The organism is Bacillus carboniphilus (genome assembly GCF_020524035.2).
Taxonomy (GTDB): Bacteria; Bacillota; Bacilli; order Bacillales; family JAIVKR01; genus Bacillus_CC.
Genome location: NZ_CP129013.1, coordinates 1,268,769 through 1,326,439 on the forward strand (window position 1 = coordinate 1,268,769; position 57,671 = coordinate 1,326,439).

The 57,671-nt window shown below is 35.5% G+C and carries 58 protein-coding genes, 7 pseudogenes and 2 riboswitches (1 of these 67 only partly in view); of the genes and pseudogenes, 10 read left to right on the top strand and 55 right to left on the bottom strand.

Annotation, left to right across the window (positions count from 1 at the left end):
• Window positions 1-108 precede the first annotated feature (108 nt).
• A riboswitch (FMN riboswitch) is annotated at window positions 109-238 on the bottom strand.
• A gap of 243 nt (window positions 239-481) precedes the next feature.
• Window positions 482-2,056, top strand: a complete 1,575-nt coding sequence (gene serA / locus LC087_RS06480; protein ID WP_226538587.1) for a phosphoglycerate dehydrogenase — start codon at window positions 482-484, stop codon at window positions 2,054-2,056.
• A 43-nt stretch (window positions 2,057-2,099) separates the two neighbouring features.
• On the opposite strand, the gene LC087_RS06485 is transcribed toward serA, so the two are convergent.
• The 19 genes and pseudogenes from LC087_RS06485 to LC087_RS06575 form a co-directional block, all read right to left on the bottom strand.
• Window positions 2,100-2,873 (bottom strand): peptidoglycan DD-metalloendopeptidase family protein, encoded by a 774-nt coding sequence (locus tag LC087_RS06485; protein ID WP_226538588.1) that lies wholly within the window; start codon window positions 2,871-2,873, stop codon window positions 2,100-2,102.
• 423 nt (window positions 2,874-3,296) lie between these two features.
• A complete protein-coding gene (locus LC087_RS06490) occupies window positions 3,297-3,827 on the bottom strand; it encodes a hypothetical protein (protein ID WP_306020387.1) in 531 nt (176 codons plus the stop codon).
• 4 nt (window positions 3,828-3,831) lie between these two features.
• Window positions 3,832-4,218, bottom strand: coding sequence for a hypothetical protein (locus tag LC087_RS06495; RefSeq protein ID WP_306020389.1), 387 nt, complete (start codon window positions 4,216-4,218; stop codon window positions 3,832-3,834).
• A complete protein-coding gene (locus tag LC087_RS06500) occupies window positions 4,154-4,393 on the bottom strand; it encodes a hypothetical protein (RefSeq protein ID WP_306020391.1) in 240 nt (79 codons plus the stop codon). Before LC087_RS06500 ends, LC087_RS06495 begins: the two co-directional genes overlap by 65 nt.
• Entirely contained in the window at window positions 4,371-4,922 is a 552-nt protein-coding gene (gene sigX / locus LC087_RS06505) for an RNA polymerase sigma factor SigX (protein ID WP_226538590.1), read from the bottom strand. Before sigX ends, LC087_RS06500 begins: the two co-directional genes overlap by 23 nt.
• A gap of 112 nt (window positions 4,923-5,034) precedes the next feature.
• Window positions 5,035-5,613, bottom strand: coding sequence for a cob(I)yrinic acid a,c-diamide adenosyltransferase (locus LC087_RS06510; RefSeq protein ID WP_226538591.1), 579 nt, complete (start codon window positions 5,611-5,613; stop codon window positions 5,035-5,037).
• A 21-nt stretch (window positions 5,614-5,634) separates the two neighbouring features.
• The gene (locus LC087_RS06515) at window positions 5,635-7,383 is read right to left on the bottom strand and encodes an ATP-binding protein (RefSeq protein ID WP_226538592.1); all 1,749 of its coding nucleotides are present in this window, start codon (window positions 7,381-7,383) and stop codon (window positions 5,635-5,637) included.
• Window positions 7,380-8,096: a response regulator transcription factor gene (locus LC087_RS06520; RefSeq protein WP_226538593.1), complete on the bottom strand. Its 717-nt coding sequence runs from the start codon at window positions 8,094-8,096 to the stop codon at window positions 7,380-7,382. Before LC087_RS06520 ends, LC087_RS06515 begins: the two co-directional genes overlap by 4 nt.
• A gap of 70 nt (window positions 8,097-8,166) precedes the next feature.
• A pseudogene (gene ccsB, locus LC087_RS06525) lies at window positions 8,167-9,343 on the bottom strand (c-type cytochrome biogenesis protein CcsB).
• Window positions 9,344-9,356: 13 nt separating this feature from the next.
• A pseudogene (resB, locus tag LC087_RS06530) lies at window positions 9,357-10,978 on the bottom strand (cytochrome c biogenesis protein ResB).
• A gap of 51 nt (window positions 10,979-11,029) precedes the next feature.
• Window positions 11,030-11,551, bottom strand: coding sequence for a thiol-disulfide oxidoreductase ResA (gene resA / locus LC087_RS06535; protein ID WP_226538596.1), 522 nt, complete (start codon window positions 11,549-11,551; stop codon window positions 11,030-11,032).
• A 99-nt stretch (window positions 11,552-11,650) separates the two neighbouring features.
• Entirely contained in the window at window positions 11,651-12,385 is a 735-nt protein-coding gene (locus LC087_RS06540; protein WP_226538597.1) for a pseudouridine synthase, read from the bottom strand.
• 318 nt (window positions 12,386-12,703) lie between these two features.
• Entirely contained in the window at window positions 12,704-13,186 is a 483-nt protein-coding gene (locus LC087_RS06545; RefSeq protein ID WP_264189780.1) for a spore maturation protein, read from the bottom strand.
• Window positions 13,187-13,235: 49 nt separating this feature from the next.
• Entirely contained in the window at window positions 13,236-13,829 is a 594-nt protein-coding gene (locus LC087_RS06550; RefSeq protein WP_226538599.1) for a nucleoside recognition domain-containing protein, read from the bottom strand.
• A complete protein-coding gene (locus LC087_RS06555; protein WP_371932656.1) occupies window positions 13,822-14,853 on the bottom strand; it encodes a D-alanyl-D-alanine carboxypeptidase family protein in 1,032 nt (343 codons plus the stop codon). The genes LC087_RS06550 and LC087_RS06555 overlap by 8 nt, the downstream gene beginning before the upstream one ends.
• A 778-nt stretch (window positions 14,854-15,631) precedes the next feature.
• Window positions 15,632-16,117 carry a DUF3907 family protein gene (locus LC087_RS06560; RefSeq protein WP_226538600.1) on the bottom strand — a complete coding sequence of 162 codons (486 nt, stop codon included), beginning with the start codon at window positions 16,115-16,117 and terminating at the stop codon, window positions 15,632-15,634.
• A gap of 39 nt (window positions 16,118-16,156) precedes the next feature.
• A complete protein-coding gene (locus tag LC087_RS06565; protein WP_226538601.1) occupies window positions 16,157-16,558 on the bottom strand; it encodes a hypothetical protein in 402 nt (133 codons plus the stop codon).
• A 437-nt stretch (window positions 16,559-16,995) separates the two neighbouring features.
• On the bottom strand, window positions 16,996-17,571 hold the full coding sequence (gene scpB / locus LC087_RS06570; RefSeq protein WP_306020396.1) for an SMC-Scp complex subunit ScpB: 576 nt from the start codon (window positions 17,569-17,571) through the stop codon (window positions 16,996-16,998).
• On the bottom strand, window positions 17,564-18,316 hold the full coding sequence (locus LC087_RS06575; RefSeq protein ID WP_226538603.1) for a segregation/condensation protein A: 753 nt from the start codon (window positions 18,314-18,316) through the stop codon (window positions 17,564-17,566). The genes scpB and LC087_RS06575 overlap by 8 nt, the downstream gene beginning before the upstream one ends.
• A gap of 302 nt (window positions 18,317-18,618) precedes the next feature.
• Between LC087_RS06575 and LC087_RS06580 the strand changes: the two genes are divergently transcribed.
• Window positions 18,619-19,140, top strand: coding sequence for a DUF309 domain-containing protein (locus LC087_RS06580; protein ID WP_226538604.1), 522 nt, complete (start codon window positions 18,619-18,621; stop codon window positions 19,138-19,140).
• A gap of 5 nt (window positions 19,141-19,145) precedes the next feature.
• Here the strand turns inward: LC087_RS06580 and LC087_RS06585 are convergent, their stop codons facing one another.
• From LC087_RS06585 to LC087_RS06615, 7 genes are all read right to left on the bottom strand, one after another.
• Complete coding sequence (locus tag LC087_RS06585; RefSeq protein ID WP_226538605.1) at window positions 19,146-19,520, bottom strand: GNAT family N-acetyltransferase; 375 nt, start codon at window positions 19,518-19,520, stop codon at window positions 19,146-19,148.
• A gap of 185 nt (window positions 19,521-19,705) precedes the next feature.
• Window positions 19,706-20,170, bottom strand: a complete 465-nt coding sequence (gene ribH, locus LC087_RS06590; protein WP_226538606.1) for a 6,7-dimethyl-8-ribityllumazine synthase — start codon at window positions 20,168-20,170, stop codon at window positions 19,706-19,708.
• Window positions 20,171-20,192: 22 nt separating this feature from the next.
• On the bottom strand, window positions 20,193-21,386 hold the full coding sequence (locus tag LC087_RS06595; RefSeq protein WP_226538607.1) for a bifunctional 3,4-dihydroxy-2-butanone-4-phosphate synthase/GTP cyclohydrolase II: 1,194 nt from the start codon (window positions 21,384-21,386) through the stop codon (window positions 20,193-20,195).
• Between the two features lie 10 nt (window positions 21,387-21,396).
• On the bottom strand, window positions 21,397-22,041 hold the full coding sequence (gene ribE, locus LC087_RS06600) for a riboflavin synthase (protein WP_226538608.1): 645 nt from the start codon (window positions 22,039-22,041) through the stop codon (window positions 21,397-21,399).
• Window positions 22,042-22,053: 12 nt separating this feature from the next.
• Window positions 22,054-23,127: a bifunctional diaminohydroxyphosphoribosylaminopyrimidine deaminase/5-amino-6-(5-phosphoribosylamino)uracil reductase RibD gene (gene ribD / locus LC087_RS06605; RefSeq protein WP_226538609.1), complete on the bottom strand. Its 1,074-nt coding sequence runs from the start codon at window positions 23,125-23,127 to the stop codon at window positions 22,054-22,056.
• A gap of 236 nt (window positions 23,128-23,363) precedes the next feature.
• Window positions 23,364-23,494, bottom strand: a riboswitch (FMN riboswitch).
• Window positions 23,495-23,670: 176 nt separating this feature from the next.
• On the bottom strand, window positions 23,671-24,105 hold the full coding sequence (locus LC087_RS06610; protein WP_226538610.1) for a peptidylprolyl isomerase: 435 nt from the start codon (window positions 24,103-24,105) through the stop codon (window positions 23,671-23,673).
• A gap of 93 nt (window positions 24,106-24,198) precedes the next feature.
• Complete coding sequence (locus tag LC087_RS06615) at window positions 24,199-24,924, bottom strand: 4'-phosphopantetheinyl transferase family protein (protein WP_226538611.1); 726 nt, start codon at window positions 24,922-24,924, stop codon at window positions 24,199-24,201.
• A 197-nt stretch (window positions 24,925-25,121) separates the two neighbouring features.
• Between LC087_RS06615 and LC087_RS06620 the strand changes: the two genes are divergently transcribed.
• Entirely contained in the window at window positions 25,122-26,006 is an 885-nt protein-coding gene (locus LC087_RS06620) for a DUF1002 domain-containing protein (protein WP_226538612.1), read from the top strand.
• A 35-nt stretch (window positions 26,007-26,041) separates the two neighbouring features.
• On the opposite strand, the pseudogene lysA reads toward LC087_RS06620, so the two are convergent.
• From lysA to LC087_RS06720, 20 genes and pseudogenes are all read right to left on the bottom strand, one after another.
• Window positions 26,042-27,372: pseudogene (gene lysA, locus LC087_RS06625) on the bottom strand (diaminopimelate decarboxylase).
• A gap of 128 nt (window positions 27,373-27,500) precedes the next feature.
• The gene (locus LC087_RS06630; RefSeq protein WP_226538614.1) at window positions 27,501-28,979 is read right to left on the bottom strand and encodes a spore germination protein; all 1,479 of its coding nucleotides are present in this window, start codon (window positions 28,977-28,979) and stop codon (window positions 27,501-27,503) included.
• Entirely contained in the window at window positions 28,954-29,538 is a 585-nt protein-coding gene (locus LC087_RS06635) for a stage V sporulation protein SpoVABEA (RefSeq protein WP_306020406.1), read from the bottom strand. Before LC087_RS06635 ends, LC087_RS06630 begins: the two co-directional genes overlap by 26 nt.
• 12 nt (window positions 29,539-29,550) lie before the next feature.
• Window positions 29,551-29,902: pseudogene (spoVAE, locus tag LC087_RS06640) on the bottom strand (stage V sporulation protein AE).
• Between the two features lie 12 nt (window positions 29,903-29,914).
• Window positions 29,915-30,922, bottom strand: a complete 1,008-nt coding sequence (gene spoVAD / locus LC087_RS06645) for a stage V sporulation protein AD (protein ID WP_226538617.1) — start codon at window positions 30,920-30,922, stop codon at window positions 29,915-29,917.
• A gap of 13 nt (window positions 30,923-30,935) precedes the next feature.
• Window positions 30,936-31,397 carry a stage V sporulation protein AC gene (spoVAC, locus tag LC087_RS06650; protein ID WP_226538618.1) on the bottom strand — a complete coding sequence of 154 codons (462 nt, stop codon included), beginning with the start codon at window positions 31,395-31,397 and terminating at the stop codon, window positions 30,936-30,938.
• A 24-nt stretch (window positions 31,398-31,421) separates the two neighbouring features.
• Window positions 31,422-31,841 (bottom strand): stage V sporulation protein AB, encoded by a 420-nt coding sequence (locus LC087_RS06655; RefSeq protein WP_226538619.1) that lies wholly within the window; start codon window positions 31,839-31,841, stop codon window positions 31,422-31,424.
• A complete protein-coding gene (locus LC087_RS06660) occupies window positions 31,838-32,440 on the bottom strand; it encodes a stage V sporulation protein AA (protein WP_226538620.1) in 603 nt (200 codons plus the stop codon). The genes LC087_RS06655 and LC087_RS06660 overlap by 4 nt, the downstream gene beginning before the upstream one ends.
• Window positions 32,441-32,619: 179 nt before the next feature.
• Window positions 32,620-33,363 carry an RNA polymerase sporulation sigma factor SigF gene (sigF, locus tag LC087_RS06665; protein ID WP_226538621.1) on the bottom strand — a complete coding sequence of 248 codons (744 nt, stop codon included), beginning with the start codon at window positions 33,361-33,363 and terminating at the stop codon, window positions 32,620-32,622.
• A 12-nt stretch (window positions 33,364-33,375) separates the two neighbouring features.
• Window positions 33,376-33,815: pseudogene (spoIIAB, locus tag LC087_RS06670) on the bottom strand (anti-sigma F factor).
• Window positions 33,812-34,165, bottom strand: coding sequence for an anti-sigma F factor antagonist (gene spoIIAA, locus LC087_RS06675; RefSeq protein WP_226538623.1), 354 nt, complete (start codon window positions 34,163-34,165; stop codon window positions 33,812-33,814). Before spoIIAA ends, spoIIAB begins: the two are co-directional and overlap by 4 nt.
• A gap of 91 nt (window positions 34,166-34,256) precedes the next feature.
• Window positions 34,257-35,423 carry a D-alanyl-D-alanine carboxypeptidase family protein gene (locus LC087_RS06680; protein WP_226538624.1) on the bottom strand — a complete coding sequence of 389 codons (1,167 nt, stop codon included), beginning with the start codon at window positions 35,421-35,423 and terminating at the stop codon, window positions 34,257-34,259.
• A 277-nt stretch (window positions 35,424-35,700) separates the two neighbouring features.
• Window positions 35,701-37,009, bottom strand: a pseudogene (locus LC087_RS06685) (pyrimidine-nucleoside phosphorylase).
• Between the two features lie 64 nt (window positions 37,010-37,073).
• Window positions 37,074-37,889, bottom strand: coding sequence for a purine-nucleoside phosphorylase (locus tag LC087_RS06690; protein ID WP_226538626.1), 816 nt, complete (start codon window positions 37,887-37,889; stop codon window positions 37,074-37,076).
• 12 nt (window positions 37,890-37,901) lie between these two features.
• Entirely contained in the window at window positions 37,902-39,089 is a 1,188-nt protein-coding gene (gene deoB, locus LC087_RS06695) for a phosphopentomutase (RefSeq protein WP_226538627.1), read from the bottom strand.
• A 238-nt stretch (window positions 39,090-39,327) separates the two neighbouring features.
• Complete coding sequence (gene xerD, locus LC087_RS06700; protein WP_226538628.1) at window positions 39,328-40,221, bottom strand: site-specific tyrosine recombinase XerD; 894 nt, start codon at window positions 40,219-40,221, stop codon at window positions 39,328-39,330.
• Window positions 40,222-40,227: 6 nt separating this feature from the next.
• A complete protein-coding gene (locus LC087_RS06705; protein WP_306020415.1) occupies window positions 40,228-40,443 on the bottom strand; it encodes a YqzK family protein in 216 nt (71 codons plus the stop codon).
• A gap of 231 nt (window positions 40,444-40,674) precedes the next feature.
• Window positions 40,675-41,163 carry a ferric iron uptake transcriptional regulator gene (gene fur / locus LC087_RS06710; protein WP_226538629.1) on the bottom strand — a complete coding sequence of 163 codons (489 nt, stop codon included), beginning with the start codon at window positions 41,161-41,163 and terminating at the stop codon, window positions 40,675-40,677.
• A gap of 122 nt (window positions 41,164-41,285) precedes the next feature.
• The gene (gene spoIIM, locus LC087_RS06715; protein WP_226538630.1) at window positions 41,286-41,924 is read right to left on the bottom strand and encodes a stage II sporulation protein M; all 639 of its coding nucleotides are present in this window, start codon (window positions 41,922-41,924) and stop codon (window positions 41,286-41,288) included.
• A gap of 72 nt (window positions 41,925-41,996) precedes the next feature.
• A complete protein-coding gene (locus LC087_RS06720; RefSeq protein WP_226538631.1) occupies window positions 41,997-42,548 on the bottom strand; it encodes an NUDIX hydrolase in 552 nt (183 codons plus the stop codon).
• 89 nt (window positions 42,549-42,637) lie between these two features.
• Here LC087_RS06720 and mciZ point away from each other — a divergent pair, with 89 nt between their 5' ends.
• Both mciZ and LC087_RS06730 read left to right on the top strand, forming a co-directional pair.
• Complete coding sequence (gene mciZ, locus LC087_RS06725; RefSeq protein WP_306020419.1) at window positions 42,638-42,826, top strand: Z-ring formation inhibitor MciZ; 189 nt, start codon at window positions 42,638-42,640, stop codon at window positions 42,824-42,826.
• Between the two features lie 70 nt (window positions 42,827-42,896).
• On the top strand, window positions 42,897-43,811 hold the full coding sequence (locus LC087_RS06730) for an aldo/keto reductase (protein ID WP_226538633.1): 915 nt from the start codon (window positions 42,897-42,899) through the stop codon (window positions 43,809-43,811).
• A gap of 612 nt (window positions 43,812-44,423) precedes the next feature.
• Here LC087_RS06730 and LC087_RS06735 read toward each other — a convergent pair.
• From LC087_RS06735 to LC087_RS06755, 5 genes are all read right to left on the bottom strand, one after another.
• Entirely contained in the window at window positions 44,424-45,329 is a 906-nt protein-coding gene (locus LC087_RS06735) for an NAD(P)/FAD-dependent oxidoreductase (protein ID WP_226538634.1), read from the bottom strand.
• Window positions 45,330-45,520: 191 nt separating this feature from the next.
• Window positions 45,521-45,898: an Rrf2 family transcriptional regulator gene (locus LC087_RS06740; RefSeq protein ID WP_226538635.1), complete on the bottom strand. Its 378-nt coding sequence runs from the start codon at window positions 45,896-45,898 to the stop codon at window positions 45,521-45,523.
• Window positions 45,899-46,059: 161 nt separating this feature from the next.
• Complete coding sequence (locus LC087_RS06745; protein WP_226538636.1) at window positions 46,060-46,251, bottom strand: YqkE family protein; 192 nt, start codon at window positions 46,249-46,251, stop codon at window positions 46,060-46,062.
• Window positions 46,252-46,333: 82 nt separating this feature from the next.
• Window positions 46,334-46,999 (bottom strand): 3-oxoacid CoA-transferase subunit B, encoded by a 666-nt coding sequence (locus LC087_RS06750; RefSeq protein ID WP_226538637.1) that lies wholly within the window; start codon window positions 46,997-46,999, stop codon window positions 46,334-46,336.
• Window positions 46,996-47,697 carry a CoA transferase subunit A gene (locus LC087_RS06755; RefSeq protein WP_306020423.1) on the bottom strand — a complete coding sequence of 234 codons (702 nt, stop codon included), beginning with the start codon at window positions 47,695-47,697 and terminating at the stop codon, window positions 46,996-46,998. The genes LC087_RS06750 and LC087_RS06755 overlap by 4 nt, the downstream gene beginning before the upstream one ends.
• A gap of 171 nt (window positions 47,698-47,868) precedes the next feature.
• On the opposite strand from LC087_RS06755, the gene LC087_RS06760 reads away from it, so the two are divergent.
• Entirely contained in the window at window positions 47,869-48,780 is a 912-nt protein-coding gene (locus LC087_RS06760) for a hydroxymethylglutaryl-CoA lyase (RefSeq protein WP_226538639.1), read from the top strand.
• Window positions 48,781-48,998: 218 nt separating this feature from the next.
• Here LC087_RS06760 and LC087_RS06765 read toward each other — a convergent pair whose 3' ends face one another.
• From LC087_RS06765 to LC087_RS06775, 3 genes are read right to left on the bottom strand one after another with little or no spacing between them, the layout of a single operon-like run.
• A complete protein-coding gene (locus tag LC087_RS06765; protein ID WP_226538640.1) occupies window positions 48,999-52,775 on the bottom strand; it encodes a non-ribosomal peptide synthetase in 3,777 nt (1,258 codons plus the stop codon).
• 16 nt (window positions 52,776-52,791) lie between these two features.
• Window positions 52,792-53,883: an SDR family oxidoreductase gene (locus LC087_RS06770; protein ID WP_226538641.1), complete on the bottom strand. Its 1,092-nt coding sequence runs from the start codon at window positions 53,881-53,883 to the stop codon at window positions 52,792-52,794.
• Window positions 53,884-53,904: 21 nt separating this feature from the next.
• Window positions 53,905-55,092, bottom strand: a complete 1,188-nt coding sequence (locus LC087_RS06775) for a styrene monooxygenase/indole monooxygenase family protein (protein WP_226538642.1) — start codon at window positions 55,090-55,092, stop codon at window positions 53,905-53,907.
• Window positions 55,093-55,297: 205 nt separating this feature from the next.
• On the opposite strand from LC087_RS06775, the pseudogene LC087_RS19615 reads away from it, so the two are divergent.
• Window positions 55,298-55,465, top strand: a pseudogene (locus tag LC087_RS19615) (winged helix-turn-helix transcriptional regulator); the annotation flags it as partial.
• An 88-nt stretch (window positions 55,466-55,553) separates the two neighbouring features.
• A complete protein-coding gene (locus LC087_RS06780; RefSeq protein WP_226538683.1) occupies window positions 55,554-56,495 on the top strand; it encodes an alpha/beta hydrolase in 942 nt (313 codons plus the stop codon).
• A gap of 30 nt (window positions 56,496-56,525) precedes the next feature.
• Here LC087_RS06780 and LC087_RS06785 read toward each other — a convergent pair whose 3' ends face one another.
• Entirely contained in the window at window positions 56,526-56,768 is a 243-nt protein-coding gene (locus LC087_RS06785; protein ID WP_226538684.1) for a DUF2552 family protein, read from the bottom strand.
• A gap of 97 nt (window positions 56,769-56,865) precedes the next feature.
• Here LC087_RS06785 and LC087_RS06790 point away from each other — a divergent pair, with 97 nt between their 5' ends.
• Complete coding sequence (locus LC087_RS06790; RefSeq protein WP_226538643.1) at window positions 56,866-57,069, top strand: CDGSH iron-sulfur domain-containing protein; 204 nt, start codon at window positions 56,866-56,868, stop codon at window positions 57,067-57,069.
• A 146-nt stretch (window positions 57,070-57,215) separates the two neighbouring features.
• Window positions 57,216-57,671 carry the 5' portion of an ABC transporter ATP-binding protein gene (locus LC087_RS06795; protein ID WP_226538644.1) on the top strand. It continues 390 nt past the right edge of the window, so 456 of the gene's 846 nt are visible here — the first part of the coding sequence; it begins with the start codon at window positions 57,216-57,218; its stop codon lies beyond the right edge, outside the window.

Below are 57,671 nucleotides of genomic sequence, written 5' to 3' on the forward strand. Positions count from 1 at the left end.
ACCTCAAAACTCCAAGAAGCCTCAAAGAGGCATTAAAGAAGGAAGAGGTGCGTCTGATTTATATGCAGACTAAATAAACGTTTGATACTATCTTTTTCAAACGAGAACCTCCATCTTCTCCCATCCAGACTATACTGTCGGCTTCGGAATCTCACCGAATCCTGCCTTGCGGCTCGCGGGCTTAGAAACAAGTTTCATCACCGCCGGTAGGGAATTTCACCCTGCCCCGAAGATAGATCTAACCTATATAATATTTTCATAATAAGTATACTAGAATATTAGTCATTTGTGAATCTTTTTGTATTTGAATTAACTTTTGTCTTTTCGGTTAATATTAAGATTAATTATTAATTTTGTAAATAAAGATTTTATTATTCCTATTTTTATTGACAAATGTACTTTACTATGATAAATTATCTGATATTTTGATATAGTTATAATGTTTCAAATTCACTCGAACTAATAAATAGGAGGAAAAACCATGTTCCGTGTTCTCGTTGCTGATCCAATAAGTGAAGAAGGCTTGCAACCTCTTCTTGAATCTCCTTTAGTCTCCTTAACGATCAAAAAAGTCGATGAAGTAAAACAAGAATTGCATGAATTTGATGCGATTTTAGTAAGAAGTGCTACACACGTTTCTGAACTATTGATTAAAAAAATGAAAAAGCTAAAAATTATCGCTAGAGCTGGTGTTGGTGTTGATAATATTGATATAGATGCTGCCACTAAATACGGAGTTGTCGTTATTAATGCCCCTAACGGTAACACCATCTCAACTGCAGAGCACACTTTTGCGATGATGGCCTCACTTATGCGCCATATCCCACAAGCTTCACAATCTGTCAAGCAAGGTGAATGGAAACGTTCTTCCTTTGTAGGAGCTGAACTTTATCAAAAGAGATTAGGCATTATCGGATTTGGTCGCATAGGCGGTGAAATTTCAAAAAGAGCGAAAGCATTCGGTATGGAAGTCATCGTTTTTGATCCTTTTTTAAACAAATCAAAAGCTGAAAAGTTTGGTGTTCAATACGCTTCTTTACATGAGTTGCTGGAACAATCAGACATTATAACCGTTCATACTCCTTTAACAAAGGAAACCAAACATTTAATTAATAACAAGACAGTGCAACTAACAAAACAAGGCGTTTACTTCATTAATTGTGCTAGAGGTGGAATTATTGATGAGGGTATGTTAATTGAGTTTTTAGAGAATGGTCACATTGGGGGTGTCGCATTAGATGTATTTGAAGTAGAACCACCTGTAAACCACAAACTGATAGCGCACAATAAAGTTATTACAACCCCTCATTTAGGAGCATCTACAAAAGAGGCTCAGTTAAATGTAGCCTCACAAGTTGCTGAGGAAGTATTAGCATTCTTAAAGGGACATCCTGTTACATCATCGATTAATTTACCTACTTTATCGAAAGAGGTTTATCGTGCGATTAAACCTTACTATCATTTGGCAAAAAAAATTGGTTCGTTCATTTCTCAATGCATGCAAGAACCCGTTCAAGAGATTTCCATTAGCTATGAAGGTTCAGTTACAGAACTTGAAACACCTTTTATTACGAAAAGTTTATTGGCTAGTTTTTTAAATGAACGAATTGACTTTACGGTAAACGAAGTCAACGCTGGAATTGTCGCCACTGAAAGAGGAATAAGCTATAGCGAGAAGAAGCAATCCAACCTTTCTGGATATGAAAACTGTTTAACCGTTGAAGTAAAAGGTGAACAACATTATTTCACCGTTAAAGCCACCTCTATTCCAAATTTCGGAGAAAGAATTGTTAAAGTGAATGACTTCAATATCGACTTTTATCCAAACGGACCGATCCTCTATGTTCAGCATTTAGACAAACCAGGCGTGATTGGGCATGTTGGTAACATTTTAGGTAATTATGATGTTAATATTGCCACTATGCAAGTAGGACGGAAAAAAGCAGGTGGAGAGGCCATCATGATGCTTACCTTTGACAAACAAGTCGATGTAGCTGTCATTAATGAATTAAAAGAATTACAGGATATCCTTTCAATTATAGAAATATTTGTTTGAGAAAGTTTTTTGGCGTCCATCACCTAACGATAGACGCCATTTTTCAGTTTTTCTGTTTGTTCGCTCTTAAATCTTCTGAATCCTTTTTACGATCCTCCAAAGTCCTTTCTACTACTTCCCCGTTTATTTGCAACTCCTGTTTAGGATAGATCAAATCAGACTTTAGCGAATTCCATTCCATTAATTCATCTACAGTTACTTGATACTTTCTTGAAATGGCCCATAAAGTGTCTCCTTTTTCAACTTTAACGACAAACTGACGTTCTGTTTCCTCCATTTTTGAAGCTTGAACCACTTGATCATCATCTCTATGATTATTTTGCTCAAATACAAACAGTGGATCAATTGCGTTTTGTTTATCCATTGTCCACTCTTTGTTATGTATTTCGAAGTGAAGGTGAATACCCGTTGAATTGCCCGTACTACCCACGATCCCAATCACTTGACCTTTGCTTACTTTTTCTCCTTCACTAACAGACCTTTTACTCAAATGAGCGTATACGGTTTCATATTGTCCACCATGATTAATAAAAACCACATTTCCATATGAAGAAGAGTAATAAGATCTCGACACCGTCCCATTTTCAACGGTCATTACTTTGGCATCTTTTTCAGTAGAAATATCAATCCCTTTATGATGTCCTCCTCTAGATCCAAAATGATCCGTAATATCCCCTTCAATCGGTATAACCCACTCTTCTTTTATGTATTGATTTATATTTTCTTCCGCATTAACGACTATTCCAGTTAAAAAAAGGATGCTAATACACAACGCCATAACAATGACAATGCCTATTCTTTTTAAGTAGTCAATCATAATAACCCTCCATATATTTATAATAATAGGTTGCTGAATAGTAAGGGGGCTGTGTCTCTCTCAGATACGCAATATAAAATAGGTCCTCTAGTTGATCTGTTACCATCGTCCAATAGAATGATTTTGAGATATTGTATGATCACTTGTCTATTAATAGAACAAAAACTAGTATATTGCAATATATGGTATACCATGCATGATTTTCGAAAAAAATTTTTCTTTTTTTGAAATTGGGGCATAACCTCTTAAAAATAAACGTAAAAAGGGGCTGTTCAGAAGGTCCATTTTCATAGTAAATGAGGACAAATTGAAACCCCAAAAATGTCGTTATAACAACATTTTTGGGGTTTACTTTTATCAAGGTTTTGTCTAAAAAAGTTACTTTTCAGACAGCCCTTCGTTCTCCATTTTAGTCATTTCTTTTTAATTAATAGGGTTAGGTGAAAAAGGAACATTAATGGGTTGATCTAAATTCCATTTACCTATTTGCTTTTCATTTATCCCTTTAAAATGAACTTGCTCGTAATTAAATTCTTTTGCTGTCATTAATATCGCCTCTATCATAAATATAGCTTCCTGTGAGCTATTCACTTTTTCACCATTGTTTACAAAAACAATAAGGGTTCGGCCACCTTCACTCGTCTCTATATCAAGGTCTAAAGAAGGATCAATGGATGGTAACAAAAATTGATTACCTTCCTTCATGAAGTTGAACGCCTCTGATATGTTTTTAAACTTTTTATTAGAAGGAACTAAAAAATCTCTTTCTACTGATAATTTTAAATAAGCTCTCTGTTGATTCATTTCAGGCAATAAGTCAACACTCTTTTCATTCATGACGATTTTTAATTGTTTATTATGCCACCTGAATGACTCTTCTATAAACTTTATTATATTATCTGAATCCGGCGCGTCTTGGGAAACTTTCAATACAATTTCCTGATCAGCTTTCATTACATCAATATATTGAAAAAAAATCTCCACTTAAGTTTACATTATCTAAACTCCCATATTCATTAAAAACATTGTTATACTTTTCTAATAAAGTATCCCCTCTAATATTTCTGAAGGAAATAGGAATGAAGTCATTATTTTGGTTATAAGGGAACGCTAAGGTCACTGTATCTTTTCGGTCTTGAGCAACATAAGAAACAACTTCACTATCTACTATATTTGCTTTATCAAGCTTCATTTCATCGTTCGACTCTTGCATAATCGTTCCTTGCTCTTGTTCATCTATACTATACATTTCTATATTGCTACTCTCTGACGATTTGTCTTCAGCTATATTTTGTTGATTTTGGGGAGAATCGAATAAAGGAATAGATAGTAAAAGAACAATCATTCCTACTGCAACTACAGCAATGCCCGGAAGAAAACTCTTTTTTTAAGTGAGCTTTTTCTTGATTTCTTTCAGAAATTTTTTCGAATAACTTTTCTTTTGACTGATTATCCTTCAATGGAGGTAATTGTTTTAATAAAGATTCTATTTCTTTATCATTCCAATGTGATTTTTTCATTTATTTTTCCCTCCTTTTCAATGGCTAATTCAGACATTTGATCCTTTAGCTTTTTTAGTGCTCGATGTTGGGTTGTTTTTACTTTACTTTGTGACCATTTCAATACTTGTGCTGTTTCAACAATTGATAATTGCTGAATATATCTTAGTATCACAACTGCTCGCTGATTTTCATTACAGCAGTCTAGCGCTTCATATATTAGCTTAACAGATTCACTCTGAACCACGATTTCTTCTGGTAGTGGTTTCGAATCGGATATAGATAATGCATCAATGTCTAATTTATTCATCAAACGTTGTTTCCACGTCTTTTGTTGTCGAAAATAATCCATAGCAACATTTCTAGCGATGGAAAATAACCATGTTTTTTGGCTGCTTCTTCCCTCAAACTTTTCATAGCTTTTTAACACCTTTATATAAACCTCTTGAACTAGGTCATCAACTACATCTGGTTTTTTTACCATATACATTAAAAATTGATAGATTTCTTTATGGTATTGATCATACAGCTCCTGAAAGGCCTCTTCCATCAATTCACCCTCCATTCTTTTATTAGTCGTTACATGTATAAAAAAGTTACATATTTGTTGTCAAAAACAACTATTGCTTACTTACAAAAAAACAGGCCCTGTAACAGGACCATTAAGAGCTTTTATCTGTTTTAAAAACGATCGCACTTCGTTCATATTCTACATCGTTTACTTGAAGCCTGTAATTAATTACCCTTGCCAATGCAAATAAATAGTCCGATAACCGGTTGATATACATTAAAACAAGATTATGGATTTGATGCTCTCTCTTTAAAGAAACAATTTGCCTTTCCGCCCTTCTCGTTACCGCACGGGCACTATGAATCAAGGTAGCACTCTTAGACCCACCAGGTAAAATAAACTTTTCTAAAGCTGGAGCCTCATCAACATAATCATCAATTCTCTTTTCTAAATCATCAATCATTGCCTGAGTTGTTTTAAAAGGATGCTTATTTTTTTCATAAACTACCGCCAAATCACTTCCGCAGTCAAATAGTTCATGTTGAATTTTTTGTAACTCATTATAAATACGACTAAATTGCTCTTTAGGTAACTCTGCCATCGCTTGACCAATCAAGCAATTCACTTCATCAATCGTTCCATAAGCCTCAACTCGTAAATCATCTTTATCCACTCTTGCCCCTATAAGACTCGTTTTTCCTTCATCACCTGAACGTGTATATATTTTCATTGGACCCACTCCTCTGACAAATTAATGATTAGGAATAAAGAAACTAAAGGTTGTCCCTTCCTTTTCTTTACTATGAACTGAAATGGTCCCTTCATGAGCCTCGACAATATTCTTGACAATCGCTAGACCAAGGCCAGTTCCAGAACGCCCTCTTGTCCTTGCTTTATCAGCCTTGTAAAAACGTTCAAAGACAAATGGCAAATCCTCTTCTTTTATTCCTACCCCAGTATCACTAATATCAAACTTTAAACCACCTTGATGAGACTTTACATTGATCTTAATCTCTCCACCATCAGAAGTATGTCGAAATGCGTTGTCAATTAAGTTTGTTAATACTTGTTCTAATCGATCTGGATCGAATTCGTAATGGTTGCTTTCTATATCTATGCTTGAAAAAAGATGGATTTGTTTTTGTTTTGCAATACCTTGGAATTTCCTTTCAACCTTCTCAATAAATTGTTCAACATTGACGTCTTCCATGCGAAGGGTAATGTGACCCGCTTCCATACGAGCAAGATCTAACAAGTCGTTAACAAGCCTACCCATTCTTAATGACTCATCATATATCACTCTTGCAATTTCTTGCTTCTCTTCTTCCGAACTAGCAATATTATCGACAATGGCTTCACTATAACCTTGAAGCATAGAGATAGGCGTTCTTAGTTCATGAGAAACATTGGCAATAAAATCTTTTCGTAATTTATCCAATCTTCGTTCTTCCGTCATGTCACGTAAAATCGCAACGGCTCCTCTTATGTAGGACTGATTGTATAACGGACTCATCACAATCACCCAACTTCGACCTTGCACCTTCATTTCAATGATCTGCTCTTTTTCTGTATTAACAACTCTTTGAAAAAGTTCCTTTAATTCGATGGGTAATTCTTCATTTTCTTGCATTCCATTTTCGTAATACCAAGCTTGAAAGAACCTTTCTGCTGGTGGATTTGTGACTAAGAAGCTACCATCTACCTTTAATGTGATCACGCCATCAGCCATACTGCTTAAAATATTGGATAAATGTTCTTTTTGTTGTTCAATCGCATTTAGATGATACTTTAACTGTTTACCCATTCGGTTAAAAGCAATGGCTAAGCCACCAATTTCATCATGAGTCAAAATAGGAACCTTCGTATCAAACTTACCATTAGCGAGTTCGTGTGCCGCCTCTTTCATTTTTCGAAGCGGATAGGTGATTCTTGTTGATAAGAAAAAAGCGAACACAGTCGTTAAAACGATCGCAATTCCTGCTGCAAGTAAAATATACGTTGTTGTTTTCTTAGACGTGTCATAAATCGCCATTAATGATTGGGCAACATAAACAGCTCCATCTTCATAAGGAATTCCGACAATTAAGAGAGAGTGGTCTTGTGAGCCTGAAGACTGTAGTTCTTGAGGTTCACGTACTTCAATTACTTCTTTTTTACTTGAAATAACCGAAGCTAATTTTTCGTCTTGGACAATTTCTTCTGCGATCTCTGTTGAATTTTTTTGTCCAGAAGAAAACACTTCATCTTCTGAGACGACAATAATATGGGTAAGACTATCTGTTAATTCAAAAACTATATCTTTTGCAAGTTTTTCATTTTCATGACTTTCCATTATAAATGCAACTTTATTTGCTAGCTTTGATAAATCATCCTTTACTTCTTGCATATGATAATTCTCCATAAATTGGAGTAACAAAAAAGTTAAAACGAGCAATACAAAACTAACCAATATTAGAATTGTTCCCCATAGTTTAACGACAACACTTTTCCAAAATTTCATTCATTACTTACCTCAAATTTATAGCCGACTCCCCAAACTGTGACGATCATTGCTGCGGCCTCACTCGATACTTTATTTAACTTCTCTCTTAGTCGCTTTACATGTGTATCTACTGTTCGTAAATCGCCAAAAAAATCATAATGCCACACTTCTTTTAACAGTTTTTCACGGTCATATACTTTATCTGGAGTTTTTGCTAAATAATAGAGTAATTCATATTCTTTCGGAGTTAGGTTTACTTCTTCTCCATTCGCTGTCACTCTATGTGCATCATGGTCAATGGTCAAATACGGGAAAGCGATCACATTTTTTGCCGTTGTGTCTGTTTTTAAATAAGTGGTAGGTGAGGAACGTCGTAAGATTGCTTTAACTCTTAATACGACCTCTCTAGGACTAAATGGCTTGACAATATAATCATCGACCCCTACTTCAAATCCTTGTACTCGGTTCGCTTCTTCTCCTTTAGCTGTTAACATAATAATAGGTGTCGCCTTTTTTTCTCTAAGCTTTTTACAAACTTCTACTCCATCAATTCCAGGCATCATAATATCTAAAAGGATAAGATCAAAATCTCTTGATAAAGCAAATTCTAACGCCTCATCTCCATTTTCAGCTTCTTCTATTTGATATCCTTCTCGCTCTAAATACATTTTTAGTAAACGACGAATACGTTCTTCATCATCAACGACTAAAATTGTTCTGTTTTGTTCCATGTCCATTCCTCTCTTCCCCATTCGTTTCTATCGGAAAAGAACCTTCACAAACATACGTGAAGGTTCATGACTATGCATAGCTATGCAAGCCAGCAATAACTAAGTTGACAAAGATTAAGTTAAACATAATTATAGCAAAGCCTATCACACCTAGCCAAGCAGATCTTTCACCATGCCATCCTCTTGATAGCCTTAAATGTAAGTAGGCTGCATAAAACAAGAAGGTAATTAGCGCCCACACTTCTTTAGGGTCCCAACCCCAGAACCTCGTCCATGCAATTTGCGCCCAGATCATTGCAAAGATTAATGCGCCTAGTGTAAAGATCGGGAAGCCTATAGCAACAGAGCGATAACCAATCTCATCAACTAAATCAATATTTACATTTTTGACCAATGGTTTTAATGATGCCGCAAGTCTTTTTCTTAAAATGAGTCTTAATAAGCCGTATAAAATCAATCCTACTGACATTGACCAAATAACGGTATTTAATTTTCTAGCCGAAATGATTGCAGGCATTTCAATAGACGACTCTAACTTGCCTTCTGTTAATAATTCACCTTGATTTGGTGCAACCAATGAAGGAATGCTATACACCATTTCATCTTCTTGACCTTTTTTTATCAATCCAGCTATAAACGGCTTCATATTCCACTGTTCTAAAGGCCGTAAAAATTAACACAAATGCAATCGTACAAACAACCGTATACATAATCATTTCTAACCAAAACGTTTTTTTAGACGCCTTCGTTTGGTCAATAACTCGAACTAAATAAATGACTCCTGCAACTGCATTTATAGATAAAATCGCTTGTCCTAGTGCTGCAGTAGTTACATGTATATGAAGCCAGTCGCTTTGCAAAGCAGGAATCAGTGGAGATACATCACTCGGAAAAACACTTGCATAGGCAATTAATAATAACGCTACTGGTAAGGAAAAGACTCCTAATACAGGTGTTTTATATATAAAGAAGATAATGATAAATGCCAAAACAAGCATCATTCCAAAGGAAGTTGTAAATTCAAATAAATTACTAACAGGAGCATGTCCTGCTACCGTCCACCTTAAAATAAAATACCCTAGATGAGATAGAAAACCTAAAATAGTAACCGTTATCCCGATTTTCCCCCATTTACCAATAGACTGTTTTTCTTCTTTCTTGACTTTTATTTCTCCACTGAATAAAAAGGTGGCAAGTAAATATGAAATAAAGGCAATATATAATAAAGTACTACTCAATTCAATCATTTATCTATCCCTCCTATTCCTCTAACTGTTTTTGATCAATGAGTTCATTTAACGGTAAACCTTCAACCATTATCCCAACTTCATTCCGTAATCCGTACCAATTTTTATTTGTATGCCCGGCTAAATAAACAGCATCATCTTCAACTTTAAGCCAAATACGACGATGAGTCCAATACATCCCTTGGATGACACCAATCATAAAGATGGCTCCACCGATCGCAAGAATCCATAACGTTAAATCTTTACGGACCGTCAAGGCGGTAAAATTGACTGTTTCAACACCAGCAAATTTCATTTTATAGGTATTTTCTTCATCACCAATCGTATTTTGGATCGCCACAAAGCTCGTTTCACCTTTTTGGTTCTCTGGCGAAAAGACTTTAAATACAAAAGCAGGGTTATTTGGATTCGGTGATTTTGTAGCTGGTTCTCCATTACTATCAAAATAAAAATCTGGTAAATAACTTGCAAGTTCTACAACGTACCCATTGCCTAAATCATATTCTTCTTCAGGCTCAAGTAGGTCAATCGAAATATCACCAATCATTTCATCGGTTTCTTGATTGACTAACTGAAACTTCATTTCTGTCATATCATTTAATCGATAGGACGTTTGATAAAGAGCAAATTGGTTGAATTTAAAAGGTTCGTTGACGCGTATTTCCCCACTTTTCACTTCGTTTAAATTCGATTCCTCTCCTATCAACCCATCTTGATCTTTTTTATAAAGAGTGACATTCGTTTGATAGTTTTTGACTACCGAACCGTCACCTACTCTCATAATTGCCTCTTTAAAGACTTCATCTTCAGAGGATTGTTCATACACTTCTAGAATGAATTTTTCATTTTTTAAATAATACTCCCCGTTTGTTTCAGGGATCTTTTCTGTTTCTCCTTCTCTTAACCATAATACTTCATCAACATACATTCCAGGAACAAAGCGGAGCATAGCCCCAATTAGAAAGATAATTAGACCGATATGATTAACATAAGGACCCCATCTGGAAAAACGATTTTTCTCAGCTAAAATATGTCCTTGATCTTCGCGAACTTTATAGTGTCTTTTTTGAAGTCTCTCTTTAAATTGCAAAATATCTTTATTAGAAACATGGTTTGATTCACTGTATAAACGCTGCCTTTTCATAAAAGTAAGCTGGCGTTTAATGCCTTGTTTTTTCAAAGCACGATATAAGGGTACTACTCGATCAATACTGCAGATCACTAAAGAGCTCCTAGTGCAGCAATTAGAAGCATATACCACCAAGAACCGTATAAGTTATGAAAACCTAGTTGGTAGTACAATTTCCCAAAAGAACCGTATTCATCTTGATAAAACTGTTCAGCAGGAACGGATGGTGGAATGTACATTTCTTGTGGAAAGATTGTTCCAACAGCTGAAGCAATTAACGTGATGATAATAATCCAAACGCCTACTTTCACAGATGAGAAGAAGTTCCATACTTTATCTACCACCGTTTTATTGTACGTTTGGGAACGCCTAGCACTTCCATCATATCGCATATCTAACAATTTTTTCTCGTTAGCTGTTTCTTCATTTATCGTTCGACCACAATTTTCACATATAATGGTTCCATTAGGATTAACATGTCCACATTCACATTTAACTTGCTTCATGTTGATAACTCCTTAATTTTTAGATCCTATTCTACTTTATAAAAACGTACTTTAAGGTTTAATCTGCTCCATATACTGTTGAACATCACGTTCAGTCATCTGTCCTGTCTTAATATCGACAATGATTCCATCTGAGTCAATTAAATACGTAGCCGGTAAATTACCGACATCGTAGGCACTACTGACATCTCTATTTTTATCTAATACTACAGGGAATGTTAACCCATACTCTTCGACAAATTTTTTAACAGCCACTCTTGATTCGGCTATATTTACTGCAACAATTTCCACACCTTGACCTTGATAATATTCGTACTGATTTTGCATATAAGGCATTTCCGTTTTACAAGGTTCACACCACGTTCCCCAAAAGTTAAGGAATACACCTTTCCCTTGTAAATCTTCTAAATAAACTTCCTCACCTTGTAAATTTTCCAGAACAAATAAAGGTGCCTTATCGCCTATCTCAACACTACCCTTTGAATGAAAAAAATTCATATAAAGTGTATAGCTAATCGCACTTATTAAAAGTAATAAAATCGCTGTCCTAATAATCAATCGTTTTCGTTTCATCGTAAGCCCCTCTTACTTTAATCCATAGATTTACTCAACGTCATTATATCATTGATAAATATCACATTTACGACCGGTTATTTGACGTTTATGTGACAGTTAGAAAGCGTTTCTTCCATGTTCAGCTAAAGCTCGTATCTGTTTCACTTCATGTGGAGAGAGTTCTCTTATCTCTCCCGGTTTTAATCCTTGCAAGGTAAGAAAGGCATACCGTTCTCTTTTTAGTTTCATGATAGGATGACCAATAAAATCAAGCATGCGACGAACTTGACGATTCTTCCCTTCTCTTATGACCATTTCAATAATACATGTTTGTTTTTTCTTATCAATTGATTGAATTTTAATTCTTGCAGGAGCTGTTTTTCCATCCTCAAGACGCACTCCTCTTTCCAATTGTTTTAGTTTCTCACGTTCTGGAATTCCTTTCACTTTAGCAATGTAGGTTTTTTCAATTCCGTAACGAGGGTGCATTAATTTATTAGAAAAGTCGCCATCGTTTGTTAATAATAGCAGTCCAGATGTATCATAATCGAGTCTGCCAATTGGATAAATTCTTTTATCTATATGATCAAAAAAGTCCACCACGGTCCTGCGGCCTTTATCATCTTTAGCACTCGAAATCACTTTTTTTGGTTTATACATTAAAAAATACACCGGCGCTTCTCGATTTACCGGTACACCTTCCACTTCGATTCGATCATTGTTTGTCACTTTTGTTCCTAGTTCTTTAATGACTTGTCCATTTACTGTTACTTTTCCTTCTAATATTAATTGTTCTGCTTTACGTCTAGAAGCAACTCCAGCGTGAGCGATTACTTTTTGCAAACGTTCCATTCATCTCACCTCAACTTACCATATTACTCGTTTCATAAACATTTCACAAGTAAAAAAAGAGATGCTGATCCTCAAGACAATTTTATATCATATTTATTTTTCAGCCTTGGATCAGTAAGTATTTTAATGATTGGTAATACAAATACTGATTAAGGAGAAAGTAATTGGTGAAAATATCCCATATACAATAAAAAAGAGCTGTATAGAAAGTCCATGTTGATAGTATATGTGGACAAACTAAAAACCCAAAAATGTCGATATAACAGCATTTTTGGGTTTTACTTTTATAATACTACTTGTTATACATATATTACAAATCTATCCGAATAGCAAAGATACAATAATAATTGAAGCAATAATCCCAACTAAATCTGCAAGTAAACCTACTTTAAGAGCATCTCCCATCCTTTTAATTCCTACTGCTCCAAAATAAATGGTTAATACGTAAAGAGTAGTGTCTGTACTCCCTTGCATTGTGGACGCTAACCTTCCAATAAAAGAATCAGGACCATAAGAGGAAATGAGGTCGGTTGTCATCCCTAAAGCAGCTGTACCTGATATCGGTCTTATTAAAGCAAGTGGGAGAATATCTGCTGGCACACCTATTGCATTCATTACTGGCCTTAAAAAGTCGACAAAGGCATCCAATGCTCCTGAAGCTCTAAATATCGAAATTGACACGAGCATTCCTACTAAATAAGGGATTAATGAGAGTGCAATTTGAATCCCTTCTTTTCCACCCTCCACAAAGGTTTCATAAGTGGGGACTTTTTTTATCGTTCCGTACAAAAGGATCACCATAATTAGGACGGGTATTAACCATAACGAGATGATAGTTACAATTTGCACTTTATTCTACCCCTCTTCTTTTTCTTCGATAATAGAAGAAACGATCAATAAAAATAGCAAATAATGTAGAAATCATCGTTGCTAATAAGGTAGTACCAACAATTTCAGTAGGGGCTGTAGATTCATAAGTCATTCTAATTCCTATAACAGTTGTTGGGATAATCGTTAAACTAGAGGTATTAATAGCTAAAAAAGTAATCATCGATCGACTAGTAGAATCCTTGTCTCCATTTAATGATTTTAACTGTTCCATTGCTTTAATTCCTAATGGAGTTGCTGCATTTCCAAGACCAAACATGTTAGCAATCATGTTTGAAAGCATATATCCCATAGCTGGGTGATGATCAGGAACATCCGGAAACAGTTTATTGACAATTGGTTTAAATAAATTACTAAGCAATCTCAATAATCCAGCTTCTTCCGCAATTTTCATTAAACCTAGCCAAAATACTAGGACACTAATTAAACCAATACTAATTGTTACCGCTTCTTCTGCCCCTTTAAAAACTGCTTTATTAACCTCTTCCATTGACCCATGTAACATCGCATACACCAGTCCTATAACCGTTAAGAAAACCCAAATTAAATTAACCATCCCCTACCCCCACAAAAATAACAAACAACCTTTTTAACGATTCAAAAAAACCTCTTTTAGGGGGAGTTGTTTCCCCATTATTATAGTAAACAGGGACTCGCTGGATAAGATCGTTATTTAATAAAACAGAATAAGTTCCGACAATCGAAGGGACATTCGAACGTTCCCATTTTTTATTTGGCTTTTTTAAATCAATTTTAACCTTTATATTCTTTTTTTCATCTTCAGTTAAAGGATAGGAGATGTTTCGATTAACAAATAAATGATCTTTATAAAATGAATCGTCTATATTAGCTAAAAAGCCTTCCTCTTGAATCGTTGTTTTATTATATAAATCAAAAGTTGACTCAAACATATTAATGTGGTCGTTCCAATCATCTGGGTCATCAAGTGTCACCGCTATCAAATCTAAGTTATCTTTAGAGGCGGTTGAAACAAGTGTACGATTTGCTTTTTTCGTATACCCTGTCTTTCCACCGGTTGAATAGTCATATAAACTTGTTAAAAGCTTATTTTTATTCCGCCAAGTACGATCCCATTTCTCTGTAGGATTTGGTGCGGAGTATGTTTTTGTCCTAAACACTTTTTCAAACTGTTCATTTTTCATGGCATATTGAGTAAGGATCGCCATATCATATGCTGTTGAATAATGGTTTTCATGATCATCTAAACCATGCGGATTCGCAAAGTGTGTATTAAACATACCAACTTGGTTAGCTTTTTCATTCATTAAATAAGCAAACCCATCTAAGCTCCCACCAACATGTTCTGCTATTGCAGCGGCAGCATCATTTCCCGATCTCAGCATTAACCCATATACTAAGTGTTCTAACTTTATTTTTTCCCCTTCTTGCAAATAAATTGAAGATCCTTCAGTTTCCACCGCTTGTTTACTTATTTTTACTTCTTCATTCATTTTTCCTGATTCAATGGCTATAATAGCCGTCATAATTTTGGTTATACTTGCAATTCTCATTGGCTTGTGACTATTCTTTTCAAAAAAAGATTCTTCCTGTCTCTTCATCTATAACAATAGCTGCCTGTGCTTGAACATTCACCTCAGCATTACTTGCCTGAGGAAAAGCGATCACTATAAGTAGTGTCAATAGTATCAACCATTTTACATCGACCCTTTTCATCATATGAAAACAACACGTCCCTTTTTAAAATATCGGATTGTATATACCTTGACCTTGTTTGGACAGCGTTCTAATGAATACTAGCAATTGTGCGCTTAACGGGCTCTTCCGCTTTTCTTATTGTCTAGCTCCAGCGCCCAGCGACTTGTGTTGCTTTCGACCCACAGGAGGTGCTAGCATCATCGTTAGCCACAGGACGTGGCTGAACTTAGTAGATCGTCCGCATTATGCTTTTCGTGTTTCCTTTATCTCATGCGGCGATGAACAGGAGGTTCTAGCGTCAACGTTAGTCACAGGACGTGACTGTTTTTAGTTGACGTTCCTTTACTTTGCGTCGCTTAACGGGCTCTTCCGCTTTTCTTATTGTCTAGCTCCAGCGCCCAGCGACTTGTGTTGCTTCACCCTCCTCCCTACGATAAGTCAACATCGAAGCCTGCGGCTTTTCGTGTTTCCTTTATCTCATGCGGGGGGTTTGAAGCACCTGCGTCGCTTAACGGGCTCTTCCGCTTTTCTTATTTGTACAAGTCTATGAAAATAATTAAAATATATGATGAAATTATTGGGGATAAGACAGAGAGAGGGGTACACAATCCATCTTTTTAAAAGACAAAAAGGATGGAATTTTCATATTCCATCCTTTCAAAAGATCACTGTGTTCTTCAATTACTTTGACTGCGTAATTTTTGTTCGGTAATCTGTCTCGTAATATTCTAATTCCTCACGAATGGTTTGAAACTCATTTTCTAAGGAGGTTAAGAGGTTAACAATTAAATTCGGGGCTTTATCCCTAAATTTAATTGCATTCTTTCCAGTGTAAGCACTTCTAGGGTCTTCAAACCATATATCATTTTTAGGTTGATAAAATTCTTCAATACATTGGTGATAAATGACATACAACGTTTTTTCCGCTGCAGCTTTTCGAAACGAGCTGTTCTTTAAAATAATCTGACATTCTTCTAATCCTTCTTCACAATAAACAGTTAATCTTCTTAATGATCTAAAAATACTCTTGGCATAACGATGATCTACATCCTCTTCTTTCATTTGACCGATAGTATGCTCATCTAAAAAGTTATTTAAGTTCTCAGTAACTTCTTTTAAAAATTTTTCAACTTGTTCTAATTGTGTTTTTACCATCACATTTCCCATCTTATCTACTCCTGTCTTTATTTCTTACAAACGATATATTTAGCTATAAGGTTGCTTAGACCAACTGACATCTAATAAAAAGGGCTGCCTACTCATTAAGCCATCCTTCAATTGTCTTATTTGTTCAGAATTTAGTTTTAAATATGGTTCGATTAACTCTTCAAGCGTACTTATATACAGTCGATGCTTGTTTAAACAATGGGGATCAGTTAAAAGAAACGTAATACTAATCATTGAAGGAGGATTTATATCTTTAAGCTCTGGATATGAAAAGTGAATAAACTCTAATAGTTTTTCCTCAAAATATCGGACATACAAAACAGAAAGTGATAGTTCTTTATCGTTCCATATATAATGGACTATTGAACGTGAGAAAGAATCTTCAGGTGAATTTTTTTGAGATTTTTGTAACTCTTCTCCAGTTACTTCTTTAATCAACATCAATTTACCCACCCCTTACCTTTCCATTGTTTCTTCCAAATAAGCAGAATAAAATGTTATTAACAGAAAATCATTTATCTTACTTATTACTTCTGATACTCTCTATATTTTATCATACTATGAAAATAAAAAGAATTTTCTATATTTATAATTTGTTAATATTTTGAATTTATTTCAGAACCTATTATTATAAATTTATTTATACTGGCTTTGTTTCTGCAAATAATCGAGTACAGAAGCTTGAAGCAAAATTCATTTTTAACAGATAGCGTAAATTGTAAATCTTAAAAGAAAATTGTGAACAAGAATAAAAAGCCTCCAACCCTTAATAAGAGAATGGAGTCATTTTTAACTTGTTCAACATAAGATTTGATGTAACTAATAACTTCCTTATTAAATTATCTTCTCAAAAAAGCATTCTAATCAAAAGGAAAATCTCATTTAAAAGATTCAAAAAATAAATCTGCCTCTTCCTGAACAAATTCCTCTGAAATATTTTCTGGTAGTGGTGGAAGCTCTTCTATCGTTTTTAAGCCAAAGTATTCTAAAAACTCTTTAGTTGTCCCATATAATATTGCTCGACCTGCTCCTTCTGCTCGACCTACTTCTTTAATTAGCCCTTTTGCCACCAACGTTTGAATTGGCCGTTCGCATTTTACTCCCCGAACCTCTTCAGTTTCAATTCTGGTGATAGGCTGTTTATAAGCAATAATAGCTAATGTTTCTAACGCAACTTGAGAAAGTGAAGAATTTGTAGGATTTTGAGCCAACCTTTTCAAATAGATTGCGTGCTCTTTTTTTGTTACCAATTGGTATGCTCTAGCTACTTCCACAATTTGTATTCCTCTTTCTTTACTTTCATATTCGCTCTTTAAGTCGTCGATGATTTGTAAAACGATCGCTTCATCTACCTCTAACACTTTTGTTAGTTGTTTCACGGAAAGTCCTTCGTCGCCAACAGCATATAGCAAACCCTCTACTATGGCTTTCCATTCAATTATTTTCTCACTCATACAATTTTTCACTCCCTGATATTTGTAAATCAGAAAGGTTTTCTTCCTGTTTAACAACAATCAATTGTTTTTTCATTAGTTCGAGCATCGCTAAAAATGTAACCACTATTAAGCTTTTATGATGATAAGGAAAAAACTCATGAAAACTTTTGACTCCTCTCTGTTTTGTTAGCTGCTCTACGATTTCATCCATTCGTTGTTCGATTGGTATTTCTTGTCTTGTTATTTTGGTTTCCAGCGGTTTTTGTAGTCTTTGTCTACGCAAAACTTTTTGATAAGCGGCTATCATGTCATAAATCGTTGTATCACCTAGGTTAACTTGTTGCTCAATATCTTTCGCATATTCACTTAAATCACTAGGAGCCTTAACAAAAACTTCTGCCTGTTCGTCTTCTTTTATTTTTAACTCCTCAGCCACTTGTTTATATTGCCGATATTCCAATAACCTTTCCACTAGTTCTTGACGAGGGTCTTCCTCGTATAGAAGTTCGTCTTCTTCTAAAAGCTGCTCTTCCTGTCTAGGAACGAGCATTTTGCTTTTAATAGACAATAAGGTAGCTGCCATTACTAAGTATTCTGAAGCAACGTCTAACTGTAACTCCTTCATCGTATGTATATACATTAAATACTGATCTGTAATTTTTGCAACAGGAATATCATAAATATCAATCTCAAACCGATTAATAAGATGTAACAATAAATCTAAAGGCCCTTCAAAGGCATCTATTTTCACTTTGTATTCCAATTATTCACACCAACTTTTTTTAGTTGCTATCATTTTTTTAAAGACCTTTGTAGTTCAGCCTAAAAACGATTGCTATTAACATCATTAAATGATAGTACATTTGAATAAATAGGACAATAGTCATTCACAATGTAAAATTGCCTACTATATGCAATTCAACTACCCAATTCTACCACTGACCTTTTCTAGTTGCTAGTAAAGACAAGTTTTATTCAAGCGACCTTAAATTTCATTCTTTTTAACGTGTAAAAAGAATATGTTAAACTAGTTTAAATATTAATTCTTTAAATGAGGTGTTCTAATTGTATCCAAAAGCATTTATTGAATATTTAGTTCAATTTCATGCCAAACGTGATTATTTTGAATGTCATGAAATCTTAGAAGAATATTGGAAAGAAAAAAACAGCAGTGAACGTGACCATTTTTGGGTAGGGTTTATTCAGCTTGCAGTTGGATTGTATCATCAAAGAAGAAATAACTTTTCAGGCTCAGAAAGAATGATGAAAAGCTGTTATCATATTTTCAAAAATAACCTTGGTACAGTTGAGAAGCTAGGCGTAGATTCATCTAACTTATTATCTAGTATTGTTACGAGAATACATGATGTTGAACAAAGAAAGATGTATAAACGTTTTGATATCCCGATTAAAGACCATAGTTTGAAAGCGGAAGCAAAAGAACACGCAAATGAAATGGGGTTAGTTTGGGGGATAGACAGTGATTTAAATGATCTAGAAGTTATTCATAGACATACTTTACGAGATCGGTCCGATGTCATTGCAGAAAGGGAACTTGCGCTAAAAAAAAGAAGAGACAGAACTTAAATATTTTAATGTTCTGCTTCTTCATCTGAAGACTTTACTTCACACTTTCGAAAAAATGCCTCTGTTGAATCATTCGGAATAATCTCCTTAGATTTAAACATAGATTTCAGAGCACAAACCATTTCTTTTCCTTTCCCTTGAAACCTATGAGAAGGATTTACACAAATATGCTGTACTTGTAAAGTACTCTCATCAACAGTCACAACTCCGACCACACCTATAAAATCTTCTTCCTCCTTCCAAAGAAAAAGATTCCAGTCTTGATCCGACTCATAGGTGTCCATTGTTTGTTTCAAAGTTTTCAAGTCCTTCTCAGCAGGCATAAAGGATAAAAGACCCATGGCTATTTTTTCAAAGCTTTTTTTATAACGAATTAACATAATGACCCCTCGTTATGAAAACAACACCTTAACTTTTTGAATGTTGTTTTCTATCTTTAATTAATTTAATAGTAAAACACACTTAGCTTACACACGGTAAGCTAAGATGAACATTTCAATCCTCTACAATAAACATTATATACATTATATACAGATTTGATCATTTTTTAAACTATATACATCAATTAATTGAAGGATTTCATTAAATTCGCCATTTCAATGGCAGATATCGCTGCCTCCCATCCTTTATTCCCTGCTTTTGTCCCAGCTCGTTCGATCGCTTGTTCAATATTTTCTGTTGTCACTACTCCAAAAATGACAGGAACTTCTGATGTCAAAGAAGCATTTGTGATCCCTTTTGCTGCTTCATTACATACATAGTCATAGTGACTAGTTGCCCCTCTAATGACACAGCCTAGCGTAATAATAGCATCGTACCTTTTAGAATGAGCCATTTTCTTGGCGACTAGCGGTAACTCAAATGCTCCTGGTACCCAAGCAATATCGATATGATCCTTTTCAACTCCATGTCTTTTCAAAGCATCTTTCGCTCCGTTTAGCAAACTATTCGTAATAAAATCATTAAACCTTGAAGTAACAATCCCTATTTTAAGTCCTGCTCCTACTAAATTTCCTTCAAACGTATTCATTTCTATTCCCCCAAAATTGTTTTTATAAATGCAGTAAATGTCCTAATTTTGTTTGTTTTGTTTTCATATAATGATGATTTTCCGTTTTTATTGCCATTTCAATCGGAATCCGATCAACCACTTTTAACCCATATCCTTCAAGGCCTGTGATTTTTCTAGGATTATTGGTTAATAGCCTTATATTTGTCACACCAAGATCCTTTAATATTTGTGCACCTATCCCATAGTCTCTTAAGTCTGGTTTAAAACCTAATTTTTCATTCGCCTCAACTGTATCTAATCCTTGTTCTTGAAGTTTATAGGCTTTCATCTTATTGATTAATCCAATTCCGCGTCCCTCTTGCCTCATATAAAGCAAAATGCCCCGCTTTGCTTCTTGAATTTGCTTTAGGGCTGAATGAAGCTGAGGTCCACAATCACAACGGTGTGAACCAAAAACATCTCCTGTTAAACATTCAGAATGGACTCGAACCAACGTAGGTTCATCAGGAATGATTTTCCCTTTCACTAACGCAATATGTTCCTTATCATCTACAACATTTGTATAACCAACCATTTTAAATTGTCCATATTCAGTTGGAAGATCGATTTCAATCTCTTTTTTTACAAGCTTATCAATCTTATTTCGATAGTGAATGAGATCTTTAATTGTGATCATTTTTAAATTAAATTTATCAGCGATCTCTTTTAGTTGCATGACTCTCGCCATGGTTCCATCCTCATTCATAATTTCACATATAACCCCACAAGAAAAGGACCCACTAAGTTTAGCGAGATCAATAGCCGCCTCAGTATGACCAGCTCTTCTAAGAACTCCACCTTTTTTCGCTATTAATGGAAACACATGACCTGGTCTTTTAAAATCCGCTGCTTTGTTTTGATTATTCAACAAAGCTAAAATGGTCTCTGAACGTTCGTATGCACTAATTCCTGTTGTCGTCGTTTTATAATCAATACTCACGGTAAATGCCGTTCCATGAGGATCTGTATTATGGTCAACCATTGAAGTAAGTTGAAGCTTTTCAGCATGTTCCTGCGTAATTGGTGTACAGATCAGTCCTCGACCGTGAGTTGCCATAAAATTTATCATTTCAGGCGTCGCATGTTCAGCTAAACCGATAAAATCCCCTTCGTTTTCACGGTCTTCATCATCTACCACAATAACAACTTTTCCATTCTTCAAATCAACTAAAGCATCTTCAATTGAGTGAAACATTTACCACACCTCATTTATTTAAAATTCCTTGTTGATTTAACCAATCAAATGTCATCCCTTTTTCCCCATGTTGTTCTGTAAAACGATGAACATATTTCGCCAGCATATCACATTCAATGTTGACACGATCTCCTTCTCTTTTCTGTCCAATGATCGTTTCCGACGCTGTGTGAGGGATAATTGAGACTAGAAAAGAATCTTTTTCTACGTCGAAAATCGTTAAACTCGTACCATCGACTGCTATTGAACCTTTTTCGATCATAAGATTGCTTAAAGAAGGATTCACCTTGACTCGATAATATATCGCATTACTTTCTGGACGTCTTTCTATAATTTGACCTACTCCATCAATGTGACCACTGACAAAGTGACCACCAAATCGGCCATTAGCCGACATGGAACGTTCCAGGTTGACTGTTGAACCTACCTTTAAATCGATTAAATTTGTCACTTTTATCGTCTCTGGCATTACATCAACGGAGAATTTTTCTTGTTCAAAATTTGTTACCGTTAAACATATCCCATTGACCGCAATACTGTCACCCACTTGAACATCTTCCAAAATTCGTTTTGCCTTGATTTCCATTTGAGCAGCGTTTCGTTGCTCTTTTATTGATTGAACAGTTCCAATTTCCTCAATGATACCTGTAAACATCCGAATCCACCTCTATTTAGGAGTTAATACAAGCTTTAAATCTTCGCCAATAATCGTAGACTGGACCAATCTTAATGACTTGGCGTCTTTAATCTTGTCAATTCCTTTTCCTTGTATAGCCGATAAGGAATCAGACCCTCCAATGACTTTAGGAGCCAAATAGACAACTAATTCGTTAAAGAGACCTTGATCATAAAAAATAGTGAGTAAGGAAGAGCCCCCTTCAACAAAGACTGACATGATCTTCATTTCTGCTAAATACTTCAGGATACCTTCTCCGTCTATTTTCTTCAATTGATGCACAGCAACACCTTGTTTTTCAAGTTCTTTCACCTTCTCTTGATTGACATGATCTGTCGTTAAAATCCACGTCTTAGCATCCTTATTGGTAATAATTTGGGCATCCAAAGGCACTCGCAAATGACGATCCACAATCATTCGTATCGGGTTTCCTTTACTTTCAATTTCCCTACATGTTAATAATGGATCATCTTGAAGGACAGTTCCTATCCCAACCATAATGGCTTGATGATTAGCGCGATAAGAATGGCTATCTAACCTTGCTTCCTTACCAGTAATCCATTTACTATCTCCAAGTCTTGTTGCAATTTTTCCATCTAGTGTTGAAGCATATTTAAGCGTAATGAAGGGCCTTTTATTTTGATTAAAATAAACGTAATGTTTATTTAATTTCAAAGCTTCTTCTTCTAATACATTCGTCCTTACATCAATACCATTCTCCCTTAATATGTTTACTCCTTTACCGCAAACAATGGGGTTTGGGTCAAGCATCGCTACTACCACTCTTTTAATCTTGCTTTCTACAATAGCCAAGCAACAAGGAGGAGTCTTTCCGTAATGGTTACACGGTTCTAACGTTACATACAACGTCGCACCGTTTGCTTTTTCCCCCGCCATTTTCAGTGCATGAACTTCCGCATGCGCTTCACCAAATAAGAGGTGAGCTCCAAATCCTACTATTTTATGATCCTTAACCACCACGGCTCCTACTAGAGGATTAAGACCCGTTTGTCCTCTTCCTTGCTCAGCAATTTCAAGTGCAAATTTCATAAACCTCTCATCCATCGATATCCTCCTCTCTGCATGTGAATCCGCTTTCGAAAAAAGTTCAGAACGCCTGTCAGCCATACGCATAGTTAGAATCACCAACTAAAGTGGCGTGACTAATTTTTTAAAATACAAAAACCCCTTAAGACACCTAAGGGGTTGGTTTTCTTGATCATTAAAAGAAATCACGTACAAATAAGAGTATGACGATACTATTTCAAAAAAATGAAATCAGTCCAATACTCAACCTTTTAATGATCCTTCTCCCATCCAGACTATACTGTCGGCTTTGGAATCTCACCAAATCCTGCCTTTCGGCTCGCGGGCTCAGAAGTAAAACTTCAATACCGCCGGTAGGGAATTTCACCCTGCCCCGAAGGAAACACTATAAATATTTCATTATCCTACCATTCCATTGTAACCAAGGATAGAAAAGGAAGCAAGTGATAAAAAGCTAAGGGCATTTTAATAACTTCTCAATCAAAGGCAATCGATTTATAGAAATCACATTTAAAGAGCAGATTGTATTCATTTACACAAAAAAAAGAGCTTATTCAGCTCTTATTCTGCCACTCTTACTTCTTTCATGACGTCTCCATTTTTCATACTTAAAACAGTATCAATCCCTGACGTCACTTGACCAAATACTGTATGTACACCATTCAAATGAGGTTGTGGATCATGAACAATGAAGAATTGACTTCCTCCTGTATCTTTTCCAGCATGCGCCATCGATAAAGATCCTTGAACGTGCTTATGAGGATTTCCTTCTGTTTCACACTTAATCGTATATCCAGGCCCACCTGTTCCGTTTCCATTAGGATCTCCACCTTGACTTACGAAACCTGGAATAACACGGTGAAACGTAAGCCCATCATAGAAGCCCTCATTTGCTAGCTTCTCAAAATTAGCAACGGTCTTAGGTGCTTCATTGGGATAAAAATCAATCTCGATCTTTTCTCCACTTTCCATCAATATGTATCCTTTTTTAGACATAGATTACATCTCCTTCATTAGATATATACAAACACTTTCATCATACCATCTTTATATAAGTAAAAGAAAGAAAAGTGAAAGAAACTTGTTTTCTTAAACAAGTTCATTACAGGTTTTAAATGATTTGAGAGCATTCAGAAACTCATTCAATTGAAAAATTTTAACAACCGGAGGTGTCTTATAGTTTTCCGAAGTACAAACTGCTACATGATGAATCGAATCTAGTTGAACCGTTTGAAAATTGCAACAATCCCCATTTTCATTACTAAACTGTATTTCTTCTTGATTATCTTTAATAAAACAACAAGAATTGAGTGGCGTATTAATGCCTGTTCCTTTCCACTTCATATAGCTTTCCTTTAATGACCAAAGTTTTAAAAAGTGATTTTTTCTATTTTTTTGATCCATTTCTTCAAGCTGAAATACTTCCTTTTGATCGAAAAACTGTCTTGCTAATTCCATCTCATCTATCGAGCGAACAGCTTCCACATCAATTCCTATAGGGTGTGAATCCAAAATAAATACGACCCAATTACCAGCATGAGACCAATTAAAATGCAATATGGTTTCTAGATTTACATAAGGTTTACCATACAATCCTTGATGAAACCTAATAGATTTATATGAAACGTTACATTCCTCAGAAATGAATTTTCTCGCCATGATCTCACTTATCATTTTGCTCATTCGATCCTTATCTAACCTAAGACGCGAAATTTCAATTTGCCTTTCCACTGATACCATTGAGACCCAACTTTTATATTCATCCCATCTAATATCATCATGAATATGTACAGCTTGAATTATTAATCTATTCATCGTTTTCCAACTCCATTATTTCACTACATTATAAACAATATATAAATTCAATTTTAAGTACGTAAGTTGAAACATCTATATTAATCTGGACGTCTTTGAAGATAGGAACTCTTTACACAAAGAATCTTTACTTTTTGAAAAAAACTACTATAATGTGGATTAACTAAGAAATTTTTAGTAACCATAGGAGAGTGTATATGAAAAAATCGATTTCTATTATTATTTTAGCCGCAGTTATGTTGATTCCTTCCGTTACCTTGGCAGATGCGGTGGTTGGTGATTCCGTCATTACGTTAGGAAATGACTTAACGAAAGAACAAAGAGACGAACTACTTAAAGAAATGGATGCCACAGGGGATGAATACCTTATTACTGTAACAAATCAAGAAGAGCATGAATACTTAGGAAACTATATTTCAAAAGCACAAATAGGATCTAGAGCCTTATCCTCATCGAAAATAACCATTGAAGAGAAAAATAGCGGTCTGACCGTAGAAACAAATAAAATTAACTGGGTAACGGATGAAATGTATTTAAACGCCTTAATGACAGCAGGAGTTAAAGATGCCTCTGTTTATGTCACTGCTCCTTTTGAAGTTTCGGGAACGGCTGCTTTAACAGGGCTGATTAAAGCTTATGAGCACACTACTGGAGAAGAAATTTCAGAAGATGTAAAACAAATTGCCAATGAAGAGCTTGTTGAAACCGCAAAGTTAGCAGACGAAGTAGGAAGTGAGAATGCCTCCGCGCTAATCGCCAAGGTGAAAGAACAAATTGCCGAAAAGGGCATGCCAGAAAATGAACAAGATTTACGAGAATTAATCGAACAATCCGCACAAGACTTAGATGTAACATTATCTGAAGAAGATATGAATCGATTAACGGACCTTTTCAACAAAATGAAAGATGTTAATATTGATTGGGATTTAGTCTCTGACCAATTAGACAAGGTGAAAGACAAAATCACTAATTTCATTGAGTCTGAAGAGGGACAGAACTTCTTTCAAAGTGTAAAGGAGTTTTTTGTCGCCATCTGGGAAGCAATCATCTCTGTATTTAACGGTGAAGAGCAAACAGAATAACAGAAAAGAGGCCTATCATGAGGCCTCTTTTCTGTTTAATACGCTTTTTGTTCTGAATAAAGAGGCAAGTCAAGTTTAACTAAATCCTCATATGTCTCTCGCTTAATGACGAGTGATGTTCTCCATTTTCTACAAACACCACGGCTGGACGAGGGAGTCGATTATAATTGTTCGACATTGAATAGCCGTATGCTCCAGTACAAAGTACAGCAATTATATCACCTTGGGTAACATCGGGAAGGTTGATATCCCAAATTAGCATATCCCCACTTTCACAGCACTTCCCTGCAAGTGAGATGACTTGTTCATCATTGTCCTTTCCCATTACACGATTCGCAATTACTGCTTCATACTTTGCACGATAAAGAGCTGGACGCAAATTGTCACTCATTCCACCGTCTATTGCTATATATTTACGTACTCCCGGAACCTCTTTTTCCGATCCAACAGTATATAGAGTTGTTCCAGCATCGCCTACTAAGGAGCGTCCTGGTTCAATCCAAATTTCAGGTGTAGAGATTTGAATCTCCATTGATTTTTCTTCTACCCCACATTAGCAATTCGATTAACGTACTCGCTCATCTCAATTGGATCATCTTCCTGTGTATATTTAATTCCAAATCCTCCACCTAAATTAATTACTTTCGATATAAATCCAAACTCAGTTTTCCACTCTTTCATTTTATGGAAAATTTTTTCCGCAGGCAAGTACAAAACCTGTTGTTTCAAAAATTTGCGAGCCTATATGACAATGAATTCCTAAGAGGTCAATATATTGTTCTTCCAAAACAAGCTCTATTGCCTTTTCTATTTGTCCATTATTTAAATCAAAACCAAATTTAGAGTCTTCTTGTCCTGTTGTAATATAGTCATGAGTATGTGCTGCTACTCCAGGAGTAACACGTAAGAGTATAGAAACTTGTTGCTGGCGCTTTTGTACTAATCGCTTTAGCATGTCTATTTCATGAAAATTATCCACGACAATGCAACCAATGTAAGCGTCTAACGCCATTAATAACTCTTCCTCACTTTTATTGTTGCCATGAAAATGAATACGATCTACTGGAAATTCCGCTTTTAATGCGGTATATAGTTCTCCACCCGAAACGACATCTAAAGATAAACCCTCTTCCTTCACTAATTGGAGCATCGCAATAGAGGAAAAAGCTTTACTCGCATAGGCGACTTGCGCTTTAAGCTTCCGATTAGCAAAGGAGTGTTTAAACATCCTTGCTCTTTCCCTAATAAGCTCAACATCATACACATACAATGGCGTTCCATAATATTTTGCCAAGTCTATTAAATCGATTCCCCCAACTTGCAAATGATTTTGTTTATTTTGACTCATTGTTCCAACATAGTTCATCATCCAACCTTCTTTCATCAGTCGCCCGTTAATCCTTTAATGAATTAAACATACTTTATCATAAAACGGATTGAGCTTCAAATAGGGAATGAATCATCTACAACAAGTCATGAACGATGGAAACCTCTTTAGGATGGTTGTTTTTTTATATTCTGAGGATGAACAATACTAGGTCGTATAACCGATCCTCTCACGTTTGTTCGAATGATAATTTGTACAAATGCCTTTGGATTAAAAGGGATAAAAGGCCATAAATAAGGGGTATTCAACGAGCGAATATTTGCTAAAAATAAGACAAACAACGTCATTCCAGCAACCAAACCTGGAACACCAAAAATAGCCACTAATGTTAGTAGAAGAAGTCTGACCATTTTATTTGCAATACTTAGCTCATAACTAGGTGTAGCAAAGGTGCCAATTGAAGCGACTGCCACATATAAAATAACTTCAGGAACAAACAAACCAACATCAATTGCGATCTGACCGATTAAAGTGGCCGCTATTAACCCCATCGCTACTGATAAAGCTGTTGGGGTATGAATAGAGGCCATCCTTAATAGATCGATACCAAAATCGGCTAAAAAAAGTTGCACTATAACAGGAATATTTTTTGTATCCGTTGGTCCAATATAGGCAATTTGTTCAGGAAGTAAGGATGGTTCTAAGACAAACATTAACCATAAAGGTAAAAGAAAAATCGAAGACATAATACCAATAAAACGAACCCATCTCAAAAAGGTGCCAACAGCTGGTGCCTGTCGATATTCCTCAGCATGTTGCACATGGTGAAAAAAAGTTGTTGGCGTCATAATGATACTCGGTGATGTATCGACCATGATAATGACATGACCTTCTAATAGGTGATTTGATGCTACATCCGGTCTCTCTGTATAACGAACAAGAGGAAAAGGATTGTATCCTTGACTAACAATAAATTCTTCAATCGTCTTATCTCCCATTGTAAGCCCATCTATCTGAATTTTTTCAAGTTGATTTTTCACTAATTTTATTAAACCAGGATCTGCGACATCTTCAATATAAGCAATACAAATATCTGTTTTTGACCGTTCTCCCACTCTTATAATTTCATTTCTTAATCGTTCATCTTTAATTCTTCTACGTATGAGTCCTGTATTTACGATAATATTTTCAACAAATCCATCTCTAGAACCTCGAACCACTTTTTCCGTATCAGGCTCTTCTGGATTTCTACCAGGATAACTCCTTACATCGACAACAAAACCCATCGCTTGCCCTTCAATAAAAAAGACTACTAAACCCGATAGGACTTGATCGACTGCTTCATCAAGGGTTTTTATTAAACTGATTTGCTGGTTTACTAACCTATTTTCAACAAGTTCCTTTATCTTATAAGGGTCATTATCTGTGTCATTCAGTTCTGTTAATTCTTCTAACAAATGGATGATATACGAAGTATCACAAAGTCCATTTATATAATAAAGGTGAATATGCTTATTTAGCACAATAAACTTTCTCACGCCTAAATCAAAACTTAACCCTAGTCCTACATGTTCTTTAAAAAATTTTTCATTTATAGGTAACTGAGGTGAAATAGATGACTTATTTTTTTCTTGATTGTCTGTCACGATATTGACTCCTTTCCAAAATAAGCTCTACAGCTTTCATTGTAATGGGCGAGCCCTTTTTCACATCATCTTTTCCACCCATTTTCCCAATATCTCCTATACCCACTTTCACTGGAGCCACGATTTCATCTAAGCAATAAACGGTGTCGCCTGTTATTCTTTGCTTTTCTATGTCTGGAATACCTTCTTTATCCACTCCATATGATGTTAATTGCCCATGTTTATCAATGCACACATCTACTTTTGTCCACTCTTTCCCTCTCGATTTTGAAGCAACAACAATCACACCTAAAACAACTATTGTTTTATGGTTTGCTACATATTTAAGGGCTTTTTCACCACTACCTTCCCCTTTTAAACCACAATCATCAAAGAGAACAAATATAGGATCATGTGGAGTTTGATGAATATAGTAGACAAGTTCTTCACCTGTTAACACAGACGGGTTTCCTTGAGATCGAGAGATGCATCTCCCTCCAATTTTTCCTGCAACATATTCAATGGCTTTCAAAGCATATTCATCTCCATCTGTCACTAATATCACACTTCTCGTATTCATCAAAATGGACCTCTATCCTTTAGGTTTGAAAAAAACAGCAATAATAAAAGCAAACAATATGGCTGATGAAATACCTGCAGAGGTTAATTTAAATATTCCCATGGCTATTCCAATAAATCCATTTTGTTCTGCTTCTTTCATCGCTCCGTGAAGTAAGGAATGACCGAAGCTTGTGATCGGAACAGTCGCCCCCCGCTCCAGCAAATTCAATCAATTTATCATAGATACCGAATCCGTCTAGTATAGCTCCCGATACAACAAATGAACTCATAACATGAGCTGGAGAAAGCTTGAAAATATCCAATAATAGTTGACCGACTACACAGATGAGTCCTCCTACGACAAACGCGATAAAATATTCCATCAAATCACCCCTCTATCTTGAAGATTCAAACACCACACCGTGAGCTATCGTTGGGATGGTTTCATTTTGTTGCGTCATTACTGTACTTAATAGAGCACCAGTGGCTACAACGAAAATTCTCTTTAACTTACCTTCCTTCAATTGTTTAAAAAGATGACCAAAAGTCACAACGGCTGAACATCCACACCCACTTCCTCCAGCTAATACCTTTTGATCAGGACGATAAATCATTAATCCACAATCTCGGTGGTTGTCAAAAATATCAATACCTTCTTCCTTTAATAAATCCTTTAAGATTGGACTTCCCACTGATGACAAGTCACCTGTTACGATCAAATCATAGTAATCGGGGGAACGATCTAAATCCAATAAATGCTGTTTGATGGTTGATGCTGCCGCAGGAGCCATAGCTGAACCCATATCATTAGGATTACTTATTCCTAAATCAGTAACTTTTCCAATTGTAGAAGCAGTAACCTTAATCTCACTTTTCTCTTGCGTTAACAAGACAGCCCCTGCTCCAGTCACTGTAGAATTAGCTGTATTTGGTTTTTGACCACCATATTCAGTAGGATTACGATATTGCCTTTCCGCTGTTGCATTATGACTACTAGTTCCCGCCAAAATATAGTTGGCAAAGCCACTATCCAGCAATGCAGCTCCCACAGAAATCGTTTCCATAGATGTTGAACAAGCACCAAACATACATAAAAAAGGGATTTCTAAATGCCTTGCTACATAGTTGGCTGTTATGTTCTGATTTAATAAATCACCAGCTAAAAACAAATCCACATCTTCTTTTGTTATTCTTGCCTTTTCCAAACAAGTTTGTATAGCATTCTCTAACAACCTTCTTTCCGCAAGCTCCCAATTGTCTTCACCACAATGTAACTCGTTAAATGTAGTATCAAAATCATCCTTTAGAGGACCTTCTGCTTCTTTAGGTCCGACAGCTGTTCCACTTGAACGAACGTAAAGAGAATTATTAAAAACCCATGTTTGTTTACCTGTAAGCCTCATTCCCCTCCCCCTTTCACCCAGTGTAAGTTTGTAGTAATAAAAAACGAATCATTCCTACCACATATGCAGCTACAGTCCCAAAAACAATGACACTTCCAGCTAGTTTAAACATATTCGTTGCTACCCCGAACACAAGTCCTTCAGAACGATGTTCAAGAGCTGCACTTGTCATCGAATTAGCAAAGCCCGTGACGGGTATTGCCGAACCAGCCCCAGCAAATTGACCAATTTTATCATAAACCCCTAATCCAGTTAAAATAGCGGAAATTAAGATTAAAGTAGCAACTGTTGAACTACTTGCCGTTTCTTCGGATAAATTCAAAACATTCTCATACAGATTTGAAATCACTTGACCAAATGCACAAATTACCCCCCCTACCAAAAACGCCTTTAAGCAATTAAAAAAATAAGGGGTTTTAGGATGATATTTTTTTACATTTTCTTTATAGTCATCTTTTATTTTTTTTTCAACCATTTTAATTCTCCTTTATATCAACCTCTAAAAAGCAAACCATAACCAATGAAACAGTGAACCTAACACCTTACCTAAAACAATGGCCGTTAGAAGTGAAATTAATGATTCTGATGCACCGATCCTTTTTGACAAAACAGGGAGCACATTCAAAACTTCTGTCAAAGCTGCAGCCAGCATACCGATAAATATCCCGTCTAATAACCCAATCGGAATTAACCAAACCGGAGAAAGTGAAAAACGAGGATTCGTTAAACTTAGCCAACCTGCGACTACAGCCCCAATAATTACTGCCCATTCATAGTAGCGGATATACCTCTGGGTTTTCGAAAGCTGAGTTAAACGAGGTATAACTCCTAGCACTGTTAAAAAAGCGACGAAGCCACCTCCAACAGCAAACCCACCTGAGAAACCGATAAAGACAGTAAAAATAGCTTTAAGCGTCATGGTCTGTCCTTATCTTCATGGTGGATAACATATTGATCTAAATCTAGTTGATAGTTAAATATTTCCACATCCAAAGGACTCGGTTCCTCATTAATCCGCTTCTTAAAAACATGATTAAAAAACAAGACCATTCCAATTCCTAATCCAAATGAGTATGGCACTTGTATGAATAATGGATTCTCAACGGTTTTTCCAGTGAGAATTGTAAATAAACGTTGGTGCATTTCTTGCATACTGACGTCTTCATGAAAGTTCATAATGGCAAGGCCTGCCCCAATGAATAGTAGTAGCCATATTAGCGAAAATGTTAAAGATGACAGTTTTTTCTTTGGATAAATAACTTGAATGATTGTTTGCGTAGAACCCACTACTTGTATATCAATATCAGGTATTTGTTTAACAATCTGATTAATAACCTTCATAACGTCAAGGACGACAATGGTTTGATCTTTCATTGTCACTTGGTAAATATGCAAATTCGCTAATTTTGCCACCAACTTTTCACTACCTACAACTTGCGCAATATCCCCAATGGCTATAGTTGATTCAGGAGCTACTTCTATTTTATATTTTGGTCTGATAAAAACCGTGTCCTTCATGTTGATCAGCACCCTCTTATGATATCAAGCACTCCATCACATCTTTTTTGTTTTAGTTTTGAAACCTTACGTATAGTATGGTTGGAGATTATTTCTACATACAGCAAAAAAGGATTGTGCATAAATTACCAATCCTTACATTCACCATTCTAGTTTAAACATAAAAAAACCGTATAGAATTAAACATCCATACGGTCTTTCATTTGTTTTAGTATTTTCTTTTCAAGCCTTGACACCTGTACTTGTGAAATTCCAAGCCTTTCTGCAACCTCAGACTGCGTTTTATCTTTATAATACCGTAAGTAAACAATTAACCTTTCCCGATCGTCTAAATCCTTCATCGCTTCTTTGAGAGCAATGTGATCAAACCATTTCTTTTCTGACTGATCGGCAATCTGGTCTAGTAATGTAATAGGGTCACCATCATTTTCAAACACTGTTTCATGAATAGAGGATGGTGCTCGAACTGCTTCTTGTGCTAAAATTACATCCTCTGGTGGAATTTCTAGAAGGTCTGCAATCTGTTGAACAGTGGGGACTTTTCCTTCTGTTTTAGTAAGATGCTCTTTCGTCCTTCTTATTTTATTTCCTAACTCTTTAAGAGAACGACTTACCTTTATCGTTCCATCATCTCGAATGAATCGTTGTATTTCCCCAATAATCATAGGGACAGCATAAGTAGAAAATTTCACATCAAATGAGAGATCAAACTTATCAACGGATTTCAACAAACCTATACAACCAATTTGAAATAAATCATCTGGCTCATATCCTCGATTTATAAATCGTTGTACAACAGACCAAACAAGTCTCATATTTCTCTCAACAATTAAATCTCTTGCTTTTTGATCTCCTTGTTGACTTTGTTTAATTAACTCCTTGACTTCATGATCCTGTAATTGACTTTTAACCTCCACATCCATAGCAAGACTCCCTTAATTTGCTAATGCTTTGCTTTTCATTAAATGTTTCGTCAATCGAACAGTTGTCCCTTCCTGATTACTTTCAATACTGACTTCATCCATAAAGTTTTCCATAATGGTAAATCCCATTCCTGACCTTTCTAACTCTGGTTTTGTTGTAAACAAAGGTTGCCTTGCTTGTTCAATATTATTAATTCCTGTTCCTTTATCTTTCACCGTCAAATAGATCACTTCATCATGAATTTCACATGCAATGTACACGTATCCGGTTGGGTCGTTATCGTACCCATGAATAATCGCATTTGTGACTGCTTCAGAAACAACGGTTTTAATCTCTGTTAATTCATCCATTGTTGGGTCTAATTGGGCAACAAAGGCAAAGCAACCGTCACTCTTGCAAAAGACTCATTTTGGCTCATGCTAGAAAATTGAAGTTCCATCTTATTTTTCATGAAGCCACCCCCAATGCTTCAAGTGCAGCATCTTCAGAACTCTCCAAATTGACAATCTTAAATAAACCTGATAAGTTAAACAATCGTTCAATGGGAGGGGTAATTGAGCATACCACCATTTCTCCGCCTGTTTCCTTTATCTCTTTGTATCGTCCCAAAATGACCCCTAACCCAGAGCTGTCCATAAAGGTTAATTCTTTTAAGTTTAATAAAATGTGTTCTACCTTCGTGGAAACCATCGCATTGCTCACTTGTTTACGAAGTTCTTCAGACGAATGATGATCTAATTCACCTGAAAGACGTATACATAAAACCCTTTTTTTAACCTCTAACTCGATAGAAAGGCTCACTTTCATTCCTCCTCTAAAAGGATATAGAACCTTTCTAGAAAGCGGGTCGTCATTCCTTCTATACGACAAAAATAGTTAAAAAATTTCACATTCAGATTGATTTCGTGAAATTACCCATCACACGCTTAAACAATGTCCACCAAGTAGCAATTTCATTTTTTTCTTCAGCTACAAGCTTGCTCTCCACCATTGTTTCTTCACCTTTTTTTAACGTTAATAACCCTAATTCATCCCCTTTTTCCACTGGTGCAACAACGTCTTCTTTAAATGTGACTTCCTGCTTGATGTCGTATACTCCTTCTCCTTTTTTCGTCAATATGGAAATCGGTTCTGATGTGACTAAAGTAGACTTTGGCTCTTGTCCTTTCGCAATATTCACTTCCGATACTTTTTCAGATCGATCAAAAATTGGATGAGTTTCATACTGATTAAATGCATAGTCTAACATTTTCGTTACTTGAGCATTTCTCTCCTTCGGTGTTGGAGCTCCAAACACAACAGCCACTACTCGCATATTTCCTTTTTTAGCTGTAGCTGTTAAACAATACTTGGCTTCACTTGTATAACCAGTTTTTATCCCATCTACACCTGGATAAAACTTCACTAACCGATTTGTATTCACTAACCAAAACTTTTTCTCTGTATCTTCCCTTAAATAATCTTCGTATTTTCCTGTAAACTTAGTAATATCTTCATACTTTAATAATTCTTTTGCTAGCATAGCCATATCTTTAGCCGTACTATAATGTTCTTTTTCAGGCAATCCAGTTGGATTTTCGAAATGAGTGTTCGTTAACCCTAATTCATTAGCACGTTCATTCATTTGTTCAACAAATTCTTCTTCAGAACCCGCAAGTCTTTCAGCCATTGCAACAGAAGCGTCATTTCCAGAACCAATTGCAATCCCTTTTAAAAGCTCTTCAACAGTCATTTCTTCACCAGCTTCTAAAAAAATTTGGGAACCGCCCATGGATGCCGCATATTCACTTGCACGTACCTTTTCATCTAGTTGAAGCTTCCCATCTTCTAAAGCTTCCATAATTAAAAGCATAGTCATGATTTTTGTCATGCTAGCTGGAGGCAATGGCTCTTCTGAATTTTTTTGATATAAGATATGACCTGTATCGCGTTCAATTAAAATTGCCGACTTTGATTTCTCTGCTAATTCACTTTTACTTTTTTCCTCGTTCGCTAATATCGTAGAACAAGGAGCAACGATCATCATAAAAGCAAAGATTGCTACTATGATTCTTTTCATCTCCACACCCCTTCACTTTTAAAATACGTGTTCAAAAAAAGAGGAAAAAAGGACAGTGAAAAACGAGGCGGTGAAGCTTTGAACGCCACAGTGTACGTACTTAGTACATGAGGAGTGGAAAAGCAAACCAACAAAGTTAGTCACCAGTCATTTTTTTATGTTTTTTTTGAACAACTTATAATACTCCCCATTTTTACCAAAACAAAAAGATATATACTTCTGACCTATAAAAAAATCCTCTTTGGATTTCACCAAAGAGGATTTTTGAATTATAGGATTATGCTTTTGTAATCACTTTATGAATTAACGTAGGAGCTTTTACTTCATTACTTGAAACTGTATAAGCTTCCTTCACCTTATTAATGGAGTCAATCGGATTCTCATCATCGCTACGCAAAATAGCAAGTGCTTCTCCTGCTTTTACTGCATCTCCAATTTTTTTTCGTTAATGTAATTCCAACTGCATGATTAATTTCATCATCTTTTGTTGCACGTCCAGCACCTAAATACATAGCAGCTACACCGATTGATTCAGCATCAATTTCAGATACGAAACCATCTTGATCCGCTTTTACTTCAACATCATATTTCGCTGTTGGAAGTTTACTTAAGTCATCAATAACTTCGACATTACCGCCTTGAGCTTCAATAAACGTTTTGAATGCTGCAAAGGCTTTCCCGTTTTCTAAGTTCTCTTCAAGAGCTTTATAAGCCTCTTCGTAGGAAGGGAATACTTCTGCTAATACAGTCATATGAGAAGCAATTTCAAGAGAAAGAACGCGAAGATCTTCAACTCTCTTACCTTGCAGGATTTCAGCCGCTTCTTTTACTTCGTTCGCATTTCCAACCTCATAACCTAAAGGTTGGTTCATATCACTAATAACAGCGACTGTATTTCTTCCTAAGTTGTTCCCGATCTTAACCATTTCATTTGCTAAAGCTTCAGAGCCTTCCATTGTCTTCATGAATGCTCCTGAACCTGTCTTAACATCTAAAACAATGCTATCTGCCCCTGATGCCAGCTTTTTGCTCATAATTGAACTAGCGATAAGCGGAATGGAATCAACAGTTCCTGTTACATCACGAAGTGCATATAACTTTTTATCTGCAGGCGCTAGATTCCCTGTTTGACCAGCAACAGCCAGCTTGTTTTTATTCACACGATCAATAAATTCTTGTTCCGTCATTTCAATATGAAATCCTTCTATTGCTTCGAGTTTATCGAGTGTACCACCAGTGTGACCTAAACCTCTTCCAGACATTTTTGCAACAGGTACACCAACAGATGCAACTAACGGACCTACAATAAAGGTTACTTTATCGCCAACTCCTCCCGTTGAATGCTTATCTACTTTATGACCTTGAATAGCTGATAAATCAATGGAATCCCCTGAATCCACCATTGCTTGAGTCAATGTCGCTGTTTCTTCAGAATTAAGTCCATTGTAATAAATGGCCATTAACAAAGCTGACACTTGATAGTCAGGAATGTCACCGTCTGTATACCCTTTTATGAAAAATTTAATTTCTTCATCTGTTAATTGCTCTGCATGTCTTTTCTTTAAAATGATATCTACCATTCTCATTTGGAGTCACCTATCCTTTTTAGTTGTTACTAAAGCATGCCTGCATCTCTATTTTCAACCTACATTACATTCTCTCTATAGTAGTTTTAATTAGCTTTAAAAATGATTCACGAGCTTTTTCAGTTGTCTCAATTACTTCATCATGGCTTAGCGGTTGATCTAAAATACCTGCTGCCATATTGGAGATACAAGATATCCCAAGTACATTTAAGCCTGAATGCTTAGCTACAATCACTTCAGGAACAGTTGACATTCCAACTGCATCTCCACCTAGCGTTCGCAACATACGAATTTCAGCAGGTGTTTCATAAGTTGGTCCAGTGTTTCCAACGTAAACACCTTCTTTAATATTGATGGACAATTCGTTTGCCACTTGCTTTGCTAAATCCCTTAATTTGCCATCATAGGCTGTTGACATATCTGGAAAGCGAACACCTTGCTTTGAATCATTTGGACCAATTAATGGGTTTGTCCCAAAATTGTTAATATGGTCACTAATAATCATCAAGTCCCCTGCTTGAAAGCTTTCATTTATTCCTCCAGCAGCATTTGTTACAATAAGAGATTGAACCCCTAACTCTTTCATAACACGAATCGGTGCTGTTACTTTTTGAAGACTATATCCTTCATAAAAATGAAAACGACCTTGCATCGCTACAACGGTCTTACCTTGCAATCGTCCAAAAACAAATTGTCCTGCATGACCTTCTACAGTTGAGACTGGAAAGTTCGGAATGCTCTCATATGGAACTTTAACAGCGTTTTCAATTTCTTCTGCCAATACCCCTAAACCAGAACCTAAAATTAATCCAATTGATGGGGCTTCATTAAATGTGTCTTTTAAATATTTCGCAGCTTGTTCAATATCATGTCTCTCCATCATCCATTCTCCTTACCTTTGAATTTCTTTTAAGAAGCTTTTTCCATATTTAGGTGCCTGAACAGAAAAGTTCTCTGCAACAGTTGCTCCAATATCAGCAAATGTATCTCTGATAGGTAAACTCTTTCCTTCAGACATTTTTTTGTTATACATTAATAAAGGAACGTATTCTCTTGTATGATCTGTCCCATGATGAATTGGGTCGTTACCATGGTCTGCTGTTATAATTAGGAGATCATCTTCTCTTAGTTTTTCAAACACCTCAGGGAGCCTTGCATCGAAATCCTCAAGAGCATCACCGTATCCCTTAGGGTTACGACGATGACCAAAAAGGGCATCAAAATCAACCAAGTTAAGGAAATTTAAACCAGTGAAATCTTTGTCTAAAGTATCGATAAATTTATCCATTCCATCTTCATTGGATTTTGTTCGTATTGCTTCTGTTACACCTTCTCCATCGTAAATATCAGAAATTTTCCCGATAGCGATAACATCAATATTATTGTCTTTTAATGTATTCATTACCGTTGGTTCAAAAGGCTTCAAAGCATAATCATGTCTATTCGGAGTACGTTTAAAATCACCAGGTGAGCCAACAAATGGTCTAGCAATGACTCGTCCAACCATATATTTTTCATCTAGCGTAAGTTCTCTTGCAATTTCACAAATCTCATATAGCTCTTCTAAAGGAACAATCTCTTCATGAGCAGCAATTTGCAGGACGGAGTCTGCTGAAGTATAAACAATTAACGCACCTGTTTTCATGTGCTCTTCTCCAAGTTCATCAAGAATAGCTGTACCAGATGCAGGTTTATTCCCAATTATTTTTCTTCCTGTTTTTGCTTCAAGTTCATCTAAAAGTTCTTTTGGAAATCCATCAGGGAAAACTTTAAATGGCTTCTCAATATAAAGGCCCATTATTTCCCAATGGCCTGTCATTGTATCTTTTCCATTAGAAGCTTCCTGCATTTTCGTATAATACGCAAGTGGTTTCTCTTGAACAGGTATCCCTTTTATTTCTTCGATATTGCTAAGTCCTAATTTCGCCATATTCGGCATTTTAAGTCCATTCATATGTTCGGCAATGTGACCTAATGTATGCGCACCCTTGTCATTAAATTGTTCTGCATCAGGTGCTTCTCCTATACCAACCGAATCTAATACAATTAAGTGGATTCGATTATATGTATATTGTCCCATTTTAATTGCCTCCTTTTTTCTCTAACCGTATATATAAACTATAGTTCCAAAGATAAATAATTATATGTTCCCTTCAATACTTGTCAGAAGTCTGACAACTAAATTATAAAACGGTTACATGGTATTTTACAATACTTTTAACTAAAGAATTTTGAATAAGCTTCGAATTTCTTTGTCAACTGCTCTCCTCACCTGCTCATCCATCAAATAAAACCCTTTCATGGAAGGGCTATTAAAGTTAAGCACGTGGATGAAATTGTTTATAAACATCCTTAAGACGGGCTTTCGTTACATGAGTATATATTTGTGTCGTTGAAATATCCGAATGTCCAAGCATTTCTTGAACTGCACGTAAATCTGCACCATTTTCCAACAAGTGGGTTGCAAACGAATGCCTCAATGTATGCGGAGTCAACTCTTTATCAATTTGTGCATCAACAGATATTTTCTTAAGATTTTTCCAAAAACCTTGTCTTGAAATTCGATTACCGTGATGATTCACAAACAGCGCTTTCGTTTTATTCGATGTCTTAACTAACTTTCCTCTTCCTTTTTCTATATAACGATTGATCGCATCGCTTGCTGTCTGTCCAATGGGAACAATTCGCTCCTTGTTTCCTTTCCCTGTACAGCGAATAAATCCCATTTGAAGATGCACATCATTTAAATCTAAGTTAATCATTTCTGATACTCTTATTCCTGTCGCATATAATAACTCCAGCATCGCCTTATCACGATATCCAAAAGGAGAAGTTAACTTAGGAGTATCTAGTAATCTCTCAACTTCTTGTAAAGATAATATTTTAGGAAGAGACCTCTCAATTTGCGGTGATTCGATATGAACGGATGGATCATGATCTGTCTTTTTTTCCCTAAGAAGAAATTGATGAAATGAACGAATAGATGCTATATGTCTCGCGATCGTTTTACTTGATCTACCAGAGTCCTTTAACGATTTTAAAAATCCAATAATATGGGCTCTTCCAACCGATTGAAACTCCTTCATTTTTTCTTCTTCGACTAGAAATTTTGAATAGTTATTCAAATCCCTCTTATAAGAGATAAGAGTATTTTTAGATAATCCTTTTTCAACCATTAAAAAATGCAAGTAATCTTCAATGGAATCATTCACTTTTTTCTACTCCCCATTTAAATAAAAGAAAATCAGCCTTTCTTTTATTGAGTATGTTTGTCCGTTATTCATACTAACAACTTTTAACGCGGAACCTTCAGGCTCATCATAACGATGAAAATGTTGATATTCCTCATTAACCCATATAATAGCATAGTAAAAAAGAATCGTAAAACTTGTAAACAAAACAAATACTTTAATCATATCAAAAATAGCTCGCACACTTTTCCCCTCCTGCCTTTACCACCATTCTATGTCCAAAAAGGGGAAAACTATACATTTAAAATGGTTACGTATCAAAAAGCCTGCCCTCAAGTGCACCAATATATCTTTCCACATATTTTTGCATTACGTTACTTTCACTTTATTCTACTACTTTAAAAATTCCACTAAGACTTTTGATATATATTTAGGAAAACTGTCCCGAATAAAATGAGAAAAACCTTTCCCATTTTATTTGGAAAAGGCTTCTTTTCGTTGTTGATTTTCATTATCAGTCGCAGGATCACTTTGACATCGATGGCAAATACCATGAAATGTTAATCGGTGATCTTTAATTTTAAACTTCCAGTCTCGTTCAACAATCTCTTCAACATCTTCTAATAAGTCTTCTTGTATTTCATCAACTGTTCCACATTCAATACAAACTAAATGATGGTGAAAGTGGGCCGCTCCCTCTTGTCTTAAATCATACCTGGAAACCCCATCACCGAAGTTAATTTTATCAACAATTTTTAATTCAGTTAACAACTCCAATGTTCGATAAACGGTTGCTAAACCAATCTCAGGAGCTTTCTCCTTTACTAAAAGGAAAACATCCTCTGCACTCAAATGGTCCTCTTCGTGCTCAAGAAGAACACGAACAGTTGCTTCTCTTTGGGGAGTTAACTTATAGCTTGATGAATGCAACTGCTTCTTTATTCTTTCAAGGCGACCTTCCATACGAACCATCCCTCCCTCGCCTTTTCCTCATTATATTATAACAAATGAAGGGATCGTATCCAACTAAAACTATTCTTAATTAATAAATAAAGACTATATTAAATAATAATAATTATAAATTATTAAAACCAACTAACTACTTTTTCCATTAAAAGAGGTGAAATATACGCTTCAAAGCTAGCTGGAATTAAAACAAATATTGAAATAATAAACATAAATACAACATACTGAAAAAACATTTTAGAAGGTGACGCTCGATAATTTTTAGTAAACAACTGTTTTAAAACATTTAAAGAAAAGGAAATCGCCAATACACTGGTTACTAAAAACAATGGAATTAACAATAGATTTTGTGGAAAAACCGCTACAAAAGATAATAAAAATCCATTCCAGCCCATTTGATTGACAAGAAAACCCACTGTAAAACCTACAACAATTCCTTTAAGAAAAAGCATAATCAGTATAATAGGCAATCCAATAATTGATATCCCTAATAACCATATTAGACCGATGAACTTAATATTGTCTATAAAACTTTGCTTAAACAAATCCGCTCCTTGAGCGGTTTGTCCACTCTGTATTTGTCCAAAAAAACGTTCTAAATAAGAAAATAAATCTTCCCTTGAAGAAATGCTCATACTATTTACAATTATGGCACCAAAAATAACACCCATTATAAGTAAAACGAACACAAATAAATAAATAGATGCTTTTTCTCGAAGATGTTCGCTTACAGATACTTTTAGAGACTGGCTTGTCATCTCTTTCTCCTCCTCTATACAATTACTAGATTGTATGGAAAAAAGAAAGAGAATATGAATGCACCAATCGTATTATTTTTGATTCAATCGCTGAAGTTTAATATATTGCAGTGCATAAGCTGTTTTCGCATCATGAATTTGTTTGTTTTTCATCATTTCCTCTGCTTCTTCTATCGTTACTTCTAATAATTCTACAAACTCGTCCTCATCTAAAGCTTGATTCTCATGAATTCTAGTTAGTCGATTAGCAAAATACAAATAAACAATTTCATTAGCAAACCCTGGTGAAGTATAAAATGATGTAATAGGTTCCATAGATTCACATGAATATCCTGTTTCTTCTTCAAGCTCCCTCATCGCTGTAATTTCTGGAGCCTCTCCTTTTTCCATTTTTCCTGCTGGAATTTCAACTAAAGACTTCTCTAATGCTTTACGATATTGTTTCACCATCACTAATTTGTTTTCATTCGTTAAAGCGATAACTGCTACTGCTCCTGGATGTTGAATAATTTCACGCTTACTTGTATTACCATTCGGTAGGCTTACATCATGTAACTCTAAGTCGATAATTTTCCCTTTATAAATATCTTTTTTAACTATTGTTTTTTCTTCTAAATCTTTCACGAAAACTTCATCTCCAATTCTAGTTCTTTTTCTTCTATTTCACACATACATTTTATCACAAATAAAAAAAGCGGAAGTGAACGTTTACAGTGGCAAGAACAAGGAACGCAAGCAAAAGTTCATCGGGAACAAATAATAAGGGGATGACTATTTTGAAAATCTATTATCGTAACAAAGGAATTGTTCTAATAGGGCGTTATCCTGACATTAAGAAACAGTTGAAAGAACTAGCAAATAAATACCATTTTGTTTCTGAAATAAACACTCACATTCACTAGTTTTATACAATTTATTCGTTTTTCTTGAACTCCTCCTTAATGTTATCATGAAGATAAAGGAGGGATTTTGGTGAAAAAGAGGCAACTAGGTTCGTCCGATTTATATGTAAGTGAGATTGGTTTAGGATGTATGTCTCTAGGAACAGAAGAAAAAAAGGCACGTTCCATCATTGATGAGGCAATCGATAGAGGGATTAATTATCTTGATACGGCAGATCTATACGACTACGGATTAAATGAAAGCATTGTTGGAAAGTCTATTCGTCATCAAAGAGAGCAGATTGTATTAGCAACAAAGATCGGGAATCATTGGGAAGAAGGAAAAGAAGGATGGTTTTGGGACCCTTCAAGAAAATATTTAAAAGAAGCGGTAAAAAACAGTCTTCATCGTTTACAGACAGATTATATTGATTTATTGCAATTGCACGGAGGAACCATTGAAGACCCTATTGATGAAATGATTGAAACATTCGAAGAGTTAAAGAAAGAGGGGTACATACGTTACTTTGGAATTTCTTCTATTCGCCCAAATGTAATCAAACGCTTTTTAAATCAATCCTCGGTTGTTTCAGTTATGATGCAATATAGCCTTCTCGACAGACGGCCTGAAGAATGGTTTAACTTGATTCAAGAACATCAAGTGAGCGTCATTGCTAGAGGACCACTTGCTAAGGGCTTACTGACCAATCGCCCTTTATCTCAAGTAAGCCAAAAAATGAGAGAAAATGGATATTTAGATTATTCAATTGATGAGCTAGAATCACTCTTACTACAAATATCTGAAGTTGCTAGTGATTTAACATTAAATCAAAAAGCTTTACAATACATTTTATCGAATGAAGTAGTGGGAACAGTTGTACCTGGAGCATCTACTATTGAGCAAGTAAGAGATAATTTAAAAGTAGAAAGAGAACTTACTAAAGAAGAATATAAAATGCTTCAATCTATAACAAAGTCTAATATTTATCAACAACACCGGACTTGAAGTTCTCATGCCTTTTTCATTTACAATATAAAAAACATCCTATCCACTTTTATTATTCACAAATCATTAGCAAGTAAAATAGGACGTATTTTTTAGTCCGTGTTTGCCTAATTCTATAAAATTAGTTATGATCTTGATATTAAACTACACTGAGAGGTTCTTTTAATAATGTGCACAGATAGTAAGATGTATATGAGATTATTAAAGCCTCGATAAATCCTTACGTAGAAGAATTTTATGTGGGAATTGAATAAGTTTATGATTAAACCTTTCCTCGTTTATACTATCAGCGAATTTATATCGTTAATAAGAAAAGCGCAAGCGCCCGTCTAGCGACGCAGGTGCTTATAGACCCCCGCATGAGATAAAGGAAACACGAAAAGCCGCAGGCTTCGATGTTGACTTATCGTAGAGAAATGGAACATCATCTAAAGGCGCCCACGTCCTGTGGGCAACGATGATGCTAGCACGTCGTGTGCTTCGAAAGCATCACCAGTCGCTGGGCGCTGGAGCTAGACAAAAATAAAAGCACCATCCAAATAAGGACCTATTTATATACTTTCTTACTCTGGTAAAAAGACTGTCACATCGACAGTCTTTTTGTACAAGAGTTTAGAAACGTTCTGATACTAAATCAGCGTTCACAGCGATAGCGGCTTTATTCCCTTCTGCTGCTGAAATCGTTACTGATGAAGGTGCTAATTTTTCTGTTTCTCCGGCAATATAAATGTCTTTTTGAGTTGTCCTTCCCATTCCATCTGTTACCACAACTCCATTTTCGTTCATTTCACAGCCTAACTGTTTCACAAAAGGGGTTGGACGATAAAAAGTAGGAACTACAAATCCTCCTGCTCTTTCGATTATTTCTCCTGATGCAAATTCAACTGCATGTAAATATCCGTCCACACCAATTAACTTTTTAACTGGTTCTGTTTTTATCTTTATATTACGTTTTTCTAGTTTTAAAGCACCTTCAACGGAAATCTCAGCGCCGTTCGTTATAAGAACTAAATTTTCAGACCAGTTGTAAACTAATTTAGCCATATGTAGCATGTATTCTTCTTCTTCAGCTATGACAATCAATGGTTTATTTCTCATCTCCCAGCCATCACAATAGGGACAACTAAAAATACTTCTACCATAATACTCTCTTACACTATCTATAGGAAAGACTTCTTGAAGACCAGTAGCAAGTACCACTTTTTCAGCAATAAACTCTTTTTTGTCCACTGTTTTAACAAAATAATTTTTATTACCTTTCTCTTTCGTTATCTCCGTAACTTTTGTATTAAAATAAGATATTGATGGATACTTCTTTAATTCATTTAAACCAATTTCTCTTAGTTCATGTGGTTTCGTTCCGTCTCTAGTAATAAAACCATGGGACTCTTGAGTGACTCTGTTTCTATTCGTACCATCGTCAAATAATCCAACTGTTTTCCTTGACCTCCCTAACGTCAAAGTTGCACTTAATCCAGCTGGGCCTGCTCCTACAACTATGCAATCAAGTATATTCATAATCAAACCAACCTTTTTTATATTTTCTAGCTTTCCTAAACCACTATTAAGTACCTTTTATATCTACAATTATGTTACTAATGTACATTAAATAAAATCCTTTAAGTCTTACTGGAGGAAATCATTAATGATATTAAAGATATTTTATATCTTTGATTAGCTTATAAAACAACTTTCCTTGTTGTTTTATTTCAAACTAAATCAGCAATCGTACGTCTCCTTAATTCTTCTTCCATTTTTTCCTCAGAACTTAACATAACCTTTCGGATTGGACATTCAGGTCCATGATCGTAACAGTCGAATAATGAAGATTTCCCTTCAATTGCTTGGATAATATCGAGAAAAGAAATTGATTCCCATCCATGAGACAATGAATAACCCCCATTTGCACCTGAAACAGAAGTAATCATCCCTTCTTTCACAAGCTTTGTCAAAATTTTCGAAAGATAAGTTGGTGATACACTTTGTTTTTCTGCTAGTACTTGTACACCTATAGGTTTACTGTTTTTACTTGAAGCTAAAAATAACATTGTGTGTAGAGCATAATTTGTCGCTTTTGAAAATTTCATTTTTCAAACCTCACCATACAATTAAAGACTTCATGTATCTATAATAGACATTATGAATCAGATTTAATTTACTGTCAATTACAAAGTTCCTTAAATGAATCTTTTCACTTCTACTATAACTTATCATAAACAGAGGGAAGCCCCTCTGTTTAATGTTATTATTATTTATAATTTTTCCAATCCAAAGAACTTTCTTCAAAGAGTTCTTCAAAAGATTTATTTTTCTCTTTGTCTTCTCTTTCTTTCCTTTTTCTCTCTAACTCAGCTTGCTTTTCTTCCACTTCTTTTTCTTTAAGATCATTTTTCATGTCTTTTAATGCCTGGAGCTTTTCATTTGTTAGCAGATCCTTCATCTTGCAACCACCTTTCAAATGTTAAGCCCATTTTAACACAAACTAATAACCGTGGCTTCTCCTAAGGTTGTAATCTTAAATTCTAAAATGCTTCCAGTTTTAAATCATCAGAGATACGTAAATCTGGCTCTGTTGAGGCCAATACTTCCTCAACAGAATACCCTTTGGCCACTTCTACCAAAGTAAGACCTTTTTCTGTTACATCCAATACTGCTCGATCAGTAATAATACGATTGACTACTCTTTCCCCTGTTAAAGGTAAAGAACATTCATTTACTATTTTTGACTTTTGATTTTTACTTACATGCTCCATTATGACAATAATCTTTTTAGCTCCATGAACGAGATCCATTGCTCCTCCCATTCCTTTAATCATTTTCCCCGGAATCATCCAATTGGCTAGATCCCCCATTTTCGATACTTCCATTCCACCTAATATAGCAACATCAATATGTCCACCTCGTATCATCGCAAATGATTCTGCACTATTAAAGAAGCTTGCTCCTTTTATTGCGGTTACCGTTTCTTTTCCAGCATTAATTAAATCAGCATCCACCTCTTCTTCAAGAGGATATGAACCGATTCCTAATAGTCCGTTTTCCGATTGCAAAATCACTTGTTTTTGGTCACTAATAAAATTAGCAACCAACGTTGGCATGCCAATTCCTAAGTTTACATAGTCTCCAGACCAGATTTCTCTTTCTGCTCTTTTAGCAATCTTCTCCCTTACTCGCTGTTTGTCACTCATTTTTCATTCACCATCCTCACCGTTCGGCGCTCAATTCTTTTTTCTTGTTCTCCTTCATATAGACCTTGTATGTAGATTCCAGGCGTATGAATTTGATTTGCATCAAGTTCTTCTACAGATACTAGTTGTTCTAACTCTGCTATTGTCACTTTTCCAGCCGCCGCGATTATAGGATTGAAGTTTTGATCTGTATGTCTATAAATAAGATTTCCCATCTCGTCTCCTCGATAGGCTCTAACAAGACTAAAATCTGCAGTCAGACCCTCCTCTAATACATATTCCTTTCCATCAAACGTTCGAGTTTCTTTCCCATTTGCTATTTCTGTCCCAACACCCGCAGGAGTATAAAATGCTGGTATCCCCGCTCCTCCTGCACGAATCTTTTCAGCTAATGTACCTTGAGGAATCAATTCAACCTCCAACTCTCCATTTAATACTTGCCTTTCAAATTCTTTGTTTTCACCTACATAAGAACTAACCATCTTTTTTATTTGTTTCTTCTTTAAAAGTAAGCCTAATCCCCATTCGTCTACACCGCAGTTGTTTGAAATGACGGTTAACCCTTTCACCTCAGATTCTACTAAAGCAATGATGAGCTGTTCAGGAATTCCACATAATCCAAACCCACCCACCATGATCGTAGCACCATCCTCTATCTGACGAACGGCGTCATTCGCATGTTTATAGACTTTTTTCATCTTCTCACCTCATTTTTATTGATAACGCTTACATTTAAAGATGTTCTCGTTGTTTTTTGAAAAACCTTTATTTTCTTATTATTCAATTAAATGATTGCTTTTTGTATGTAAATCCTTCTAAACTATAAATATGTATTTCTCTTCTAAAATATCCTATATTGAGGTGGATGTATGGTGATGAAACCTAAAAACGTAATGATTGTCGAAGTTGGACCGAGAGACGGATTACAAAATGAACCAAATCTAATTAAAACAGAGGTTAAAGAACAATTTATTAAAAAACTTTGGGCTTCTGGAATACAAGAAATGGAACTTACTTCTTTTGTCTCTCCTAAGTGGGTTCCACAAATGGCAGATTCCAAGGAAATAGTAGAAAAAAATTCTACCAATTCTGGAAGAAAGATTGTTCTTGTTCCTAATTTAAAAGGTGTACAACTAGCTGATGATGCAAATGCAACAGAACTTGCTTTTTTCATTGGTGTAAGCGACACGTTTAATAAGAAGAATATTAACCGATCAACAAATGAAGCATTAATGGAATTATTACCTCTCATTAAACAATTAAAAGAACAAAAAAAATGGTTACGTATTTGTATTTCTACCGCCTTCTATTGTCCTTACGAGGGGAAAATTGATCCTAATAATGTACTATCATTATGCCAAAAATTTATTCAATATGGCGTAGATGATATTAGTGTAGCTGATACGATCGGTATGGCTAATCCCCAAGAAGTCGCTTTTTTATTTTCACTTTTAAAGGAAGCCTTTCCATCAACGACATTTTCCGCTCATTTTCATGATACTAGAGGAATGGCCCTTAGCAATATTTATACCGCCCTCCAAGCAGGCATTACCCGGTTTGATTGTTCTGCAGGTGGACTAGGAGGATGTCCGTTCGCTAAAGGTGCTACTGGTAATGTTGCGACGGAAGATGCACTCACTTTATTCGAGTCATTAGGGATTGAAACAGGAATTGATATAAATAAGTTATTTCAAGCGATTGACCTCTTAGCTCCTCACCTTTCTTCACCCATCCTAAGTAAAAACTACTTACTCTATTCCAGACAAAAGTCTACCGTTTAAAGAGACTTTTATTTGGAATGATAATAACGAAGAGGTGATATAGTTGAGTAGACAAAAAGGAAAGCCAACCGCAAATGATGTAAAAAAAGTTACTTCTGCAGAAGAAATAGAACAAGCGATAAAACCAACTAAACGACAAAACTCTAAATCATAATAAATAAAAGTAGCCTAAATATACAATATTAGGCTACTTTTGGATTTTTTGTACATATCTATATTTACAGACGATCCAATATTTCTCGAATGACCAGTGAATTTTCCGTTACGGTTTCAAGTGATAGCATAGTATTGTGAGCACCAAAGCCTTGGTATATGAAATGCTCCCCGTTCGTTGCTCCTTCCCAAGTTTTTAATAATTCTTTATCTGTTTCAATAGAAGTAATGAAATGGATATTAGCATTCACTAAAACATCACTTACTAAATGATTTAAATAGGTCTTAAAAATAATGGCTCTTTTGTTAAACATATCTTTAGCGTATTGAGCGTGCACTTTGTTTTCATGCATAATCAGTTCCAGCTCGCGGACAATTTCTGCAGGACTTTGGTCAACCCTATGATTTCTCTTATCAGCATCTAACAAAATGATATCCGATACCACAAGTCCTTTTTTCTCCATTTCCTTAGCGACTTCAAAGGCAAGGATCCCCCCTGTTGAGTATCCAAGTAACACATAATCACCATCGGGTTGGATCTTTGTTATCATATTAATGTACTCTTCCATTCGGCTCTCTTCTTCAATAAAGTCGAAAGCATAAATTGAGTGTGATTCAATAAATGGTACGATTCCCCCAAATAAAACACCATAACCAATTATAGGAGGAAAACAAAACAAGTTCTTTTCTCGTGGTTCACTCATTAACATATAAGGTTCATCCGTAATATGACCAATGGCTGTATAGAGCATAATGACATTCGCTAGTTGCTTAATCGTCGGAGCAGAAAAAACTTCTTTTAAGGGTACTTCAACCTGCATCATTTCATGAATCTTAGAAACCAGGATGGTTGCTTGAATTGAATTTCCTCCTAAATCAAAGAAATTATCCATAACCCCAATATCCTCAACATTAAGAATATGCTTCCAAATAGGAACAAGCGCTTCTTCAATAGGGTTGTTTGGTGCCCTGTATTCTGTCCCAATCTTCATACTGTGATCCGGTTCCGGAAGTTTATTCAAATCTAGTTTGCCATTGATCGTAACGGGCATGGATTCCAATTGAACAAAATAGGATGGCAACATATATTCAGGTAATTTTTGCTGTAAATAGCTACGTATTTCCGACACAGAAAGTTCAGATGAAGAAACCAAATAAGCACATAGTTCATCTTGTTCACTCGTATTTTTTTGGGCAATTACGGCGGCTTCTTTCACTGCACTATGCTTTTGGAGGTGATGCTCAATCTCCCCTAGCTCAATTCGATATCCTCTTATTTTCACTTGATGATCCATTCTTCCTAAGTATTCGATACTACCATCATCTAAAAATCTTGCCATATCTCCTGTTTTGTACATCTTCTTACCTTGTTGAAACGGATTTTCTACAAATTTCTGTTTTGTTAATTTAGAATTATTTAAGTATCCTCTTGCTAGTCCATCCCCTGCTATACATATTTCTCCCGTAACCCCAATTGGTTGTAGAGACAAGTGCTCATCTAAAATGTATACTTGAGTATTGGCAATTGGTTGACCAATATCCACTTTCTCTTTATCGGTTAAATCTTTCATCGTTGACCAGATCGTACTTTCTGTCGGACCGTACAAATTATAGATTCTTGCTACGGTATGATTTTGCAATTCAACCAATAGAGCATCTGAAAGGGCTTCGCCACCTAACATAATTTCTTTTAAATTTGAAATAGCTGCTAACCCTTGCTCATCATTGATGATCACTTTCATTCGTGAAGGAGTTGTCTGCAACATATCTACGTGATGTTCCTGAATAAGGCTAGAGATTAATTTCGAATCTTTTTGTTCCACTTCTTCAGCGAGTATCACCCTTAAACCTTTCAGCATAGGGAGAATCGCTTCCATGAAAAAGATATCAAAAGATACCGTTGTGAGAGAAAGAATCGTTTTGCCATATTTAAAATCAATTTCATCCGCCATTGCTTGTACAAAATTACTCAGTGCCTGATGTTCAACCATAACCCCTTTCGGAGTTCCTGTAGATCCAGAAGTATAAATGACATAGGCTAAGTCATTTACTGAGAATGAAAGTTGTGGTGACTTTTTTTCATACTCCACAAACTCTACATACAAATCCGAGTTGAAGGTGACAGGAATAAATGGATGTTTACAGTCTTGCTGCAAACGATTCATTAATAAAAGGTTCTCTTCACTTGTCAAAACCGTTTTGATCTTAGCATCCTCAATAATTGCTTTGATTCGATCTGATGGAAAAGCAGGATCAATCGGGACATAGGCTCCTCCCGTTTTTAATATAGCGAGAATCGTAACCATCATTTCAGTAGAACGTTCCATCACAATGCCAACTAGTGAATCTTTCCCAACTTTTTGCTTATCTATTAAATAGTGGGCTAATTGATTTGCTTGTTCATTTAACTCTGTATAGGATAACCTTTTTTCACCACAAATAAGAGCAATATCCTTCGGCGTTCGTCCAACTTGTTCCTCAAATTGTTGAGGAATCGTCTTGTTGATCGGATAATCTGTTGTGGAAGGATTAAAATCATTGATTATTTGCTCTTTTTCTCTTTCAGAAATAAGATGGAGCTCTGCTATTGTGACTTTTTTTTGTTGAATGATTTGTTTTGTTAGTTGTACGAAATGTGTCCCCATTCTTTCAATAGTAGATCTTAAAAATAGCGGCAAAGAATATAGAAACGTACATTCAATTTTGTTGTCTACTTCTTTTACTTCAAGAGTTAAATCAACTTTAGCCGCTCGATGACTCAGCTCGTAAGGGGAAAAAATCATGTCGTTCTGCTCAATTTTTTCGAGTTCTTGTTTTTTCATCACAAACATTGCATCGTATAATGGATTTCGATTAATTTCTCTCGTTACTTGAACTTGATCGATGACTTGTTCAAAAGGATAATCTAGGTTCTCTCTAGCAACAAAGAGTTTCTCTTTTATTTGGTGGAGAAACGTAGTAAAAGCTAATTGTTTTTCTACTTGATTTCGTAAAGCATAGGGTTGTTCATGATTACCTACAGTGTTTTCCAATCCATTTGAATGGACTAAGCCTACAATCATATCTGATTGTCTAGTCGTTTTGGAAAGGAGCACTTGGTAGATAGAAAGCAAAATGACCTCCAAATTCGTATGTTCTTTTAGTGCCAGTTCTTTTAATTGTTTTGTCATTTCGGTACTTAAAGAAAAGTGAATGGCTTCCCCATCGAAGCTCTGAGTAGATGGTCTATGATAGTCAAGTGGTAAATCTAAAAGGGGAATCTCTCCATGAAACTGGTTTAACCAATAGGTTTTCTGCTCCTGAAGTCGCTCTTTATTTAAGTGTATTTCTTGTCTTTTAAGGTGAGTAGCGTCATCCAATAAAGGGTCACCAAGATAAAGACTAACAATTTCCTTCAAAATTAAATTCCCAGAAGCATGATCAGCGATTATGTCATGAATATTAAGTAGTAGTAGATGTTGTTGTTCACCCATGCTTAAAATGGATACTTTTAGTAAAGGAGGAACTCCTAGTTGATAGGTTGATGCTATCTCTTTAATCGTTTTATTCACCAATTCAATCGAAGTTTCACGATACTCTATCACTAATTCGACCTGTTCATGTATTTGTTTAACAACTTTACCTTCTATAACATGAAAGGAGGTACGCAGTGCTTCATGTCTGTTAAGCAAAGTATGAACTGCTTCTTTGATTCGATCTTGCCTAAGTGAACCTTGAATATGAAAAGCATGAGTGTGATTATTTTGCAGTTTCTCCTCTTCTATTTGATTCAGAAGATACAAACGTTTTTGAACAGGAGATACTGAGTACATATTTTTTTGTTTAAAATCAGCCTTACTCATTCCCAAGTATCCCCCCTTATACGGTTGATTTTTTTCTTTGATCGTTCAAATAAGTTCCGATGATAAAATCAAACATTTCGTCATTAATACTCGTGTAATACTTAGGTTTTCTTCCGTATAAGGCCATTGTGTTTGGATTGTAGAAAACAGGACCTTTATTCATGTAGATTAAGAACGCAGAAATAGTGTGATTAAGCATTTTTTCAGCTTCTGTCATTCCTTGTTCAGTTAAATCTTTTTCAGCAATTAAGAAATTGTCATGAAATTCCAAATTTCTTGAAATAGTTGAAAGAATTGAATCGATCGAAACCGTTCTTGGATTTGTGATGTGGTAAATACCTTCTTCTATATTTTGTTCCATCGCTAACAAAATGGTTTCACTAACAAGATTGACAGGTACCATGTTCCCACCACAATTAGGATCAGCTAAAACGCGATATGTCCCTTCTCTGTTTAAACTCTGACCCATTTTCTCTATAAACCTTTGGATACATATGATTAACCCGTACATAGAAATATTGGTGTCTGCTGCTCCTGTGACAGAATCACCTATAATGACACTTGGTCTAAAGATAGCCACATTAAATTGCTCATCCGCAGACTCTAAAACTAGCTTTTCAGTTAAGCACTTGGATTTTTCATAACTATTATGAAAGTTCCTGTCAATTGAATGAGGGATTTCTTGTGCTTCCATGACTTCACCAGTAGTATATGCTGTACTCACATGATAAAATTGAGGAATACGTAGTTTTTTGGCCACTTCTATTGCTCGGCGAGTTCCCTCTACATTAATTTCATTATGGCTATCCTCATACTTATTCCCAAATTTCACAAGAGCAGCAGAATGAATGAATAAGTCAATTTGATCCATTAGTTCTCCAAGTTGATTCTCTTTTATTCCTGCACCATCCTGAGTTAAATCTCCTTCAACAAGAGTCACAAGATGAGAATATTGAGGGTTAATTAATTCTTGAATACGAGATACTGGTGATCTTCCGTGCTTAGGTCGAACAAGAATATACACATGATGCCCTTGAGTAACTAAATCATTTAATATCCTTTTTCCTAAAAAACCTGTTGCTCCTGTAAGAAAAACACTCTTTTTCATTCTTCATTCTCCCATCTATTCTTATTTTGAGACGCCTTGTGCGTAAAAAACTTTGTGTGCCGCTTTAGGATTAGATGTCCAATTAACAAATTGATCAGCCATGTTTTGATCCTGTGTCGCTTGCATGAGGAAATTCATGACTTGTTCAGGAAGTGGATCAACGCTAGCATTTGACCATTCACTTACAGCCGTTACATAATCATTGATTTTCTCCCAATATTTTCGACCCGTTTGTTCAGTCCAACCAGACTCCAACTCTTCTCGTAATGTAAAATAAAGTTGTTCTGCACAATACGAAGCGGTATTAGCTCCTTGACCTGTAAATGGATCATTTAAAACTACACAGTCACCACAACCTACAATCAATTTTCCATTCACCAATGTGTATGGAATTTTTACATATGGATTTATAGCAATTTGCATGAAAGCTTTTTCATCAAGTAATCTAAATTGTTGTTGATCAATTCGTTCATATACCTCTGGGAAGAAGGTTTGCATGGTGGATTTCATCTTTTCGGTGAAATCTTCAGGAGTCTTGATGCCTTTGAAAAGGTCTAAATCACCATCTGGGATTGCTTCAATATAAAGCGTTGTAATCGGTCCCTTTTCAGTTATAATTGGGAATTCAAACAACTCACCAACCTCAGGGAGTATATGTAAATTAAAAGCTGATCGTGTTTCTCGTTGGAGTCCAAGAAAGTAACCAATAATACACTTTCGTTTCGGACTGTGCACAGTTGTCAGTTTTTTATCATCTTGATATGGAACAAGAGAGCTCGTTCTTCCTGTACAATCAACGACAAGATCAAACTCTTCGACAAGTTCTTCCAATGTTTCTTTCGTAACTCTTTCATAACGAAAGGAAACGCCTCGATCTATCAAATCTTCCATATATCGTGGTGCATAATAACGTTGATCAACGGACAAACCCGATTCATGTAATTGACCAACGAAAAGGTCTTGACCACCGAATACAACTCGAATAGAATCAATGGCTAACGCCTCATCCCACGCAGGCATCCCATAATAGTTTTCACGATATCTAGTAGGACCATAATGAACTTGTGATGAATGAATTCTATTGTTCCTTAATTCATCTGGAGTTTGTTTGGTAATAATCGTGACATCCATTAATTCATCTTTTAAAATGGCATAGGTTAAATGTAACGCTGCAACACCACTTCCAATTATGGCTATTCTTTTTCTCATTAAAGAATCTCTCCTTTTAATTTTTTACATCATTCTACTTTTCCATTGATATGGTCAATGTACCTATACCAATAATGTAAAATTAATGAATTATAAAATATTGTACACTATATTTTTCTATTTTTCTATTTTTTCTTAACATTCTTACGATAAATTTACATTAACGGATTTTATAGATATATTTTACATAATGTTTAGTTAATGAAAAAAACGACTTGGAGCACTAGCTTATAATACATTGAGTACACAACTTAAGGAACTAGAAACAGATGATTTGGTTAGACAAAAAGAGTACCTTCAAAAAAAAACAACAACGCGCTTACTTGTATTAGAACAGTTATGTAAGTGGGCTTTGAAAAACCAAGTGAAGTAAATTCAGTTTGCTATAGTGTGGAAGTTCGCTAAAATAGATAGAGGGGTTCCCCTTTTTTCACATAAGCAAACAGGAGTGGATGAATTTCATGTTGTATATTGTATTATTCGTTGCCATAATTTTTGTAGCACTAGTCAGTATCGGAATTTATTTTACAAACCAATTAATGTACATGAAGAAAAAAACAGATTTAGATATTATTAAAAGAGAAACAGCATACGGTTTTTTTAATGAAAAGGACTTCAACAATGCGCCTAAAAAAGAATTCACTCTTTCCTCCAAACATGGATATGATATAAAAGGGTTTACCCTTTCTCCTCACAAACATAATCGGCATATGATCATTTGTCATGGGGTTACGGTTAACCATTTGAACTCTGTTAAATACATGAATTTATTTTTAAAGCTTGGATGGAATGTTGTCGTTTATGATCACCGTCGCCACGGAAAAAGCGGAGGAAAAACAACTAGTTTTGGACATTTCGAAAAGGATGACTTAAAAACTGTCGTAGATTGGGTTAAACTTCAGTATGGGAAGGATGCTTATATTGGAATACATGGAGAATCTATGGGTTCAGCAACAACCCTGCTATATGCAGGAATGGTCGAAGACGGTGCTGACTTTTACATTTTAGACTGTCCTTTTGCTAATTTTAAGGACCAACTAGCCCATCTTCTTAAGCACGACTATCACTTACCCACGTTTCCTTTTATTCAGATTGGAGAGTTGTTCTTAAAAATTAGAGAAGGCTATACTTTAAAAGATGTTTCACCTATTAGTCACATCGATAAAATTAAAAAACCAGCGCTATTTATTCATAGTGAACCTGACACGTATATACCATATTCAATGACATTACAATTATTTGAAAAAAAACAAGGGGAAAAGCAATTATTTATTGCTAAAAAAGGGGCTCATGCACTTTCGTATTCTGAAAACAAACTAGAATATGAACAAGTCATTGAACAGTTTTTAAAAAAAATTTGGAGCAATAAACAAAAAATCAACATTTCATCTAGATCATCTTAAAAAGCGAAAAGGGATTTGTTCCCCTTTCGCTCATCCTAACACTTCCGTTATTTCCTTCAAATGTACTTCAATAAAAGACAATGCCTGATCGATCGTTTCAAATTCTTGTGTTTCAAATGTCATTTCATCTTGAAGTAACCATACATCCTTTTTATTAACCTCTACACCACCGATCGACCAATGCAATAAACTATACGGATGATTTTCGTTTGTGAAGGAAACCCATGTTTTGTTTAAGGCGATATTGCGAAGAGATTTCAGCTTTTTCTCCATTTTCATTTGTTCCATGAACCATCAACACCGTTCGTTTTTTATCACATACTTTCATCATTATAAAGGATTTTCATTCTTTTAGAAAGGAGTTTTAACATTGACAAATGGCGAGATCAAAATTTTAGACCACGGTCCATTAAGAGTAACAGGAGAGGTAAAGTTAATAGATGCAGAAGGAAATGAGTTTGAAACAAAAAATGCATTTTCCCTCTGTCGTTGTGGTTTATCGGAAAAGATGCCTTTTTGTGATGGACAGCATAAAGGAAAGTTCCAATCATGTGTCAGAACTGAAAACAAGTAAAATCATAAACCAACCTTAGTCAATTTGAAGCTAGCATCTTTTCTAGCTTCTTTTTTTGTTTGACAAATGAATAAACTAAGGTTATATTATTAACCATGATATTGATAATCATTTTCAATGATACAAAACCTTGTTTGGAGGTTTTTATGATCCGCTTACATACTGATCGTTTAACTATTCAATATGGAGATCGTACAATTATAGAAGAGCTGTCTCTTTCCATTCCTGATGGGCAAATCACCACGGTTATTGGATCAAATGGCTGCGGAAAATCCACTCTGCTAAAAGCCCTTACTCGGATTATCCCCTACCAAAATGGTGCCATTATTCTTGATGGAAAAGAAATAAAACAACAAGATACAAAATCTTTAGCCAAGAAAATGGCGATTTTGCCACAAAGTCCTGAAGGTGTTGCTGGACTTACCGCTGGAGAGCTAGTATCGTACGGACGTTTCCCCCACCAAAATCGATTTGGAAGATTATTAAAAAACGATGTAGAGATCATAGATTGGGCACTTGAAGTAACCGGAACCCTCGATTTTAAACACCACCCTGTCGACGCCTTATCAGGGGGACAACGTCAGCGAGTTTGGATTGCCATG

What these genes read in the sequence shown, in the direction of transcription:
- serA (WP_226538587.1), top strand. Translation starts at nt 482, where the DNA reads ATGTTCCGTGTTCTCGTTGCTGATCCAATAAGTGAAGAAGGCTTGCAA.
- LC087_RS06485 (WP_226538588.1), bottom strand. Translation starts at nt 2,873, where the DNA reads ATGATTGACTACTTAAAAAGAATAGGCATTGTCATTGTTATGGCGTTG.
- LC087_RS06490 (WP_306020387.1), bottom strand. Translation starts at nt 3,827, where the DNA reads ATGAAAGCTGATCAGGAAATTGTATTGAAAGTTTCCCAAGACGCGCCG.
- LC087_RS06495 (WP_306020389.1), bottom strand. Translation starts at nt 4,218, where the DNA reads ATGATTGTTCTTTTACTATCTATTCCTTTATTCGATTCTCCCCAAAAT.
- LC087_RS06500 (WP_306020391.1), bottom strand. Translation starts at nt 4,393, where the DNA reads ATGAAAAAATCACATTGGAATGATAAAGAAATAGAATCTTTATTAAAA.
- sigX (WP_226538590.1), bottom strand. Translation starts at nt 4,922, where the DNA reads ATGGAAGAGGCCTTTCAGGAGCTGTATGATCAATACCATAAAGAAATC.
- LC087_RS06510 (WP_226538591.1), bottom strand. Translation starts at nt 5,613, where the DNA reads ATGAAAATATATACACGTTCAGGTGATGAAGGAAAAACGAGTCTTATA.
- LC087_RS06515 (WP_226538592.1), bottom strand. Translation starts at nt 7,383, where the DNA reads ATGAAATTTTGGAAAAGTGTTGTCGTTAAACTATGGGGAACAATTCTA.
- LC087_RS06520 (WP_226538593.1), bottom strand. Translation starts at nt 8,096, where the DNA reads ATGGAACAAAACAGAACAATTTTAGTCGTTGATGATGAAGAACGTATT.
- resA (WP_226538596.1), bottom strand. Translation starts at nt 11,551, where the DNA reads ATGAAACGAAAACGATTGATTATTAGGACAGCGATTTTATTACTTTTA.
- LC087_RS06540 (WP_226538597.1), bottom strand. Translation starts at nt 12,385, where the DNA reads ATGGAACGTTTGCAAAAAGTAATCGCTCACGCTGGAGTTGCTTCTAGA.
- LC087_RS06545 (WP_264189780.1), bottom strand. Translation starts at nt 13,186, where the DNA reads ATGGTGATCCTTTTGTACGGAACGATAAAAAAAGTCCCCACTTATGAA.
- LC087_RS06550 (WP_226538599.1), bottom strand. Translation starts at nt 13,829, where the DNA reads ATGGTTAATTTAATTTGGGTTTTCTTAACGGTTATAGGACTGGTGTAT.
- LC087_RS06555 (WP_371932656.1), bottom strand. Translation starts at nt 14,853, where the DNA reads ATGAAGAGACAGGAAGAATCTTTTTTTGAAAAGAATAGTCACAAGCCA.
- LC087_RS06560 (WP_226538600.1), bottom strand. Translation starts at nt 16,117, where the DNA reads ATGGGAAATGTGATGGTAAAAACACAATTAGAACAAGTTGAAAAATTT.
- LC087_RS06565 (WP_226538601.1), bottom strand. Translation starts at nt 16,558, where the DNA reads ATGTTGATTAAAGAAGTAACTGGAGAAGAGTTACAAAAATCTCAAAAA.
- scpB (WP_306020396.1), bottom strand. Translation starts at nt 17,571, where the DNA reads ATGAGTGAGAAAATAATTGAATGGAAAGCCATAGTAGAGGGTTTGCTA.
- LC087_RS06585 (WP_226538605.1), bottom strand. Translation starts at nt 19,520, where the DNA reads ATGTTAATTCGTTATAAAAAAAGCTTTGAAAAAATAGCCATGGGTCTT.
- ribH (WP_226538606.1), bottom strand. Translation starts at nt 20,170, where the DNA reads ATGAATACGTTTGAAGGAAATTTAGTAGGAGCAGGACTTAAAATAGGG.
- LC087_RS06595 (WP_226538607.1), bottom strand. Translation starts at nt 21,386, where the DNA reads ATGTTTCACTCAATTGAAGATGCTTTAGTTGATTTGAAGAATGGAAAA.
- ribE (WP_226538608.1), bottom strand. Translation starts at nt 22,041, where the DNA reads ATGTTTACAGGTATCATTGAGGAAATTGGAACTGTTCAATCAATAAAA.
- ribD (WP_226538609.1), bottom strand. Translation starts at nt 23,127, where the DNA reads ATGGATGAGAGGTTTATGAAATTTGCACTTGAAATTGCTGAGCAAGGA.
- LC087_RS06610 (WP_226538610.1), bottom strand. Translation starts at nt 24,105, where the DNA reads ATGTCTAAAAAAGGATACATATTGATGGAAAGTGGAGAAAAGATCGAG.
- LC087_RS06615 (WP_226538611.1), bottom strand. Translation starts at nt 24,924, where the DNA reads ATGAATAGATTAATAATTCAAGCTGTACATATTCATGATGATATTAGA.
- LC087_RS06620 (WP_226538612.1), top strand. Translation starts at nt 25,122, where the DNA reads ATGAAAAAATCGATTTCTATTATTATTTTAGCCGCAGTTATGTTGATT.
- LC087_RS06635 (WP_306020406.1), bottom strand. Translation starts at nt 29,538, where the DNA reads ATGAATACGAGAAGTGTGATATTAGTGACAGATGGAGATGAATATGCT.
- spoVAD (WP_226538617.1), bottom strand. Translation starts at nt 30,922, where the DNA reads ATGAGGCTTACAGGTAAACAAACATGGGTTTTTAATAATTCTCTTTAC.
- spoVAC (WP_226538618.1), bottom strand. Translation starts at nt 31,397, where the DNA reads ATGGTTGAAAAAAAAATAAAAGATGACTATAAAGAAAATGTAAAAAAA.
- LC087_RS06655 (WP_226538619.1), bottom strand. Translation starts at nt 31,841, where the DNA reads ATGACGCTTAAAGCTATTTTTACTGTCTTTATCGGTTTCTCAGGTGGG.
- LC087_RS06660 (WP_226538620.1), bottom strand. Translation starts at nt 32,440, where the DNA reads ATGAAGGACACGGTTTTTATCAGACCAAAATATAAAATAGAAGTAGCT.
- sigF (WP_226538621.1), bottom strand. Translation starts at nt 33,363, where the DNA reads ATGGATGTGGAGGTTAAAAGTCAATTACAGGATCATGAAGTCAAGGAG.
- LC087_RS06680 (WP_226538624.1), bottom strand. Translation starts at nt 35,423, where the DNA reads ATGAAAAGAATCATAGTAGCAATCTTTGCTTTTATGATGATCGTTGCT.
- LC087_RS06690 (WP_226538626.1), bottom strand. Translation starts at nt 37,889, where the DNA reads ATGGAGAGACATGATATTGAACAAGCTGCGAAATATTTAAAAGACACA.
- deoB (WP_226538627.1), bottom strand. Translation starts at nt 39,089, where the DNA reads ATGGGACAATATACATATAATCGAATCCACTTAATTGTATTAGATTCG.
- fur (WP_226538629.1), bottom strand. Translation starts at nt 41,163, where the DNA reads ATGGAAGGTCGCCTTGAAAGAATAAAGAAGCAGTTGCATTCATCAAGC.
- spoIIM (WP_226538630.1), bottom strand. Translation starts at nt 41,924, where the DNA reads ATGACAAGCCAGTCTCTAAAAGTATCTGTAAGCGAACATCTTCGAGAA.
- LC087_RS06735 (WP_226538634.1), bottom strand. Translation starts at nt 45,329, where the DNA reads ATGAATATACTTGATTGCATAGTTGTAGGAGCAGGCCCAGCTGGATTA.
- LC087_RS06740 (WP_226538635.1), bottom strand. Translation starts at nt 45,898, where the DNA reads ATGAAATTTTCAAAAGCGACAAATTATGCTCTACACACAATGTTATTT.
- LC087_RS06745 (WP_226538636.1), bottom strand. Translation starts at nt 46,251, where the DNA reads ATGAAGGATCTGCTAACAAATGAAAAGCTCCAGGCATTAAAAGACATG.
- LC087_RS06750 (WP_226538637.1), bottom strand. Translation starts at nt 46,999, where the DNA reads ATGAGTGACAAACAGCGAGTAAGGGAGAAGATTGCTAAAAGAGCAGAA.
- LC087_RS06755 (WP_306020423.1), bottom strand. Translation starts at nt 47,697, where the DNA reads ATGAAAAAAGTCTATAAACATGCGAATGACGCCGTTCGTCAGATAGAG.
- LC087_RS06760 (WP_226538639.1), top strand. Translation starts at nt 47,869, where the DNA reads ATGGTGATGAAACCTAAAAACGTAATGATTGTCGAAGTTGGACCGAGA.
- LC087_RS06765 (WP_226538640.1), bottom strand. Translation starts at nt 52,775, where the DNA reads ATGAGTAAGGCTGATTTTAAACAAAAAAATATGTACTCAGTATCTCCT.
- LC087_RS06770 (WP_226538641.1), bottom strand. Translation starts at nt 53,883, where the DNA reads ATGAAAAAGAGTGTTTTTCTTACAGGAGCAACAGGTTTTTTAGGAAAA.
- LC087_RS06775 (WP_226538642.1), bottom strand. Translation starts at nt 55,092, where the DNA reads ATGAGAAAAAGAATAGCCATAATTGGAAGTGGTGTTGCAGCGTTACAT.
- LC087_RS06780 (WP_226538683.1), top strand. Translation starts at nt 55,554, where the DNA reads ATGTTGTATATTGTATTATTCGTTGCCATAATTTTTGTAGCACTAGTC.
- LC087_RS06785 (WP_226538684.1), bottom strand. Translation starts at nt 56,768, where the DNA reads ATGGAGAAAAAGCTGAAATCTCTTCGCAATATCGCCTTAAACAAAACA.